We start from the raw sequence: 55,644 nt of genomic DNA, 5'->3' as shown, positions 1-55,644 counted from the left end.
GATCCCATCCCGAACTCAGTAGTGAAACGATGCATCGCCGATGGTAGTGTGGGGTTTCCCCATGTGAGAGTAGGTCATCGTCAAGATTAAATTCCAAAACCCCATTTGCGAGAGCAGATGGGGTTTTGTTTATGTAGAAGTCCCTGAATTTCACCGGGACGTTGTTAACACAACGGGCTGGTATACAGAATTTCTTGACGACCATAGAGCATTGGAACCACCTGATCCCATCCCGAACTCAGCAGTGAAACGATGCATCGCCGATGGTAGTGTGGGGTTTCCCCATGTGAGAGTAGGTCATCGTCAAGATTGAATTCCGAAACCCCTGTCTGCTAAAGCAGACAGGGGTTTTGTCGTTTAAGGACGCGAATTGTCCACGCCCTTAAACGACGAGGGCAGCCCCAATCGGCAAACACAAAAAAGCCAGCACCTGAAATCAGGCGCTGGCTTTTTAGTCAGTCATGGATCAGAACTGATAGCTCACCGTCGCACTGACATTGCGTTCCTCGCCCAGGTAACAGAAATTCAGGCTCGCACACGACGCGACATAGGTTTCGTTAGACAGGTTGTTGGCATTAAGCCGGACATCCACACCTTTCAACCCTGCCTTGCCCAAGTCATAACCTATCGACGCGTCAAACAAGGTATAGGCAGGTACCTTCATGGTGTTCTCTGCATCCGCCCAGCTGTACCCGACGTAACGTACCCCGCCCCCGAGACGCAAGCCATCCAAGGCCCCGCTATTGAACTTGTAGTCTGCCCATACCGACGCCATGTGACGAGGTGCTTGGGTCGGTGAGTTACCTTTGTTTTCTATCAGATTGTCAGCCGTGCTCAACGTACTCACCATCGACTTGGAGTACTTGATATCCGTGAAGGTGTAGCTGCCCAAAACCTTCAGGCTGTCGGTCAGTTGCATATGGGCTTCCAATTCAAGCCCTTGGGAGCGCACAGCACCTACAGCCCGATAGAAATTCTCTTGCGGCAGTTTGGTTGCCAGATTTTCCTGGTCGATGCGAAACCACGACGCCGTGAACAGGTTATCGGTGCCTGGCGGTTGATATTTCAAGCCCGCCTCCCATTGTGTGCCATCGGTCGGTGCCAGCGGGTTGCCGGCGCTGTCGGAATAGGAGTTAGGGTTAAAGGATTCTGAATAGCTGACATAGGGCGCCAGGCCGTTATCAAAGAGGTACAACGCCCCTGCACGCCCTGTGAGCTTGGTCCGCTTGTCACTGATCTCAGTACCCACGGGGCGGCTCGCCTCCGCGATGCGGTTTTCATCAGACGTCTGCACCCAGTCTTGGCGCAGCCCGAGAGAGAACCGCCACTTATCCATTTCGACCAAGTCTTGCAGATAGACGCCAGTCTGCTCCAGACGCCGCAAGTAACTGGTCGGGCTGTAGTAGCTGATAGCGGAATTGCCGTATACCGGATTAAACGCGTTGATCGGCTGCAGCGACCCACTGGTCCAGTCCACCACCGTCTTACGACGTTGATAATCGGCCCCCAACAACACGGTATGTTTGGTCGCACCGGTAAAAATTTCTGCCTGCAGCATGTTGTCGATGATGAACGCATGCAGCTTTTCATCACCTCCCGAGTAATAGCGGTTCAGCTCGTTACTGGTCGGTGTGGTCCAGCCATAGGCGTACACCTGATCCAGTTGCACCTTGGAGTCGAGGTAACGGAAATTCTGTCGGGCCGTAAGCGCATCATTGAAGCGATGTTCAAACTGGTAACCGAAAGATTGCTGATCACGTTTGTAACCATCGACCCCAGGTTCACCTTCAAAAAAATGACTCGAGATCCGCTGCCCGTTGCGTTGATGCAACGCGCCATCCGCTGGCATCCCCCCGTGATAACCGCCATCAGGGTCATGCTGCAAATAGGCCTGAAGCGTAAGCGAAGTGTCCTCAGTGAAATCGATGCTCAGCGTTGGAGCCAATGCATAGCGTTTCTCCTTGGCATGGTCGAATTGGGTGTCAGACTTGTCCGCTAACCCAGTCAGTCGATAGGCAATGCGCTTGTCGTCGTCCACCGGCCCGCTGAAATCGAAACCCATGCCCCGTTGCCCGTGACTGCCAACTGTCGCTTGAACCTGATGATAAGGTTCGAACAGTGGTTTCTTGCTGGTCAGCGCCACCAGGCCGCCCGGCGAACTGCGTCCATACAGCACGGAAGACGGTCCTTTAAGAATGTCGACCCGTTCCAGAAAGTAGGGATCCACCTGCATCGTGCTGTAGGTACCGCTGTCCCCCATGGACTTCAGGCCATCCAGATAGATGTTGTCGACCGATCCATCGTTGAAACCGCGCATGGCCACGTAGTCATAACGATGGGTTGCGCCATAAGGGTTGGTCAACACGCCAGGTGTGTAACGCATGGCTTGCGCGACGGTCTGGGAGCCCTGGTCGTCCATCTGTTCACGCGTCACCACTGAAACGCTTTGGGAGGTCTCAAGCAGGGCGGTGCTGGTCTTGGTTGCGATTTGGCTATGGGTCGCGTTATAGCCGTCCATGCTGCCCAAGGCATTACCCAGGGCGAAGCCTTTGATGTCAGTGCTGGGCAAAGTCAGCGTGGCGCTTTTCGGCAACACCTGTAGAACAAAGCTGACGCCGTCCTGCGATTCTGCCTGCAACCCCGAACCGGTAAGCAATTGGTTCAAGCCTTGCTCAGCCGAATAGTCACCGTACAATCCGATCGATTGTTTGTCCTGGGTTTGTAACGGCGTGCTGGAGAGGGTGATACCTGCCTCACGGGCAAACTGATTGAGCACGTCACTCAACGAACCGGCGGGGATATCGTAGTGCCGGTGGATCTGTTCAGTGCCTGATTGCGCGGCGATGCCGACAGTCGGCAGCGCACCCAACCCCAGTGCCGTCGACAACAGCGCGGCGCGGATGGCGTTGGCTAGCAAAGGGTGGGGTAAGACAGATGAATCGGTTTGAAAACGCACAGTCATGGTCAATATCCGTAGAGGCCGACGAAGGCAGGTTGAGAGGCTTACTGTCTAAGCCGGGCTCACGGAAAAAAGCCGCCAAAAAAAGTTGATGCAGCACATAAAAAATCAGGTGGACCGTTCCAGGCTCACCCACCAACGTGTGCGATAGCGCACCTGAACCGGGAGTGTCTTGGGCAATATCGCCAACAGCGTGTCGGTGTCTTCCAGGCGGAACACGCCCGACAGCCTCAAATCGCCAACATCGGTCGAACAGCCAAGATAACCCTGTCGGTAGCGGCCCACTTCTGCCAGGAAATCCTCAAGCCGCATGCCTCGTGTGATGATCAATCCGTCGGCCCAGGCCCCTGCATCCATGTCCAGAGGCGGAGCAACGACGGCTTGCGTCTGGTCCACAAGATAGTCCTGCCCCGAGTGGGCCTGAGTGGACAGTCCCCCGGCTGTATGAGGAGAGTGAATGGCCACGTTGCCGCTGACCACACTCAACCGTGTGCAATCGCGCTCTTGGCGTACGGTAAAGCGCCCATCGATGCCTTCGAACAGGCCATGGCGGGTCTTCACCAGCAGGGGCGTTGGCGACACGGCGCCGCAATTGACCAGGATCTCCCCGCGCAGCAACGTGATCAGGCGTTGCTGAGGATCGAAGCTCAGGTCCACTGCGCTGTCGGTATTGAGTTGCAGACGAGTGCCATCTGGTAATTGAATGTTGCGCCGCTCACCCGTGGCGGTGGCGAGGTCGGCCGTCCAGCGCTGCCAGCCCATCAGATCCCTGCTGATCCAGCCTGCCGAGCCCACCAATACGATGCCAGACAACACCTTCAGCGCCTGCCTGCGATCGAGCCCCTGTGCGCTGCTCTCCAACGCCGCGTGTGCCCCAGGGATCGCCGTCAGCCGGCTGTTCAATTCCTGCTGAAGCGCCTGTACCCGCTGCCAGGCCAACTCGTGATCAACATGGGCTTCGCGCCAGTGTTCACATTGCGCATGCAGACGCACATTGGCCCGATTGTGACGCAGACGCAGCGCCCAACTGATGGCTTGTTTGACGACCTGGGAGTCGGGGCCGTGCCGGGAAGCATTCATGTTCCATACCGCAGGACGTAGCAGTGATAGAGCCCTTGCGCGACATACCGCTCCACTGACCGCAACGAGATGCCCATCTGCTGCGCAATCTGCTTGTACGCCAGCCCATCGCACTGAGCCAGCAGAAAAGCCTTACGCACTTTGGGCTTCAAGCCTTCCAGAAGCCGGGCGACCTCCTCCAGCAATTCCAGCACCAACACACGGGCTTCAGCGCTTGGCGCTAATGCCTCCGGCAGATGCGCAATAGCGTCGAGATAAGCACGTTCTATTTCTTCACGACGCCAGTGATCAATCACCAAACCCCGAGCAATGGTGCGCAGAAAAGCGCGAGGTGCCTTCAGTTCGAAGCGTTCGGTTTTCTGCAGCAGCCGCACAAAGGTGTCCTGCGCCAGGTCTGCGGCATCGGCGGCATTACCCAGGCGACTGCGCAACCATGTGTTGAGCCAATGGTGATGGGTGCTGTAGAGCGTCTGCACAACACTTTCACACGGGATGTAGTCAGAAGATGGCATTCACACAGGCCTGGCCAAGCGTCACAAATGATAATTAGTCGCATTGTCGGGAAGGCTGAAAGATTTTGCAATCGCTGAGGCGTGCGGCTGTACCGCTGGTCGGTTTCCCACGTCAAAAGAGGATGCTTCTCACAAATTTCTAAGATTTGCCGGAGCTTGGCCGAAAGCCTGATGAGCCATGCGTGCACCGAAATAGAGCGGCCCGAGAGTCCGCCTATCCCGTTACATGGAATGTTCCACTCGGCACGCTCACCCCCTTTGGCAAAAGAAGTCGATGAAATGAATCTCAAGTTCAGTCATAAAATTCTGTTGGCCGCGTCAGGCGTCGTGGTTCTGGCCTTCGCGTTATTCACGCTCTACAACGACTACCTGCAGCGCAGCACCATCAAGCAAAACCTGGAGTCGTCCATCCAGCAATCCGGCGAACTCACCGCCAGTAGCGTCCAGAACTGGCTCAGTGGCCGCATCCTGGTGCTCGAAAGCCTGGCGCAGAACGTCGCCCACCAAGGCAGCGGTGCCGACCTCCCAGGGTTGGTCGATCAACCTGCGTTCACTTCGAACTTCCAGTTCACCTACGTCGGCCAAACCAACGGCGTGTTCACACAGCGTCCTGACGCCAAGATGCCCGACGGTTACGACCCTCGTCAGCGCCCTTGGTATAAACAAGCGGTGGCAGCGGATAAAACCATGCTCACTCCGCCTTACATGGCCGCAGTGGGTGGCCAGATCGTCACCATCGCCATGCCGGTGAAAAAGAACGGCGAACTGCTGGGTGTGGTCGGCGGTGACTTGAGCCTGCAGACCTTGGTGAAGATCATCAACTCGGTCGACTTCGGTGGTATCGGCCACGCGTTCCTGGTCAGCGCTGACGGCCAGGTCATCGTCAGTCCGGATCAGGACCAGGTGATGAAAAATCTCAAGGACATCTACCCGGGCACCCCTCTTCGAATCGAGAAGGTCAACCAGGAAGTCGTGCTCAACGGCCAGGATCGCATCCTGTCGTTCACCCCTATCAGCGGTTTGCCGGGGGCAGATTGGTACATCGGTCTGTCGATCGATAAAGACAAGGCCTACGCTCCGCTGGGCAAATTCCGTACTTCTGCATTGATCGCCATGTTGATCGCGGTGGTGGTGATTGCCGTGCTCTTGAGTCTGTTGATTCAAGTGTTGCTACGCCCGTTGACCACCATGGGCGTGGCCATGCAGGACATTGCCCAAGGCGAAGGCGACCTGACCCGCCGCCTGGATGTCACCAGCAAGGACGAGTTCGGCGAAGTCGGCAGTGCATTCAACCAATTCGTCGAGCGTATTCACGCCTCCATCTCCGAAGTGTCCTCGGCAACCCGTCAGGTGCACGATCTGTCCCAGCGTGTCATGGCGTCGTCCAACGCCTCGATCATCGGCTCCGACGAGCAGAGTGCACGTACCAACAGCGTGGCTGCGGCGATCAACGAACTGGGTGCTGCCACCCAAGAGATCGCCCGCAACGCTGCCGATGCTTCCCAGCACGCCAGCGGGGCCAGCGAGCAGGCCGACGATGGACGCAAGGTCGTTGAGCAAACCATCCTGGCGATGTCGGAGCTGTCACAGAAGATCAGCCTGTCCTGTACTCAGATCGAAACCCTCAATGCCAGCACCGATAACATCGGCCACATCCTCGATGTGATCAAAGGTATTTCCCAGCAGACCAACCTGCTGGCCCTGAACGCAGCGATCGAAGCGGCTCGCGCCGGTGAAGCCGGGCGTGGTTTTGCCGTGGTGGCCGATGAAGTGCGCAACTTGGCTCACCGTACCCAGGAGTCAGCCGAGGAGATCCACAAAATGATCACCTCGCTGCAAGTGGGCTCGCGTGAAGCGGTGACCACCATGAACGCCAGCCAGTCTTCCAGCGAGGAAAGTGTTGAAGTGGCCAACCAGGCCGGTGCGCGCCTGGTCAGCGTGACGCAGCGGATCGTAGAGATCGACGGCATGAACCAGTCGGTGGCTGCCGCGACCGAGGAGCAGACCGCAGTGGTGGAGACCCTCAACGTCGACATCAACCAGATCAACCTGCTGAACCAGCAGGGCGTGGCCAACCTCAACGAAACCCTGAAAGACTGCGATGCGCTGTCGCAACAGGCCAGCCGCTTGAAGCAACTGGTCGACAGCTTCAAGATCTGACGCGTTGATTGGACGGGCAGGAGCGAGCCACCTCGCTCCTGCTGTTCAACTGAATAGCCGGCGGACGTTCTCCAAGGCGCTGTCGGCGAATGCCTGAACAAACGCTTCAAAACCTGCGTGTGCCGTTTCGACGGGCTCGGCAATAATCGTCCACACCACTTTCGAACACTCTGTGCCATGGGCCTCCACGCTCATCGCCGCCCACAGCCTGGCGATCCCTAGCGTGTTGTAGAGGGTGGTCCAGGTCATGTGCATGGCCTGCTCATCACGGCTGTTGAGTTGCTCCACGACGCAATGGCCGTCCTTGAAGAACTTCGTGCGTAAAGCTCCTACTCCAGTGCCGGTCATTTCGATACGGGCCAGGGCAGGAATGAACCTATCGAAGCGGGCGAACTGGCCCACCACATCCCACACGCGGGCAGCACTGCTGGTGACAACGGCAGCGGCCACTACCGGTCTGGCCTGTGGGTTGCGAATCAATGTATCGGGTTGCAGCGGTTTCATGAGGTTTTCCTGACGCGGTTTACAAAAAGCCGATGGTCTTGAGGTAGTTGCACCCTTTGCTCAGCAAGAGAGGGTCTTTGGCCGGGTACTGTTCACCCATCCGTTGAACACCTCGCCGCGCGTTGTCATGCAGAATCATCGAGGTGTCACCGATGTCGTCCCCCAGGGTATCGAGATAGAACCCGAGCACGCCGAACAGCGCGTTGTCCTGGCCCACCGTACGCAGTGCCTGTTGCCAGTGCGCAACGTCTACCCGCTCAAACAGGCAGCCTGCGCGGTTGAACGCGTCCAGGTACTCTGCCCAGCTCAAGGGCTGTGGGTTATGCAGGTTGAACACATGTGCGGCAGAGTGAAATTCACCGCAGTGCAATGCAATGAAGCGGGCGAAGAAGTCTACCGGCATCAGGTCGAAGTTCAGGTCCAGCTCAGGCACCAGGCCCAGTTGCAGCGAACCTTTGAGCATCAGCATCAGGCGGTTCCGGTGGGGTTGGCAGACACCGTTGCGCGTGTTGAAACTGATATTGCCGGGGCGGTGGATATTCACCCACGCGCCTTGTTCGATCGCGCGCCCCAACTGTCGCTCGGCCACCCATTTGGAAAGGTTGTAGCCGTTCTTGATGAACACCGGTGGTGTCGCCGCGGCGGGGGCTTCCAGGACATGCCCCTGTGCATCGCGGCTGCTGGAGGCCGACAGCGTCGAGATAAAATTGAAGACTTTCTTGCAGTGGGTTTCGCACAGCCGCACGCACTCGGCTATCGGCACGACGTTGTCCGGGGCCAGAGACGCATAGTCCATCACATGGTTGACGTGTGCGGCGTTGTGCACGAGTACCCCGTAATTGCGCGCCAGGTCGTTGTAGCGCTCGCAGGTCAGGCCTAAGCGGGGCCGGCTGATATCGGCTGCGTAAACCTGCACTCGGCTCAGGTCCAGGTGTTCCAGTTGATACTCGCGCAGGGCGTCGGCAAAGCGGGTATCCGCCGCACGCTCGGGTGATTCACGTACCAGGCACGCAACGTGTGTGGCGCCGCCCGCCAGAAGCGCCTGCACGATATGGACACCGACAAAACTGTTGGCCCCTGTGACGATGACTTTGCGCGGGTTACCGACGTGATCGCCGGGCAGCGTTTTGAAGTCCCATTCCCGCTGAGCATCATATGAAGCCTGGTCGGTCACCCTGTCGGGCATCACGCCGTCTTCCATCAGCACCGCAAGCGTGCGAATCGTTGGGCTTTCAATAAAGTGACTCAGGGAAAAACTGCGCCCAAACTGATCGCGAATCCGCAGCAACAAGGTCGACAGCAGCAAGGAGTGGCCGCCAAGGTTGAAGAAGCTCACGTCGATGGGCAACCCGTCGGAGGGCCGTTCCAGCAATTCGCTCCACAGGTCGGCCAGGTGCGTTTGCAGGGGCGTTCGTGCCGTGTCGGCAGCGGCACATGCAATGCGTGTGACCGGCCATGCAAGCAAAGCCTGGCGATCGACCTTACCGTTGTCGGAGCATGGCATGCGCGGCAACTCCGTCCAGATCTGAGGGCGCATGTAATCTGGCAGCCATTGCTGTGCGTACTCGGCCAGGCAGGCGACAGTGGCCCCCGTTTCGGGTTGGCTGGCAAATCCCCGGATCCGCTGATCATCATCAATCACCACGGTCACTTGGCGAAACAGACGGCTGTTGCGCACACACTGTTCGATCTCCTGGGGGGTCACTCGAAAGCCACGTATTTTCACCTGCTGGTCGCGGCGTCCGCCCAGTTCGATGCCGTCTGCTGTCCACTTTGCCAAATCGCCGCTGCGATAGGCTCGCAGGGTTTGCCCTCCGGGAATGTCCAGTTCCAGGAAGGGGCCGTGTGCCTGTTGAGGCCTGCCCACATAGCCAAGGCTTACGCCAGGGCCGACGATGTACAACTCGCCCATGACGTGCTCACCGACCGGCTGCAGGTCGTCATCGAGTATCAGTACCTGGCAGTTGGCGATGGGACGACCGAGGCTGCGATTACCGTCGCCAGGGCGCAGCGTGCGATGGGTGACCAGTACGGTGGTTTCGGTGGGGCCATAAAGGTTGTGCAAGTGGCATTGTTGCGCCAATCGATCGATCACGCAGGGCTCACAGGCCTCGCCACCGGTGAACAGGTGTGTCAGGCCCAGCGGTTGCTTCAGGGGCAGGATGCTGAGCAACGCCGGTGGCAGGAAACCGTGGGTGATGTGCTGCTGGCTGATCAGCGCCAGCAGTTGTTGCGGGTCGCGGCGTTGCTCTGCAGTCGGGACGACCAATGTTGCGCCGGCGATCAAGCTGGGGAAGATATCGATCAGCGAGGAGTCAAAACTCAACGGCGAAAATTGCAGGACTCGGCTGTTTTCGTCGACGGCCATGCGGCGACGAAACCACGTCGAGAAATGCGCAAGATTACCTTGGCTCAGCAAGACGCCCTTGGGCTGGCCAGTCGTTCCCGATGTGTAGAGCACCATGCACGGCAGGGCGGCAGCGGGGCGCTTGCGCATCAGCGGCGTTATGGCCTGTCTGTTCAACGGGGCGTGCGCACTGACATTCAACGATGTGAACTCATGGCGCAGCGGATGCGCCTCCCCGTGCAGCAAAACGCTCGCCCCTGCGTTTTCCAGCATCAGCCGTTGGCGTCGCGTGGGATGGTCCGGTGCCAGTGGCAGGTAGACGGCGCCGCAGCCCAGTACGGCAAGCATGCTGGCGTACAGGTCCACTGACTTCTCCAGGCACACCCCGACCACCGGGACCGTCTCTGACGTCTTGAGCAACGGGTACAGTTGGCGTTGGATCACCAGGGCACGAGCCTGCAATTGGCGATACGTCACCTCGCGGCCTGAGAGGTTCAGGGCTGTTCGCGACGCAAACGCCTGTAGGCTGGCCTGCAACTGTTCGATCAACGGGACCTCGGCCTGCTGCAGCAAGGTCTCATCGGTCGTGCGATTCAAATGATGCACAAATGCCAGCGCATCCAACGCCTGCAATCCCTTCTCGGGCCAATCATTGGCCGTTGCGCCCTCCCGAAAATGCTCCGGGTCCCGTGAGAAGCCGCTGACCTGCAAGGCCACCCACTCCGTTAACACGGCGATTGCTTGCTGGCGCAGGCACTGGCCATTACCGCTGGGGTGTGCAGCCAGGTCCAATGTAGCCAGCAGGTGCCGGGCATTGTCGTAGCTGCGCAGTTGCAGGGCAGGCAACCCGCACTCGGCCACGGGGCCCACGCCCAGGCGCAGGCTGATTCGCGGGGCTTCGTAACGGTGGGCGGGTACCGGCTGGCTGCCGTCCTCTATCAACAGGTCGACCGCCTCGTCGCCTGCCACATGCCCATACTGTTCCAGCTCCAGCCTCAGCGCCGCCAGGGCTTTGCTGATGCCGGCAAACGCGATGGTCAAGCGCCTCATGCTGGCCTCCCGGTAACCGGCAGATAGTCGTTCAGCGCCCGGGCCACGCTCGCAGTCTGCAGCAGGCCGCTGTGATGCAGGAACCCCATGATGTTGGCAAGCAACGGGTGGTGGCGGCCGATGGGAAAATCCATGGCCGCCACTTCGGCCCTTAGAGCAGTACGAACGTCAGCGCTGACATCGAAGTGTTCGATCAGCTGCAGGTTGAAGTGCTTTTGCAGGTTATTGGTCAGGTAATGTGCCAGGAAGATAGGCAGAGCTTGGGCGATGCTGTCACGGTCATCCGCGCTCGCGGTTTGCCAATAGAGGCGCACCAGGCGTGTCCAGAACAGCGCGTGGCGTCCTTCATCAAACAGGTGATCGGCCATCAAGCCGCGTACGGATGCCTTGATACTGCTGTCCTTGGAAAACGCCGCCACGTCATGAGTCACGGTGTTCTCGGCAATCGCCACGCCCACCAGTTCCATGGCATCGCGCAGATGTGCCGGCACCTGCGCCTGGGCTGCTGGCAAGGCGTGGCTCAGCTCGATCTGTTCGGGCATGTCGATAGGAGCAATGCCGGTCAACGCCACGGTCTGCTGCAAGAAGTCCAGCGCGACCAGCGCGTGGTAGTCCTCGTCGACAACGACGGTCATCGCGTCGTATCGGCAGGCAAGGGGGAGGGGCTGTGGGAAACGGTTCTTCGCAATACGGCGGGCGGTCTTGTCGACGATCTCGGTTTCGAAAATCACCACGTCATTGATGAACTTATAGAAGCTCTGCACCAGCGCAAAGTCGCGCCACTGTGGGCAATGTTCAAGAAACGTCGCGCTGAGCACCAAGGGCTGTCGGCACAGCGGGTAGATCAGCTTGTCATCGTCTTCCAGCAGGCGGCGGGGGCGTGTGCGAATGGTTGCGCGATGCTCCCAGTCATCGGCGATGGAGCGGTAGTCGCAGGTGTTCATGGGTGTACCTCATGCAGCGAGGTACGTAAGGCGTCCCAGAGCGTAATGCGGCTTTCTACGGCGGCGAGTGCCCTTTCATCGGCTTCGCGCCGGTGGTTCGGATCGGCAGTCACCAGGCGTTCCAGCAACTGTTCTGCGGCGGGCCCATGTTCCTGGGCGTCCAGTTCGATATGGCGCTCAAGGTAGTTGCGCAAGGCGGGTGCCTGGCCAGGCATAAGCACATCCTGGTGCAGGAGGCGTTCAAACATCCCTGGAATGACACACTCGCGCCCGTGAAGAAAGACCGCTGCCACACAATGGGTCGGTGCATTCAGGGCAAGGTGCAGTGTGCTGTCGACAAAGCGGGCAAGCTCGGGAAGCACATCGATCATGGGCAGGGCGGCGCGGGCGTCCACGCCTTGGCGTTGCAATGCGAGGAAGCGATGGATGCTCGACGTGTCGGCACCCACCTCGCCCATTGCCTCCAGGTACAACTCGAAATGGCTGCAATGGCCGCCGGTTGGATGCGTGTCGGACTCCTCGGCCAATACGATTTCATTGATCAGGCGAGCAGACTGTGGATCGGAAGGGGGAAGCCAGGGTAATCGAACGCATGTCAGGTCTCGTTGCAGGCGTTTGGCGAGTGTCATGAAATCCCAGACTGCGAATACATGGTTTTCCATGAAACGCTGTAACTTTCTGTGTGAGGTTATTTCAATAAACAGCGGGTGGTTGCACAGATGAAGTTTTTTCTGTTCCAGTAATGATTGATACATGGTTGATGCCTATAAGTTGTTGCGTTCGCTGTGAGAGCAGCGTCTGGCTTTTATAGCCGAATAGTAGATAGGTCCAGGCCTTGCACACGCTGTGGTGCAAAGGTGGTAGATGTGTGGGGTCTGGTAATAAAAGATGATAAGCCGGTTAGTTACGGCTCTGGGTATACGAATTTATTAGAAGTTTTTCTAAATAATTTGAGTTGTAAGTTGGGGGCGTAACTAAAGGTGGGACATTTCTTGAAGGCGAGCGGGACCATTAATATCAGTTGTTTTAATAGGAATAGTTGTTTGGGAGGCTATTTCTCTCGGGGCTCTTTCTGCACGAAAGAACCCCACCGTGACTTACTTGCTGGCAGCTTCCAGGCCCTTGAGGTAGGTCGTGATCACTTCCATGCCTCGCATCAAGTGATTGCGTAGCGTCAGGATGCTTTCCTCGGTTTTCTTCTGGGCCACAAGGTTCAGCAATTCGCGATGGTCTTCCTGGGACGTCTCGCCCAGCCCCATGGCTTCCAGGTTGAAGCGCAGGAAACGCTCCTCTTCGTTCAAACCGTGCTCCACCAGTTTGAGCAGTCGCTGGTTCGGCGCCTTGCCGTACAAGGCCATATGAAACAGCCGGTTCAGGCGACCGATTTCGGTGTAGTCCTTTTCTTGTTCCAGGGCGGTGATGCAGGCGTCTGCCTTGGCAATATCGTCGGCCGTCAACAGTGGGATCGACAGGCGCAACGCCTCCGATTCCAGCAGCATGCGCAGGGCGTAGGTTTCCGCCGAATTGTCTTCGATCAATGGCGCAACCACGGCACCCTTGTGAGTCACCACGTGCAGCAACGACTGGGCTTCAAGCTGGCGCAAGGCTTCCCGCACGGGCATGCGGCTGACTCCGAAAAGGCTGGCCAGCTCCTGTTGGCGCATGGCCGTGCCACAGGGCAAACGGCCATCGAGGATGGCATTGCGCAGGGTTTCTTCAATCACGCCGCGCGCAAGGTGCGCGGGAATAGGCCCACTGATCTTGATGCTGTTCAAAGGGTTCGGCTTCTGCGTCACGGTTACGCTATCCTCCTTTTCAAAAGGGTGTGGCTAATTGGATCCAAAGCACACTAGAGACTGCCCATAAGCTTGTCAAACAGGCACGGTTTCGGCTTGTAAGCGGCTCAACACGCCACTCCGCACGCCCACATCAAGCCTTGATGGCGTCTTACGCACTCAGGTCAAACCGGCTTGATATTGCGCGTCCAACGCCCATTTTGCGTGCTAAGGATTAAACGTTTCGCCCCATCCGTTTATTCCCCCACGGCCGAGCGGTGCACGCTGTGCCCCCTACATTCCCCATCTATAGATATTCATTAACGGTATTTAAATTGCTGTTCTTATATCTATAAAGTCACCCTCCTGTCTGATCGGGAGTGAACTCATGTCCGCCGCCTCTACTGTTCCAACAGCGACCCCATCCGCCCAATTGTTCGAGATCCGTCCACTGGCCGGCAGTGTCGGCGCCGAGGTCATCGGCCTGGATTTGTCCCGACCGGTCAACGACCAGGATTTCGCCCGCATCCACCGTGCGCACCTGGACCATCACGTCGTGGTTTTTCGTGACCAGCGCATCACTCCCGAACAACAGATCGCCTTCAGCCGCCGCTTTGGTGTGTTGCAGATCCACGTGCTCAAACAGTTCCTGCTGGCCAACCATCCGGAAATCCTGATCGTCTCCAACATCATCGAAAACGGCCAATCCATTGGCCTGGGTGACGCAGGAAAATTCTGGCATTCGGACCTTTCCTATAAAGAGCTGCCAAGCCTGGGCTCGATGCTGCACGCCCAGGAACTGCCCTCCGAGGGCGGCGATACCTTGTTTGCCGACATGCACAAAGCCTGGGACCAATTGCCTGAACACCTGCGCACAGCGGTCGAAGGCCGAAGCGCCGCGCATTCCTACACCGCGCGTTACAGCGAAACCAAATTCGAAGGCAACTGGCGCCCGACCCTCACCCCGGAACAGCTCGCCCAAGTGGCCGAAGTGGTGCACCCGATCGTGCGCACTCACCCGGAAAACGGTCGCAAGGCGCTCTTCGTCAGTGAAGGCTTCACCACGCGTATCGTGGGCCTGCCGGAGGACGAAAGCCGCGACCTCCTGGCCCAGCTCTACGCCCACAGCGTCTTGCCGGAAAACATCTACCGCCACCAGTGGCAGCCCCACGACATGGTGTTCTGGGACAACCGTTCGTTGATCCACCTGGCCGCCGGTTGCCCGAGCCACCTGCGGCGCAAGCTGTTTCGCACCACCATCCAGGGCGACGCGCCTTTCTGATCCCCACTTCCCGGCTAGAGAGATGAAATGAACGCGCCCCTGCAAGGCCACGCGGCCAGCACGTTGAATACCCCCCAGCCTTTGTTGGCGGTGGACAAAGTCAGTCTTGAGTACCGCACCCCCGAGCGCGTGGTGCGGGCCACCCACCAAGTCAGTTTCGAGATCGACCCGGCCGACCGCTACGTGCTGCTCGGCCCGTCGGGCTGTGGCAAATCCACGCTGCTCAAATCCATCGCCGGCTTTATCAAGCCCTGCGAAGGTGAGATCCGCCTGCAGGGGCAAAAAGTCGAACAGCCAGGCCCCGATCGCATCGTTGTGTTCCAGGAATTCGACCAGTTGCCACCGTGGAAGACCGTCAAGCAGAACGTGATGTTTCCATTGTTGGCGTCCAAGACCCTCAAGCGCCGCGAAGCCGAAGAACGCGCCTTGCACTACCTCGACAAGGTCGGTCTCAGCGCCTTCGCCGACGCCTACCCCCATACCCTGTCCGGCGGCATGAAAGCCCGCGTCGCCATCGCCCGCGCTTTGGCCATGCAACCGAAAATCCTGTTGATGGACGAGCCCTTCGCCGCCCTCGATGCCTTGACTCGACGCAAGATGCAGGAAGAGTTACTGCTGCTCTGGGAGGAGGTGCGCTTCACCCTGTTGTTCGTCACCCACTCCATCGAAGAGGCGTTGGTGGTGGGCAATCGCATCCTGTTGCTGTCGCCCCACCCTGGCCGGGTGCGTGCGGAAATCCATAGCCATCAGTACGACCTGCACAGCCTTGGCGGCGTTGAGTTCCAGGCCTCGGCGCGGCGTATCCATCGCCTGCTGTTCGATGAAGCGCCCGAGGCCGAGCAAGAGCTGGGTTTTGCTGATATCCGCATCGCTTACTGAAGGGGCCGCTCATGCGCCAGGAATACGAAATCACCCTCGAACCGCTGCTCAGCGTCCCCGTGGAACGCGAGCTGCCCCTGCGTCAGCGCCTGTGGCAGCAAGGTTGGCTGCGCAAGGGCTTGATCCTGATCGTGCTGGCCATTCTGTGGGAGGCTGTCGCGCGGTATCAGAACAACGACCTGCTGCTGCCGAGCTTTTTGCAGACGTCCCAGGCGCTGTTCGACGGCCTGCTCAGCGGCGAATTGCTCAGCAAGGTGAGCATTTCGCTGGCGGTGCTGATCAAGGGTTACCTGATCGGCATCGTGCTGGCGTTTGCCCTTACCACATTGGCGGTCTCGACCCAGTTGGGCCGTGACCTGCTCAGCACCCTGACCTCGATGTTCAACCCGTTGCCGGCCATTGCGCTGCTGCCGTTGGCGCTGCTGTGGTTCGGCCTGGGGCAGAACAGCCTGATCTTCGTGCTGGTGCATTCGGTGTTGTGGGCGTTGGCGCTCAATACCTATTCGGGGTTCCTCGGCGTGTCCGAAACCCTGCGCATGGCCGGCCGCAACTATGGCCTCAAAGGCATGCGTTTCGTGCTGTTCATCCTGATCCCGGCTGCGCTGCCGTCGATCCTCTCGGGCCTCAAGATCGGCTGGGCTTTTGCCTGGCGCACGCTGATCGCCGCCGAGCTGGTGTTCGGCGCCACCAGCGGCAAGGGCGGGCTGGGGTGGTACATCTTCCAGAACCGCAACGAGCTGTTTACCGACAAGGTGTTTGCCGGTTTGGCCGTGGTGATCCTCATCGGCCTGCTGGTGGAAAACCTGGTGTTTGACACCTTCGAGCGGCTGACGGTGAAGCGCTGGGGCATGCAGCGCTCCTAACCCTGCTAGGATTGCACCCCATTCACTCTCCACTGAACACGAGTGCTTGGCATGCAACTACCGGACATGAACCTGTTGGTCGCCCTCGACGCCTTGCTCGACGAAGGTAGTGTGGTGGGCGCGGCGCGGCGGATGAACCTGAGCCCTGCGGCCATGAGCCGAACCCTCACGCGCATTCGCGAAGCGGTGGGCGACCCGATCCTGGTGCGCGCCGGGCGTGGCCTGGTGCCGACGCCCAAGGCGCTGCAGCTGCAAGGCCAGGTGCGCAATGTGGTGGAGCAGGCGGCGGTGCTGTTTCGTTCCGCCGAGCAGGTCGACTTGAGCACGTTGCGCCGCCGCTTCAGTGTGCGGGCCAATGACTTTTTCATCGGGGTGTATGGCGGTCGGCTGTTCGACACCATGGAGCGTGTCGCACCGCTGTGTGAGTTGTGCTTCGTGCCCGAAGGCGATACCGACGACGATGCGCTGCGTGAAGGGCGGCTGGACCTGCGGGTGAGCAATACCTTGCCAGCCAGCCCCGAAGTGAAAGTGCAGAACCTGTTTTCCACTACCTTTGTCGGCCTCGCCCGGGAAGACCACCCGTTGTTTGACGAAGAGATCACCGCCGCACGCTTCGCCAGCTATTCCCACATCAGCATCTCGCGGCGTGGCAAGGCCCGCGGGCCGATCGACACCGCGCTGAATGCCCTGGGCCTGGAGCGCCGTGTCGCGATGATTGCCCCAGGCTTCCACGGCGCGATGTTCATGCTGCCCGATTCCGATCTGCTCCTGCCGGTGCCCAAGGAAGCGTTGCTGAGCGCCAACCGCCTGAAGCTGCCGTTGCGCGCCTTCCCGCTGCCGATCTCCTTGCCCACCTTGGTGTTGGCCCAATCCTGGCACCCGCGCTTCGACAAAGACCCGGCCCACAAGTGGCTGCGCGAAACCATGCGCGAAAGCTGCCACGCCACCTGGCTCGAAGCCCAGCCCACCTGACACAAACCCCATCTCACACCCCACACCCTTTGTAGGAGCCCGGCTTGCCGGCGATGGCGTTTCCAAGACCGCCATCGCCGGCAAGCCGGGCTCCTACAGGTATGTGCGTTGTATACACGATTGCGTTTCACGCACTTATAAGCTTCCGATAAGTAACTTTTTGTCATGTATGTGGCTGATTAAACTGCTCCGGTATTTTTACTTTCGAGCTATCCGTTCATGACTTCCCTCGCTGCCCCCACCCTCGCGGCCGCAGCCAAACCCACCGCGATGAGCCCACCCGTGTTCGGCCCGCGCATCATCATCGGCCTGGTCGGTGTGTTGCTGGCGGTGTTGGTGTCAGGCCTCAACGAGATGGTCACCAAAGTGGCGCTCGCCGATATCCGCGGGGCGCTGTACATCGGCTATGACGAAGGCACCTGGCTGGTCGCGGCCTACACCGCCACGTCAGTCGCGGCCATGGCCTTTGCGCCCTGGTGTTCGGTGACCTTTTCCCTGCGCCGCTTCACCCTGTGCGCCATCGGCCTGTTCACCGTGCTGGGCATCCTGTGCCCGTTTGCGCCGAACTACGAAAGCCTGCTGGTGCTGCGCACCGTGCAAGGCCTGGCGGGCGGGGCGCTGCCGCCGATGCTGATGACCGTGGCACTGCGTTTCCTGCCCGCCAACGTCAAGTTGTATGGGCTGGCCGGCTACGCGCTGACCGCCACTTTCGGCCCGAGCCTCGGCACGCCGTTGGCGGCGCTGTGGACCGAATACGTCGGCTGGCAATGGGCGTTCTGGCAGATCGTCGGGCCTTGCCTGCTGGCAATGGCCGCCGTGGGCTACGGCCTGCCGCAAGACCCGTTGCGCCTGGAACGCTTCAAGCAGTTCAACTGGCGCGGCCTGCTGTTGGGGTTCCCGGCGATCTGCATGCTGGTGATCGGCCTGCTGCAAGGTAATCGCCTGGACTGGTTCGAGTCGAGCCTGATCACCGGCTTGCTGTGCGGCGGCACGCTTTTGCTGGTGCTGTTTATGCTCAATGAATGGTCGCAGCCGATCCCGTTTTTCAAGTTGCAGATGCTCGGCCTGCGCAACCTGTCGTTTGCCCTGATCGTGTTGGCCGGCGTGCTGATGGTGCTGACCTCGGTGATCCTCATCCCCTCAAGTTTCCTCGCACAGGTCCAGGGTTACCGCCCGCTGCAAACCGCGCCAGTGATGTTGCTGATGGCGCTGCCGCAGCTCATCGCACTACCTCTGGTGGCCGCGTTGTGCAACCTGCGCTGGGTCGACTGCCGCTGGGTGCTGGGCGTTGGCCTGGGCATGCTGGTGCTGTGTTGCGTGGGCAGTGCGCACCTGACCTCGGCGTGGATCCGCGACGACTTCTATGGCCTGTACCTGCTGCAAATCTTCGGTCAGCCCATGGCCGTGCTCCCGCTGCTGATGCTGTCCACCGGCAGCATCCAACCGATGGATGGGCCGTTCGCCTCGGCCTGGTTCAACACCATCAAAGGCCTGGCCGCCGTGATCGCGACCGCCGTGCTGGATGTGCTGACCACTCGGCGCCTGCACTTCCACTCGAACATGTTGGTGGACGGCCTGGGCAACTCCCCACTGGTCGACGCCGATGCGCCGGGCCTGGCGCACCGCCTGCACGAACAGGCTGTGGTGCTCACGTCTTCAGATCTTTATTACGTCATGGCCGCCGTCGCGGTGGCGTTGATTCTGCTGATTTTCTGGATGCCGACGCGGATTTTTCCACCGCGCGCACCGACCTAGCCAAAAGGATTGCTCATGAAACGCAAAGACAAAATCGCCGTCTCCACTATCGCGGTGTTCGCTGTGGGCGTGCTGGTGTACCTGATTGCACCGGGCGTGCTGGGCAGCAAGCGCCAGACCACCAACGACGCGTTCGTCGCCGCCGACTTCACCCTGGTTGCGCCGCGCGTGGCGGGCTTCATCAAAGAAGTGCTGGTGGAAGACAACCAGCGGGTCAAGGCCGGCCAGTTGCTGGCGCTGATCGACGATCGCGATTTTCGTGCTGCCGCCCAGGCTGCCGACGCCGACACTCTCGTCGCCCAGGCCCAACTGAAAAACGCCACGGCCACCCTGGAGCGGCAAAGCTCGGTCATCGCCCAGGCCCAGGCCACCGTCGCGGCAGACCGTGCCGAAATGGCCTTTGCCGAACACGAACTGAACCGTTACAACCACCTCGCCGGCGTCGGCGCGGGCACTGTGCAGAACGCCCAGCAAGCCAAGACCCGCATCGATCAGGCCACCGCACGGCTGGCCAACGCCACTGCCGTGCTCGCGGCCGAACGCAAGCAGGTTGAGATCCTCACCGCTCAGCGTGATGCCGCCGAAGGGGGGCTCAAGCGTGCCCAGGCGGCCTTGGAGCTGGCCAGCTTTCAGCTGTCCTACACGCGCATTGTGGCGCCGGTGGACGGCATGGTCGGCGAGCGTGCCGTGCGCGTCGGTGCCTACGTGACGCCGGGCAGCAAGATCCTCGCCGTGGTGCCGTTGGCCGATGCCTACGTGGTAGCCAATTTCCAGGAGACCCAACTGTCCCACATGCACGCGGGCCAGGCGGTGCAGGTGCGTGTCGACAGCCTGGATGGCGAGTTGCTCAACGGCCATCTCGAAAGCCTGGCGCCGGCCACCGGGGTGACGTTCGCGTCGGTCAAGCCCGACAACGCCACCGGTAACTTCACCAAGGTGGTGCAGCGCATTCCGGTGAAGATCGTGCTGGAGCCTGGCCAGGCCCACGCCGAGCGCCTGCGGGTCGGCATGTCGGTGGAAGCCAGCGTCGATACCCAGCCGGTGGCAAAAAACCGTGAGGTGGCTCAGCAATGAAGCACATCGCGTGGCTCACCTTGAGCCTCATCAGCCTGAGCGCCTGCACGGTCGGCCCGGATTTCCACACGCCCCAAAGCCCGCAAGTGACGCAATGGAGTGAACCCCAGGGCCGTCAGGCCGACAGCCGTGCGACCAGCGACCCGTTGCAAGAGCGCTGGTGGGACGTGTTCCACGATGAGCAACTTTCGGCCCTCACGCGCCGTGCGCTCACCGACAACCTCGACCTGAAGCTGGCCAGCAGCCGCCTGCAACAGAGCCGTGCCGTGCGCCAGGTGACCACCGCCGAGCGTTACCCCAACGTCAACGCCACCGGTGACTACCTGCGCCAGCGCAACAGCGCCAAGGGCTTGAGCGACCCATCCGGCGAAAATGGCCGTTCGGCCTACAACCAGTGGGACATGGGCTTCTCCGCCGCCTGGGAGCTGGATTTCTGGGGCCGGGTCAAACGCGAGACCGAAGCCGCGGACGCCACCCTGCAAGTGGCCGAAAATGACCGTCGCACTGTGCTGCTGTCAGTCCTTGCCGAGACCGCCCAGGACTACATCCAGCTGCGCGGCGTGCAAAATACCCGCGCCGTCACCGAGCAGAATCTCGACGTCGCCCGCCACAGCCTCAAGCTCTCGCAATTGCGCCTGGCCGACGGCGTGGCCACCGATTTGGACGTTGCCGAAGCCGCCGCCCAAGTGGCGGCTATCGAAGCGCGGCTGCCGGATTTGCAGCAACGCCAGGACCAGTTGATCAACGCCCTGAGCCTGTTGATGGGCGAGCCGCCACAAGCCCTGCATGCACAGTTGTCCAAAGACGCCGCCGTGCCACAAACCCAGCGCCAGGTCGCCATCGGCCTGCCTTCGGAGCTGGCCGAGCGTCGCCCGGATATCCGTCAGGCCGAAGCGCGTTTGCATGCCGCCACCGCCAACATCGGCGTGGCCAAGGGGGACTTCTACCCGCGCATCACGCTGTCCGGCAGCCTTGGCTCCCAGGCGATGCAACTGTCGGACTTTGGCTCATGGGGCTCGCGCGCTTTTGCCTTCGGCCCGCAGTTCAGCCTGCCGCTGTTCAATGGCGGGCGCCTGCAAGGCATGTTGAACCTGCGTGAAGCCCAGCAGCAGGAAGCGGCGCTGGCCTACCAGCAAACCGTGCTGCGCGCCTGGCATGAGATCGACGACCAACTGACCCGCTACAACGCCAGCCAGTTGCGCCGTGACAGCCTCGCCGAGGCCGTGCGCCAGAACCAGATCGCCCTGGCCACCGCGCAGCACCAGTACGTGGAAGGCGTGGTGGATTTCGTCAACGTGCTGACCGTGCAAAGCGCGCTGCTGGCCACCCAGGAGCAATGGGTTGAAAGCTCCACGGGCGTTTCGCTGGCGATGGTCGGGCTGTACAAGGCGTTGGGCGGCGGCTGGGAATCGGTGTACCCGCTGCAAACGGCCGCACGCTGATCTGCAAAGAGTTTTTGTCAGTCGCGAAATAAGGTGTAATGATAATTGCTCTCAATAATGTATCTGAGCTTTTCATGGACACCGCGACTGACGGCCAGCAACAGCTTCACCTCCTGTACCGCGACCATCACGGCTGGCTGCAAGGCTGGTTGCGCCAGCGCCTGGGCGACCGCGAGCACGCCGCCGATGTGGCGCAGGACACGTTCCTGCGCCTGCTGGTGTCCGGGCGTTTTCCCGGTGACAAGGAAAGCCGCAGCTACCTGGTGCAGATCGCTCGCAACCTGGTGATCGACCAATGGCGGCGCCTGCGCATCGAGCGCGCCTACCTGGAAAGCATCGCGCACCTGCCGGAGCCGGAGTCACCGTCCCTGGAAACCCGCGCGCTGATCCTCGAAACCCTGATGCAGATCGACGCCATGCTCGACCGCATGCCCGACAACGTGCGCCGCGCGTTCATGCTGTCGCAGTTCGAAGGCCTGAGCTACGCGCAGATCGCCGAGCGCCTGGGCGTCACCGTCAGCTCGGTGCAGAAGTACATGACCCGCGCCATCGTCGCCTGCTACCAGGTGGCCTACGCCGAATGAAACACGATGCGCCCATCGCCCCGGCCATTGTCGAGCAGGCCAGTGAGTGGCTGATGCTGCAATGGGGCGATGACCTGCACGGTGAGCAGCGCGAGGCCTTCGCCCAATGGCAGGCCGCCGACCCGGAACATCGTCGCGCCTGGCAGCGCCTTCAGCACCTGCAGCACACCCTCAGCGGCGTGCCGGCCGACAGTGCCCGTGCCGTGCTGCGTGACACCCCGGATACCCAGCGCCGGGTGGCCCTCAAGTTGCTCGGCGTGTTGCTGGTGGCAGGCGGCAGCGGTTACCTGGTGCCTCGTAGCGAACCTTGGCAAGCGGCGTTTGCCGATTACCACACCGCCACGGGCGAGATCCGCCAGTTCACCCTCAGCGACGGCACGCGCCTGGACCTCAACAGCGACAGTGCCGTGGACTTGCGCTTCAGTGCCCGTGAGCGCCGCATCCGCCTGATCCGTGGTGAGATCCTGCTGACCAGCGGCCACGACCCGTTGCGCCCGCTGATCGTCGAGACGCCGGCAGGTGATGTGCAGGCGCTGGGTACGCGTTTTTCCGTGCGTGAATTGCCTGACGGTAGCCGTGTCGATCTGTATGAAGGTCGCGTGCGCGTCACTCCGGCACAGGGCACTGCGGTGCAGATGAACCCGGGTGACAGCCTGTGGTTCAACCAACGGCAAAGCTCGGCGCTGCCTGCGGTCAACGCCAATGCCAACAGTTGGACCGAGCACCGCCTGATCGCCGAGCGCCAGCCGTTGGGTGAGTTTGTGACGCAACTGGGTCGGTATCGCCCCGGTGTGTTGCGCTGCGATCCCGCCGTGGCCGGCTTGCTGCTCACCGGCGTGTTTCCGCTGAACGACACCGACGCCATCCTTGCGGCCCTGGCGCATTCGCTGCCTATCCACATACACAGCGTCACACGCTACTGGGTCACCCTCAAAGCCCGAGCCTGACCCCAACCCTACAAAATAATGTTGCGTCGCCTTGTCGGTTTTCCGTGTTCGTCCGGGATACCTCTTGAAAGCCAATCAAGAAGCGATCTCACGGGGAGTCCTGCAATGCCGCACCACCCAATCCAACCCTTGGCCCGCGCCCTGCGCCGTGGCGTGTTTGTCAGCCTGCTGGCTACGGTGCCGATGGTGCCGACGCAGGTTTACGCCGAACAAAGCGCTGAAGCGTTGCGCACCTACAGCATTGCTGCAGGCAGCCTCGACCAGGCGTTGAACCTCTTTGCCAGTACCTCGGGCATCTTGTTGTCGGTGGACGCAACGCTCACCGAAGGCAAGCGCAGCGCCGGCCTGAAAGGGCGCTATGCGATCGGGGCCGGCCTGGAGCGGTTGCTGGCGGGCAGTGGCTTGGTGGCCGTGCAATCCCCGGGCGGTTGGTCGGTGCAGGCGCTGACCGGTAACGGCCCGTTGCAGCTGGGCGCCACCCAGGTCAGTGGCCAACAAGTGCAGGAAAGCGCCTGGGGCCCGGTGGATGGCATCGTCGCCACACGCAGCGCCTCCGGTAGCAAGACCGACTCGGCGCTGGTGGAAATCCCCCAGACCATCAACGTGATCAGCGCCGCCGAGATCAAGGCACGCGGTGCCCAGAGCGTTACCCAGGCCTTGCTCTACACACCGGGCATGACGGCGGGTGGGTTCTCTGACCGGGTCAAATTATTCGATGAGCCGACCTCGCGCGGCTTCTCGCCCACGCCGCTGTACCTCGACGGCCTGCACCTGCCTTACGGCGGCGGCAGCACCGGGGGCGCGTTGCAGATCGAGCCGTACTCCCTGGAGCGCATCGAAGTGCTCAAAGGGCCCGCGTCGGTGTTGTACGGGCAGAACCAGCCAGGTGGCATCGTCAACATGGTCAGCAAGCGCCCCACCGAAACCCCGTTGCACCAGGTGGTGCTGGAAGCCGGCACCTATGAACACAAAAGCGCCGCCATCGACCTCGGCGGCGCGCTGGACGAGCAGGGGCAATTTCTCTACCGCCTCACCGGCCTGGCCAATGACGGGCAGGACGAAATCAACTACGTCGAGAACAAGCGCCAGTTCATCGCCCCCAGTTTTACCTGGCGGCCGAACGACGATACCCACCTGACCCTGTTCGCCCAGTACCAGAAAGACAAAGGCGTCCCCGAAGCCCAAGGCCTGCCGGCGTCCGGTACGTTGTGGAACAACCCCAACGGCAAGATCAAGCGCGACCTGTTTATCGGCGAGCCGGGCGTCAACCAGTACAACCGCGAGCAGTACGTGCTGGGCTATGAGGTGTCCCACCGTCTCAATGACACCTGGACCCTCAAGCAGAATGCGCGCTATGCCGAGGTCGACGACCGCTACACCGCGCCGTTGCACGGCTACGCCTTTGTCGCCAACCCGGTCACCGGCGTGCAGGACCAACGCTACCTGCAGCGCTATGCCGTGGACTGGGCGCAGAACAACAAAGTGTTCGGCGTGGACAGCATTGCCCAGGCTGAATTCGACACCGGCGCGCTGTCGCACACGATGATTTTCGGCCTGGATTACTACCATTCCGGCTCCTTGTTCCACGGGCTGTATGACCGCAACCCGCCGGTGATCGACCTGTTCAAGCCGGTCTACGGCCAGCGGATCAACTACGGCCAACCGTACCGTTGGGACCGCACCCTGAGCCAGACCGGCCTGTACGTGCAGGACCAGATCAAATGGGATAAGTGGGCGCTGGTCCTCGGCGGCCGCTATGACTGGGCCAGCGTGGTGAACAAGGAGCCGATCCAGGACACCCGCTTTGCCAGCAAGGACGAAGCCTTCACCGGGCGCGCAGGCTTGGTGTACCTGTTCGATAACGGTGTTGCACCCTTCATCAGCTACTCCGAATCCTTCCTGCCGTTGACGGGCACCGATGCCGGCAGCAAGCCGTTCGACCCCTCGACCGGCAAGCAATATGAAGTCGGTGTGAAGTACCAACCGCCCGGCCAGAAGAGTTTTGTGCAGGTTTCGGTCTACCAGCTCGATCAGGAAAACGTGCTCACCACCAACCCCACGAACCCCTTGTTCAGCTCTCAAAGCGGCGCCATGCGCTCGCGGGGCGTTGAGCTGGAAGCCAAGGCGGCGCTCAGCGACGCCTGGGACATCATCGCTTCGGCCGCCCGCAACGACATCAAATACACCAAGGACAACGACGGCCGAGAAGGCCGCCACCCGGCCGGCATCTCGCCGCTCACCGCCTCGATGTGGGTCAACTACACCGTGCTCGGCGACACCCCGCTGGCCGGCCTCGGTGCAGGCCTTGGCGTACGCTACGCCCGCCAGAGCCTGGGTGATTACTATGCCGGTGCCTTCACGGTGCCATCCTACAGCGTCTACGACGCCAGCCTGAGCTACGACCTGAGCCGCTCGCCGCTCAAACTCAAGGGCGTGAAACTGGCGCTGAACGTGCAGAACCTCACCAACAAAACCTATGTGTCGCAATGCACCAGCGACCTGGATTGCTACTACGGGGAAGGGCGCACCGCCGTATCAAGCCTGACCTACGACTGGTGAGGGAAGCTTTACGTGCGCAGCAGCATGACGGTGGCGTCGTCATCTGTGGCATATCCGTGAAGGGTTTGCTCTCTGATGGCGCCAGCCTGGTGCTCGGCCGAGAGTTCGGCCCAGAAACCGTCAGTGGCCAGGACCCATGTTCTTTCTATGCTCGCCTGCAATGGCTGAACATGAGGCTCGTGGGGGCGACGACCGCTCATGCAGTTGAGCAGTCGTTTGCGGGCGGGGCTATTGGCTATAAATGAGTGGCTCAGGTCGCCTTTCCAATTTGGCCCACAGTGGGGGGCGCTTAGCCAGATCGTTCGTTGGTCTTTATCCAGGTATCCCAGGCAGCAGTCACCGGCGTGAATAGAAACCATCGATTGACCCACCACCAGCAATGCCAGATAGCTGGTGGAGGCAAAAGGGAAGTCCGGGCAAAGGTTTGAATGTACTGCGTTGAGTGAGTCGAGCGTCAGTTTCAAGGCATTGTCGGGACAAGAAGCAACAGAGGATTCTGCGCGGGAAAAACACTCAAGCACGTGGTGAATCAGTGCCCGCGCGAGGTCACCGCTTCCTGGTTTTGAGGTGCCGTCGGCGATCACATACAGGCACGCGCCTGAATTGTCTGCCGAACCGCTCGCATCGCGGTTTTCTGTTCTGCCAACCCCTTGTCTGCTGAGGTTCAAGAGCAGAGTCAAACGGACACTCCGAATCCGATCAGCGCCCTCAATCGCTCGTGAATCAGCGTCTCACGGTCTGAGTCCTGGGCCGTGCTTTGAATGACGTCTCGAAACGCTGATAGCTTCAGCAGTGCCGAGAATTGCTCACTTACGAAGTGTCGCAATGGAATGGGGGCCCGTTTTACTTCTTCGATAAGTTCCTCTCTGCCGTCCAGCAAAGCGATGATGTCCTCAATGTCATTGGACATCAGGACATCTCCACATCCTCGACCCTGATAAGCCTGAAGCTTTGCGGCAAGAAACCAGGGTGCTGCGAATACCTTGATCGATGTTCCGTTGGGTAGTGTGTAGTCGATGGCATTTTCCAGTCCGCCGACGAACCAGGTATTAGAGAATCCCAAGACCTTTTCATCGGTGGGCATGAAGTCGACTTTTAATGCGCCGAGCCTCAGGCGACAGGTGACTGAATCCTGACCGGTATTTTTGAAGCCTCTGGGTTTAAGGCTTTCTTCCAGTCGGTACCAGTCCGTGGTCCCCGTCAAATGAATGACCAAGTCCACATCGTCTGTGCCGCGAATCGACTCCAGAGTGTATTCGTCGGTGATGAGCAAAACAGTGGTGCAGCCGCCGACAAAGGCAATTTGCTTTCGCAGTGTCTCACCTAGCGCCTCGGCAACCTCCTCAAGCATCTGCAGCATCATTGTTCTGTTGGAGGTCACAAGATCCACTCCCGAAGCATCGCGTCAGCAATTTTTGTTTCGCGCGGGCCGCCAATGCGGATGGCGTCAACGAGAGCGAGGAAGTGGTAGAGAAGCTCGTCTTTTTTCACGGCGCCGGGAACGGTTCTGTAGAGAGGCGTGATTTCCTGCCCTTTGCTTTTTCCGTAGGCGTCCGGCCAGACGGGAATGAGATCGCCGCCACTTATGACCTTGCCTGCCAGGATCGGCGCGGCGAAAGCCGTCGGAATACCCCGCACGATAGGGCCTGGTTTAACCGGGAAAATATAGCGAATGCTGTAGGTGACCAGGTCAAGCAGCGCTTTGTTTCTTACCAGAGGTAGGCCGTCAGTGTGATTCGTGTAAATCAATCCAATGTCCCTGCAGCGATTCAGGGACGAAGAAACTTCGGTTTTGCTAAGACCCAGTGCAGAAGACAACGCCCTCACCGAGTAATTGTGTGGGCTGCTTTTTTCGGAGTCTTCATCAACGTCATCCCAGCCCCGCCAGTCATCAAATGAGGAAAGTAGAATGGTCTCGAAATTTTGAATGTATTCCGGAAGACTTTGAAACCCGAGGGACGCGTTCTCTTTTTCAACAGAGAACTCTCGCTTTTTCACGCGCTCCCCTTTGGCTTGGAGCTCCAGGCTTATTAATTTGAATAGGACCACGATGTCTTGACTTTTCATGGGGCTCCAAAGGTAAGTGTCCTCTGTCCGCGGACAGAGGACACTTTCTTGCATAGAGTTGACATAAATGTCAACGATTCTGCAAAAACACCACATACCCCCGAAACCACTCACTTCCCTTCAAGTACCTCGGCTCCTCCCAAACACCTCCCTGGATCAACCCGATCTTGAACGGCAAACCCAGCCGGTTCATCCGTGGCAAATACGCCGCGTAGTCCGGGATGCTGTGCCGCCCTTGATAAGTCTGCACCACCACTTCATCCACCACGCCTTTGAGCTGGGCGATGGCGGCGGGGTCGGCGTTGCTGCTCCAGTCCATCAGGCCGGTGATACTCAGGCGCAGGTCAGCGGGCAGGCGTTGGCGCAGGTCGCGCAGGAAGTCGGCGTACTCATGCAGGTATTGGGTGCGGGCGTCGAAGTCGATCTGGATGCCGACCACCGGGTTGCCCGCATCACGCCAGCGTTGCACCTGGCCGAGCAGTTGGGTGTAGACCCGTTCGGGCCAGTGCAGCGTGTGGGCGCGGTACACCACCCAGACTTCACCACGGGTGAGGCGCGGCACGCTCATGCCTTGGGCGATGAGCTGAACACCACGCGCTGGCGCCCGGCGCGTGGAGTTGATCTGGCCCTGAAGGATGTACAGGGTGTTGGCCTGCTTGAGCACCGGCTGGGGTGTCACGCCGCTCCACAGCCAGAAAGCATCGTAGTCTTGAGCGTCGACGGCGCCGAAAGCCGGGCTTGCCAGCAAGAGCAAGCCTAGCCACAGGCGCCTCACCAGTAGTACTGCAGCGATTTGCCCCACTGGGTATCGGCAAAACCGCTCTTGAGTTGGCGGAACCAGGCTTTACGCACGGCCGGCTCAACATCAACGCCGCCGCAACTGTTATAGCCGGCCGGTGCGTAGCAATTGATGGCGCGGAACAGCGCGTAGGCCTTGTCGTTCTTCGGCGCCTTGGCATTGGCGATCACCTGCTTGTAGCCATCAAGCCGCGAGAAGGTTTCACCCTTGAACTGCGAGGCGGTACTGCCCAGGCTGCCCGCTGCACGGGCTTGCTCCAGCGGCATGCCATCCAGGTTGTTGCGCAGGATGAACTCACCCAGGCAGTTCAGCGCCTGCGGGTGCTTGCCGTCGGCCTGCAAGGTGGCGGCAGTGTGCGCGATGCTCGGGCAGGCGTAGCCGGACTCGGCCTTGTCGCCATTCCACTGGAACAGCTTCAAGGTCTGGCTGGCGCTGTAGATGTAACCCAGGCTGGTGCCCAACTTGTCCTCGGGGGCCGAGGCGGGCAGTTGCTTGAGGTCGTCGGCGAACGTCGCGTACTGGCCGCGCAGCAAGTCTTTATAGAGCAGCACGAACTGGGCGGTCTCGCGCTCCACCGGGTCGCTGGCCTTGGCGATCTGTTGGCGCAGCAGGTCGGGCCCTGCGATGTTGCGCAGCAGGATGTAACGCACCTGCTTGGCGCCGATCGGCGAGTCGGCGGCAAACACCTTGGCCAACTGGCCGCTGCGCTCGTAGTTCATCGCCAAGGCTAATTCCAACTGGTCGCGTTGTAGTGGCAGCTTCGCCAGCGGTAGCAGTTGCAGCCACAAGGCCTCGGCACCTTTCCAATCTTGCTTGGCTTCCAGGGCCAGGGCGCGCAGGGTCTGCTGACTGAAGGCGAAGTAGTTGAGGCTCGAAGGTACGCTTTGCGGCAATTGCTTGAGGGCGGCGTCGGGCTGCTGCTCGGTGTACAGCGCATTCACGGCCAGCAAGTAGTCATAGAGTTCAGGCTCGCTGGCGAACACCGCTTTCTGCTTCTCGATGTCTGCCCGGCTGAGGGTCGGCTGGTTGCCACCGCGCATCACCATCAGGTCGCTGACCAATTGGATCATCGGCGAGTTGACGGTCTCGCTGTTGACCATCAGCAGCTTGAGGTCAGCCTCTTCCACCAGTTCATTCACCGACACGTTGCGCTGTGCATCGGTCGCCTGGGTCAGTTGCCAGGCGAACGCGTCGGCCAGCTTGCTGTTGTCGTTGGCCAGCCAATACACCCGGCGCAACAGGCCCCGTGCAGAAGTACTGTAGGTGCCCTGTGGATAAGCCTTCAGGTAGCTGTCGAAACCTTGCTCGGCCTCGGCCAGGGCGGACTTGTCCACACGGTCCAGGTGCGGCATGCCGTCTTCGTCGTAGGCGTTGGCCTGGGCCTGATTGAGTGCGGTGCGCGCGGTCATGTATTGCGCGGTTTCCTTCAGCCATGGCAGAGCGCTTTTGCCGGCCGCCGTGAAGCCGCTGGACGCCTCGGCGAAGCGCCCGCTGTAGAAATCGGCGGCCGCTTGCAGGTAGGCCAGAAGCAACTGGCCGTCGGCGGACTGGAGCTGCTGCGGGTCCGCGACCACCGGGCCGTCCCAGTCGCAGGTGCTCAGCAGTTGCAGGCGTGCCTTGACCAGCAGCTCGCGCTCGGGCGCGGGCATGTCGGCTTTCACCACCTGGCTGATGAACGCGGTGGCGCTGTCATCGTCGTTGCTGCGGCAGCGGCTGCCTTCGCCATTGAGGAAGGCTTCGCCGGCGGTTTTGTACTCGTCGCGCTTGATGCCCAGCGGGCCGAGCAAGGTATCGAGTTCAGCGGTGCGCGAATCGTCGGGGCCGTTATCAGGCTCGGTGGTGCTGTCGGCCCGTGGCGCCAGGCGATACACCGGGAACGGCACCGGGCCGAAGCCTTGGGCCAGGTCATCGTCATTCAGGGCGTCGGGGGTCAGGGGCGCGGATTTTTTATCGGCCAGCAACAGGCGCAGGTTCACCCGGCTGTCATTGCCCGGGCTCAGGAAGGGCAGGTTGCTGCAGGTGTCCAGGCTGCTGCGCGACACCCGCCAATCGGGGTAGCACGAGTCGTCGGAACTGGCCTGGGCCTGCAGGGAAGCGCCGGCCAGCAGGGCCAGTGCCAGGGGTGACAGAAAACCGATGCGCATGACGTGTCCTTGATCCTGAGTCCTTGGAGGAGGGCAATCATAGCTTGAACCGACATCGGCTTCGGTGAAGGCCTACGCAAAATGCTGATTTGTCCGATTTTTAGTAGTGGCAATTTACCCTCTCTGCCCTAGACTGCGGACATCGTCAGGGAGGTCGATCGTATGAAGCTGTTACGTGGATGGGTGTTCGGATTTTCCTGCTGGATCGGCATTGCACCGTTGGCCCTGGCCCAGGATCCGTTGCTGGATCAGCCGGCCGCCGCCGCAGCCAGCGCCAGCAGCGAGGCCCGTGGCGTATTGCGCGCCCGCGACCAGGCGATGCTGGCCAGCGAGCTGTCGGGGCGCATCGTCGAGCTGCCGTTCAGCGAGGGCGAGTCGTTCAAGAAGGGCGACACCCTGGCGCGTTTTGACTGCTCGGCCTACCAGGCCCAGCTCAACGCCGCCCAAGCCGCCAGCCGTGGCGCCGGTGAAGAGCTGGCCCACAACAAGCAATTGGCGGCGCTCAATTCCGTCGGGCGTTTTGAAGTGGCCCGCGCCGAAGCCAAGCTCACCGAAACCCAAGCCCAATCCCAGGTGTATCAGGTGCAGGTCAAACGCTGCAGCGTGCTGGCGCCGTATGACGGCCAGGTGGTGCAGCGCAAGGTCCAGCGCTACGAGAGCGTGTCGGCGGGCGCGCCGCTGCTGGAAATCGTCGACAACCGCAGCCTGGAAATCCACCTGTTGGTGCCGTCGCGCTGGATGGACAAACTCAAGCCCGGCCAGACCTTCAACTTCACCCCCGACGAGACCGGCCAGGCGTTCAGCGCCACGGTCAAGCGCCTCGGCGCGCGTATCGATGAGGGCAGCCAGACGCTGCTGTTGGTCGCCACCCTGCCCAATGCCACGGGCTTGATGGCCGGCATGAGCGGCACCGCGCACTTTGCTCAACTGCAATGAACGCACCGATGCCGGGCAACACCGAGCGGGTGTTCGCGCAGTTCCTCGACCTTGAGCGCCAGACCCGCGCCGCGCGCACCACCGAGCAACTGGCCTACAGCCTGGTCAACGATGGGCAGCCGCTGTTCGGTTATCGCCATGCCGCACTGCTGATCGCCGGCAAGGTGCAGGCTGTCACAGCGGTAAGCAGTGTCGACCCGAACGCGCCGTTTGTGGCATTTGTCGAGCAGGCGGTGGCGCAGTTGCACAGCCAAGGGTTGGGCGAGACGGCGCGGGTGGTGCCCGCCGAGCAACTGAGCGACGCGGTGCAGGCCGATTGGCAGAGTTTGTCGGCTGCCCATGTGTTCTGGCTGCCGATGATCGACCCGCAAGGTCAAGTGTTCGGCGGCCTGTGGCTGGCACGGGATACGCCGTGGAACCCTGCCGAGCAAGTATTGCTTTCGCAATTAGGCGGCACCTACAGCCATGCCTGGCATGCACTGCAACCGCGCCGGCCATGGCGCCTGCGCCTGACGCGTAAACGCCAGGTGCTGGTGGTGGTCGCGTTGCTGTTGATGCTGCTGATTCCGGTGCGCCAGTCGGTATTGGCGCCGGCCGAAGTGGTGCCGCTGGCCGGGCAGGTGGTGGCAGCACCGCTGGATGGGGTGATCGCCGAGTTCCTGGTCAAGCCCAACCAGACGGTGAAAACCGGCGACCTGCTGCTGCGCTTTGAAAGCACCACCCTCACGGCCCAGGCCGATGTGGCGGCGCGCGCCCTGGGCGTGGCGGAAGCCGAACTCAAGGCCAACGCCCAGCGAGCGTTCGCCGATGCCGAATCGAGTTCGCGCATCGACCTGCTGGCCGCCCGCGTCGAGCAAAAACGCGCCGAACGCGACTACGCTCGTGAACTGCTCAAGCGCAGCGAAGTGCGCGCCGAGCGCGACGGTATTGCGGTCTTCGCCGACGCCGAGCGCTGGACCGGTAAACCGGTGCAAACCGGTGAGCGCCTGCTACAGATCGCCGACCCTGGCCAGGCCGAGCTGCGCATCGAACTGGCCGTGGGTGATGCGATTGCCCTGGCGCCCAACGCCCAGGTCGCGCTATTTCTCGACAGCGACCCCTTGCAACGCTACCTGGCCACCCTGCAACGCGCGGCCTACGAGGCGCAGCCCACGCCGGGCGGCCAATTGGCTTACCGCCTGGATGCGCAGTTCGATGCCGCATCGCCCCGTATCGGCTTGCGTGGTACGGCGAAGATCTACGGTGAGCGTGCACCGCTGGCGCTGTACCTGTTGCGCCGGCCGCTGGCGGGCCTGCGCCAGAGCGTTGGCCTCTGATGAGCCTGCCCCCGCTGCGCGACGACCTGCAACTGTCCAGCAGTGGGCCGGCATTGGATGGTTCGCCTCGCTGGACCCTGGCTGACCCGGTACGCGGGCGCTATTTCAAATTGGGCGCCACGGCTATTCGCTTGTTGCGCCACTGGTCCCTGGGGGATCCGGCAAAAGTCCTGCAAGCCGCCAACCGCGAGCCGGGTTTGCCGTTGGGCGGTGCCGAGGTGGAAGAGTTGCTGTGCTTCTTGCGCGCCCACGACCTGATCGCCGCTCTCGACCCGGAGCAACGCGCCAGCTATCTCTACAAATCCGCCGCCCAGAAGCAAAGCCTGTGGCAGGTGCTGCTGCATCAATACCTGTTTTTCCGCATCCCGCTGTGGCGGCCGGATGCATTCCTCAACCGCGCCTGGCCATGGCTGGCGCGCTTCGGCCCGGGGTTGTTGCGCTACGGTTTGCCCATTGTGTTGGGGCTGGGCGTGTTCCTGGTGGCGCGGGACTGGCAGCGCTTCCTGGCGACGTTTCCGCACCTGTTCAGCCTGGGCGGCGCTCTCGCATTTGGCGTGGCGCTGTTCTTTGCCAAGCTGTGCCATGAGTTCGGCCACGCGTTCATGGCCAAGCGCGCCGGTTGTCGCGTGCAGAGCATGGGGGTGGCGTTCATGGTGTTGCTGCCGATGTTCTACACCGATGTGAGCGACGCTTGGCGGGTCAATGATCGCCGGGCGCGGTTGATGATCGGTGCCGGTGGCGTGATGGCCGAACTGCTGCTGGCATGCGTGGCGTTGCTGGCGTGGTCGCTGTTGCCGGACGGCCCCGCGCGTACCGCCGCGTTCATGTTGGCCAGTGCGACGTGGTTGACGACGCTGGCGATCAACCTCAACCCGTTCATGCGTTTTGATGGTTACTTTTTGATCAGCGACTTATGGGGCGTCGACAATTTGCAAGGCCGCGCCTTTGCCCTGTGCCGCTGGCGCCTGCGCGAGGCGCTGTTCGGTTATGGCGAGCCGGCGCCGGAGTCCTGGTCGCCGGTGATGCAGCGGCGGCTGTTGTGGTGGGGCTACCTGTCGTGGTTGTGGCGCGCGGCGTTGTTTCTGGGGATTGCGCTGGCGGTGTATCACCTGTTCTTCAAGTTGCTGGGGATCTTCCTCATGTTGGTGGAACTGGTGTGGTTCATCTTCCTGCCCATCTGCAAGGAATGGCGCGAATGGTGGGGTCGTCGCAGCCAGGCCCACACGCCCCGGGCGCTGCTCAGCGGCCTGGGCCTGGCGTTGATCGTGCTGGTGTTGGTGGTGCCATGGCGCAGCGCGGTGGAATTGCCCGCCATGCTCGAAGCCGGGCGGGCCAGTGCGTTGCATGCGCCGGTGGCGGCGCGGGTCAAACAATTGCGGGTGGTGGATGGCCAGGTGGTGACCCAGGGCCAGGTGCTGGTGGAGCTGGAGTCGCCGGACCTGGACGCCCGGCAAAGCATCGTGCGCCGTGAAGTGGAGATTCTGCAGCTGCAGATGCGCCGCCAGGCTGGGCGCAGCGAAACGGCGGCAGACGCCGGCATCAACGATCAACGCTTGTCCCAGGCCCTCGCCGAATACCGTGGGCTGGCCGCTCAGCGTGAGCGCTTGCTGTTGCGCGCGCCCCACGCGGGCACCGTGCGCGATGTGTTGCCGCAATTGAGCGTGGGTCGCTGGCTGTCGCCCAAAGACGTGCTGGCGCGAGTGGTGGAAGACGGTGCGCGCCTGCGCGGTTACCTGGCCGAAGCGGAACTGTGGCGGGTTGCGTCGGGGGCGACCGGGCGGTTTATCGCCGATGACCCGATGCACGCCGCCATCGCCGTGGAGTTGACCGATATCGATGCCAACGGCGTGGCCTATCTGGACCAGGAGGCGCTGACATCCGATCACCACGGGCCGATTGCCGTGCGCCGTGACGAAAACCAGCGCCCGGAGCCGGTGCAGGCCCAATACGGCGCGCGGTTGAAAAGTGTGCAAACAATCGAAACCCCACACCAACCGTTGCGCGGCGTGGTGGTGCTGCAAGGGCGCAGCGAGTCGGTGCTGGGTGTGGCCTGGCGACGGGCAGCAGCATTGGGGGTTCGGGAAAGCGGGTTCTGACAGGAGTTGAACGCGATGATGAACAAGGAGGGCGCGTTGGCGCTGGGGTTGGAGATGCGCCCGTCACGGGCGAGTGATCAGCCGTTTTTGCACAGTTTGTACCGCTCGGCGCGGGCGGATTTGCAGTGGATCGATGGCGAGCAGGGCCTGGTGGACGAGGTGATCAGCCAGCAGTTCCAGGTTCAGGAAGCCGGCATGGACACGCATTTTCCCGGCGCCCTGCATTACGTGATCGAAAAACTCGGCACGCCCATCGGCGCCTTGAGTGCAGACTTCGGCCCCAATGAAATCCGCGTGTTGTACCTGGCGTTTATCCCTGCCGCTCGCGGCCAGGGTTTTGGCCGTGCGGTGCTCAAAGGGGTGCAGCAAGCCGCTACGCAGGTGTTCTGCCCGGTGGCCACGGTGGTGTGGGCCAGTAACCCCCAGGCGCGCCAGCATTACCTGGCGCTGGGGTTTCGGGTGGAGGAGCAGACACCCGCCGCACAGCGGTTGGTGTGGTACCCGTCTCAGTTGAACACGATGCAGAAATAACCGCGCTCGCTGTCGCGGCCCATGGCGGGCTCGCGAGACACGAACACCTGTTCCAGGGAAGCCCCGGGCAGTGGCAAGCGGCATAAACCATCGACGAAGTCCGTCGGGCCGAGGCTGTTGAGTTGCACACTGAACGCTCCACGAGTGGCGCCGGGCATAGTGGCGTCTGGCGTTTCGCGCAGGCTTTGCACCTGGATCGGCAGCGCCGAGCCGTCCGGCAGGTACAGCACGCTGGTGCGCGTGAGCAACGGTCGAAAGTGTTCGAGAGTAACCAGGTTCAGCATGGGAAGGCTCCACGTCAGAGGTGCCGAGGCCCGCGAGCCTCGGCCAAGGCAGTGCGTCAGCCGCGTGACGGAAAGATGCCGCTCAGGGCAATGCTGAAATTGATCGCCAGGAAGGGGTTCATGGACCCCATCGGTTGACCCTGGCCGGCCGGGCCGATCGTCGGGCTGGTCACCGTGGTGGTCACCCCCTGGAGTGGCACCGGGTTGGCACCCTGTTGGTCCGAGTAGATCGAAGCGCTGCCCGGTCCGCCGCCGGAGGCGCCGATAAAGGCGTTGGTGGCGGTGGGTGTTGTCACCGGGTTGCTGGTCACGCTCGTCAGTTGGATGGCCGTTGTGGCCGTGATTGAGGTGGCGGTGTGGGTATGGACCGGCAGGTTGACCAGCGTGGCCGTCACGGATTCGGTGCCGGAAAACTCGCCGATGACGCGCGTGGTCAGGCCTGCGCCGCTACCCTGGCCGACGGGCAGCCGCCCTTGCAGGTCTGGCAACTTGAAGGTTTGCACGCCATCGCCGCCATAGGTGGTGGTGATCAGGGCGAACAATGCCTGGTTCTGGTTGATGGAGAGGGTCTGGCCGGCGCACAAGGCCCAGCCTTGCGGGGCAAAGTTAAACGCAAAGGGTTGAATGGTGCCGATGAATACTTCCATGAATCGCTCATCCTTGTATGGGCTATACGGGGTGTGACGCCAATCGATCTGGCGTCATCGCAGAGCGTAGACGCAGCTGTTGCGCGCCGCCTGTCGGCTGCGAAACAGCGAGCGAAACCGGGGCTTTTGTCCTAGAGTGGCGCTTGTTTGCACGTGTGCAGGTTTTGCCCGGCCAACGGGCAGTTTCAGGGGAATTGAGGTGCGACGGTCTGTGGTAGAACAAGACGACAAGGTTGGGGTATTTCCCGCAGTCAATCGCCTCGATGGCGCCTGGGAAGGTGCCGGTTGGCTCAGCCGTTTGTGGTGGGTGCCGATCCTGGCGCTGGCCATGGGCGTGCGCTTTTATTGCCTGACGGCAGCGGCGATCTGGGGCGACGAAGGCTCCAGCCTGCTGCTCAGTGAATACGCCATGGCCGACCTGTGGTTTCACGCGGCCCATGACGTACACCCGCCGTTGTATTTTTTCATGCTGCGGGGCTGGATCGAGCTGTTCGGTGACGGCATCTGGTCGATCCGCGGCATGAGTGCCATTCCTGGCGTGGTCGCGGTGGGCCTGGGTATCTGGCTCACGCGGCAGGTGTCCACTCGCCGCGCGGCCGTGTTGGCAGGCCTGCTGCTGGCGTTGTTTCCGTCAGCGGTGCGCTACAGCCAGGAAGTGCGCATGTACTCGCTGCTGGCCGTCTGGCTGCTGGGCGCCACACTGGCGTTGGTGTACTGGGTCCGCGAGCCCGAACGCACGCGCTACCTGGCGGCCTATGTGCTGCTGCTGACGGCTGGCTTCTACACCCATTATTTCACCGCGCTGTGCGTGCTGGTGCACTGGGCTTACCTGGGCCTGTTGTGCCGCACCCAGCCGGCAGGCCAACGCTTGATCCTGCGCCCGTCCTGGTGGTGCGCCAATGCGGTCGTTGTGGCGCTGTACCTGCCCTGGCTGCCGAACCTGCTGGACCTGGTGCAACATGTCGAGCAGCTCAAGGTCGGCGGCGACATCGGCTGGGAAGACCCGGTGTCGTTGATCTCGGTACCGTCGATGATCTGGCAGTTCATGCTCCAGGACGAGGGGATCGGCTTCTGGAAGCCGCTGTTCTGGCTGTTCCCGCTGCTTTTGATCGCCGTGGTCGGCGTGACTGCCTGGCGAGACCGCGAGCGCCAGCGCCCCGCCTGCCTGCTGGTGCTGTTCTTCCTGCTGCCGTTGCTGCTGGTGTACGGCGTGTCTTTTATCTCGCCGGTGTTTATCGAGCGCTACCTCACCGTGTACGCGTTGGGCTTGCCAATCCTTGTCGCACTGGCGATCGACCGCCTGCCCACACGGCTATCGTGGCTGGGCGCCGCGTTGTTCGTGCTGTTCGTCGGCGTGGAGCTGGTGGGGCTCAAGAACAACTTCACCGTGGATGAACATGACCAGTTCAACGTGCCGGTGGAGTTCGTCAACCGCAACTATCAGGAGGATGACCGCATCGTCCTGAGCGACATGATGTGGTACCTCAGCTACGTGTATTACGACCAGACCGACGCCCAATTGCAGCTCTATACCCCGCCCAAGCCCGACGGAACGCCCACCCGGCCGAACGCCTATGGCTTCGGCACCCTGGTGGACCAGGACGGCGGGCGCATTTACCTCGACCGTTTGTCGGCATTACCCGCCGATACCCGGCGCGTGTGGCTGATCAGCAGCACCGACATACCGGACGATTTCGCGCCGATTCCCGAAGGCTGGCGCCAATTGTTGCAACAAGATGGCGGCGGGGCTCGGGCGCGTCTGTTCGTGCTGTGCCGCGGGCCAGAGCCTTCGCAGCCCGAGGGCTGCCGTTAATATCCATTCGGTATTAGGGGAATACCAAAATAGTGGCAATTGACCACTAGTTGATCGCGCAATCCTGAACTACTCTACGGCCACAAATGGATTTTTGTCTGACAAAGTGGTGAAGGGATTGCAGTATCACTTTATCTCCGGATTGCCCCGTTCAGGGTCCACCCTGCTCTCGGCGATTTTGCTGCAGAACCCGCGTTTTCACGCGGGCATGAGCAGCCCCGTTGGCACCCTGTTCAATGGCGTGCTGGCGCAATGCAGCGCCGGCAGCGAGTTTGGCGCGGTGATTGACGCCAATACCCGCCGCCGCCTGTTGCGCGGTCTCTTCGACTCCTACTACGCCGACAAAACCGCCACGCCGCTGGTGTTCGACACCAACCGCCAATGGTGCGCGCGCATGCCCGCGCTGCATGACCTGTTTCCCCAATCCAAAGTCATTGCCTGCGTGCGCAACGTCGCCTGGATCATGGACAGCCTGGAACGGCTGTACCGCGCCAATCCTTTCGAAAACACCAAGCTGTTTGGCGACGATGTCGAGCGCAACACGGTGTACAGCCGCTGTGAAACCCTGGCGCAGCGCAACCGGTTGGTGGGCTTCTCGTGGGCGGCGCTCAAGGAAGCCTATTACGGCGAACACGCCGATTCATTGCTGATCGTCGATTACGACCTGCTCAGTCAGGCCCCGGAGCGGGTACTGCGGCTGGTGTACGACTTTATCGGCGAGCCGTGGTTTGAGCATGACTTCAACAACCTCGTCTACGACGCGCCCGAGTTTGACCAGGCGCTGGGTGTGTCCGGCTTGCACAAGGTCCAGCCCAAGGTGCGCCTGCAGGCGCGGCGCACGATTTTGCCGCCGGACCTGTTCCAGCAGTACACCGAGTTGTCGTTTTGGCAGGACGGCTCAGCCAGTGCCGCCAATGTGATTCGTATGAAGGCCAACGCCGCGATCAATTGATCGCGGCGTTTTATTTTCTCTCAAAGAACGTTCGACGCCGGGTGAGCAACATGTGGTGGAGCAATCGCAAGTCGCGGGTTAGCGAAGTAGCACGGGCGCGGGTCTCGCCCATGATCATGCCCCTTGAACCGCGCATGCTGTTCGATGGCGCCGTCGCCGCCACCGTGGCCGACGTGGCGCAGCCCGACAGCCACCCCACCGCTGACGCGGCCAAGGCGCCGACCGGCGACCACCCGGTCGCAAGCAAGGACACCCATGGCCAGGCCGACGCGCCAGCCGCTGCACCCGTGGCGGTGCCGGGGCAAACCGTGGTGTTTGTCGACGCCCGGGTAAAAGACTCCGCCAGCTTGCTGCAGGGCGTGGCGCCCGGAACCCAGGTGGTACAGCTGGACGGCAGCAAGGACGGCCTGCAGCAAATCGCCGATTACCTCGATACGCATCAGGGCGTCAGCTCGGTGCAAATCATCGCCCACGGCAACGCGGGCGATCTGTGGCTCGGCACCACGTACTTGTCGGCGGATAACGTGGCTGCCCGCAGCGCGGTGCTGGGGCAAATCGGCAAGGACATGAATGTCGGCGGCGACATCCTGATCTACGGCTGCTACACCGCCGAAGGCGAGCGCGGGCAGAATTTCGTTGATTCCCTGGCGCAATTGACCGGCCGTGACGTGGCGGCGTCGACCAACCGCACCGGTGTGGGCGGTGACTGGGACCTGGAGATCGCCACCGGCACCATCGAAAGCGCCAACGTGCTGTCGACCAAAGCCATGAACGACTACCAGTGGGGGCTGGCCACGTGGACCGCGACCAACAACGCGAACACCGGGGTGGGCTCGCTGCGCGCGGCTCTGGCTTCGGCGCAGAACGGCGATATTGTGACGTTCAGCAGCAGTATGACGGTGCAGCTCACCTCTGAATTGCTGATCAACAAGAACATCACCGTGGACGGTGACCTGAATAACGACGGCGTCGCTGACGTTACCCTCGATGGTCAATACAAGACGCGGGTGGTGGAAATCACCTCCGGCAGTACGGTGACGCTGGACGGTCTGGTCATCACTCGTGGTCTGGTTTCCGGCAATGGCGGCAATGGCGGCTACGGGGCAACCGGCGCCATGGGCGGCGGGATTTTCAACGCCGGTATCCTGACCTTGAATAACGTTTCAGTCACCGGCAACGCAGCGGCGGGCGGCGGCGGTGGCGGCGGTGTCACGGGCGCCAATTACGGCGGCGGTGGCGGCGGTGGTGGCGGCCTGGGCGGTCAGGGCGGTGGCCATGGCGGGACCGCCGGGCCGGGCACCGGTACGCTGGGCGGGCAGGCTGGCAGCGGTGGCGCGGGGGGCTATGGCGGAGGCTATGACGCGACGCACATGGGCGGGCGCGGCGGTTCTACCACCGGCGGGGCCGGCGGGGTGGGTGTGTCCTATTACAGCAACGGCGGCAATGGCGGCACGGCCAACAACGGCACTATTTCCATCGGCGGCGGCGGTGGCGGGTCCGGTTGGGACAAGGTCGGCGGTGTCGGCGGCAATGCGGCCGGCGGCATTTACAACGCATCCACCGGCACTCTGAAAATCATCGGCACCTCGGTCATCAGCAATAACATCGGCGCGGGCGGCGGTGGTGGCGGCGGCAGCGGCCAGGGCAGCAATAACCTGAACGGTGGCGACGGCGGTCGCGGTGTCGGCGCAATCTGGAACCAGGGCGGCACGGTGCTGATTACGTCGTCCAATTTCAGTGCCATCAGCGGCAACGCGGCTGGCAGCGGTTCCGGCGGCGCAGAACTGGGCGGTGGCGTGACGGGCTCTGTACCGCTGGCCTTCGCGGCGATCTACAACAACGGCGGCACGCTCAACACCGCCTATGTGGAACCGCCGACCGCGACCATCGTGATGTCGGACACGGCCCTGAAAATCGGCGAAACCTCGCTGGTGACCATCACCTTCAGCCGGGCAGTCACCGGGTTTACCAACGCCGACCTGACGATTCCCAACGGCACGCTGACGTCGGTCAGCAGCAGCGACGGCGGTCTGACCTGGACCGCGACTTTCACGCCGACCAACAACATTACCGACAGCACCAACCTGATCACCCTCGACAACACCGGGGTGACCGCCATCAGCGACGGCGTGGCGGGCGTCGGCACGACCAGCTCGGTCAATTACGCGATCGATACCGCACGGCCGACCGTGACTGTCGTGATGTCCGACACAGCGTTGAAGATCGGCGATACCTCGCTGGTGACCTTTACCTTCAGCGAGGCGGTGACGGGCTTCACCAACGCCGACCTGACCATCGCCAACGGCACGCTGAGCGCAGTGAGCAGCAGCGACGGCGGCATCACCTGGACCGGAACGTTCACCCCGACGGCCAGCATCACTGACACCACCAACCTGATCTCCTTGGACAACACCGGTATCGCTGACCTGGCCGGCAACGCCGGCAGCGGCACGACTGATTCGGCCAATTACGTGATCGATACCGTGCGGCCGACCGCGTCCATTGTGGTTGCCGACACCAGTCTGGCGGCGGGTGAAACGTCGCTGGTGACCATCACCTTCAGCGAAGCGGTCAGCGGCTTCACCACCGCCGACATGACAGTGGCCAACGGCACCCTGACCGGCCTGAGCAGCAGCGACGGCGGCATCACCTGGACCGCCACGCTGACGCCGACCAGCAACATTACCGACACCACCAACCTGGTCACCCTGGACAACACCGGGGTCGTCGATCTGGCCGGCAACGCCGGCAGTGGCACCACCAATTCCAACAATTACGCGATCGACACTGCGCGGCCGACCGCGACCATCGTGGTGGCGGACAACGCGCTGAAAATCGGCGAAACCTCATTGGTGACCATCACCTTCAGCGAAGCGATCACCGGCTTCACCAACGCCGATCTGACGATTGCCAACGGCACGCTGACGGCGGTGAGCAGCAGCGACGGCGGCATTACCTGGACGGCGACGTTCACGCCGACCACCAGCATCACCGACGCGACCAACCTGATCACGCTGAACAATACCGGTGTTGCTGATCTGAACGGCAACGCCGGCAGTGGCACCACCGACTCCAACAACTACGCCATCGATACCGTGCGCCCGACCGCAACCATCGTGGTGGCCGACAATAACCTGCGGATCGGTGAAACCTCGCTGGTGACCATCACCTTCAGCGAGGCCGTGACCGGTTTCACCAATACCGACCTGACCATCGCCAACGGCACGTTGAGCGCAGTCAGCAGCAGCGATGGCGGCATCACCTGGACGGCAACGTTCACGCCGAGCGCCAGCATCACTGACACCACCAACCTGATCACCCTGGATAACACCGGCATTGCCGACCTGGCCGGCAACGCCGGCAGCGGCACCACCGATTCGAATAATTACGCGATCGATACCGTGCGCCCGACCGCGACCATTGTGGTCGCCGACAGCAACCTCACGGCCGGTGAAACCTCGCTGGTGACCATCACGTTCAGCGAAGCGGTGAGCGGTTTCACCAACGCCGACCTGACGATTGCCAACGGTACGCTGACGGCGGTGAGCAGCAGCGACGGTGGCATCACCTGGACGGCGACCTTCACCCCGAACGTGGGCGTCAACGACGCGAGCAACCTGATCGTGCTGGCCAATACCGGCATCGCGGATCTTGCGGGCAACGCCGGCAGCGGCACGACCAACTCCAACAACTACACCATCGACACCGTGGCACCGACCGCAACCATCATCATTGCCGACAATGCGCTGAAAATCGGCGAAACCTCGCTGGTGACCATCACCTTCAGCGAGGCGGTGACCGGTTTCACCAACGCTGACCTGACCATTTCCAACGGCACGTTGAGCGCGGTCAGCAGCAGCGACGGCGGCATCACCTGGACGGCGACCTTTACGCCGACCACCAGCATCACCGACGCCACCAACCTGATCACGCTGGACAACAGCGGCGTGCAGAACCTGAGCGGAAACGCCGGCAGTGGCACCACTGACTCGAACAATTATTCAATCGATACCGTGCGCCCGACCGCCACCATTGTGGTCGCCGATACCGCGCTCGGAGTCGGCCAGACCAGCCTGGTGACCTTTACCTTCAGCGAGGCCGTGACCGGTTTCACCAATGCCGACCTGACGGTCGCCAATGGCACACTGAGTGCTGTGAGCAGCAGTGATGGCGGGATCACCTGGACGGCCACCTATACGCCGGCCGCAGGTATCACCGATACCACCAACCTGATCACGCTGGACAACACCGGCATCGCGGACCTTGCGGGTAACGCAGGCAGCGGGACTACCGACTCCAACAACTATGCCGTCGACAGCCAGCGCCCGACCGCGACCATCGTCATGAGCGATTCCAGCCTGCGGCCAGGTGAAACGTCGCTGGTGATCATCACGTTCAGCGAAGCGGTGACCGGTTTCGACAACGCTGACCTGAGCATCGCCAATGGCACGTTGAGCGCTGTGAGCAGCAGCGATGGCGGCATCACCTGGACGGCTACATTCACGCCGAACATCGGGGTTACCGACCTCACTAACCTGATTGTGCTGAACAACACCGGTATTTCCGACCTGGCTGGCAACACCGGCACCGGGACTACCAGTTCGGCAAATTACCAGGTGCAAACTGAGGTGCCGACCGCGACCATTGTCATCGCCGCCCCCTCGCTCAAGGCCGGGGAAACCTCGCTGGTGACCATCACGTTCAGCGAAGCGGTGAGCGGCTTCACCAACGCCGACTTGAGCATCGCCAATGGCACGTTGAGCGCTGTGAGCAGCAGCGATGGCGGCATCACCTGGACCGCCACTTTCACGCCTGGCAGCAATGTCACCGACGCCACCAATCTCATCACCCTGGATAACAGTGGCGTGACGAATGGCTCGGGCAACGCGGGCGTGGGGGGCACCGATTCCAATAACTACAGCATTGACACCCAACTCCCGACCGCAACCATTACCGTGGCCGACAACCAACTTGGCATTGGCCAGACGACGACCGTTACCATCGCTTTCAGTGAAGTGGTGAGCGGTTTTGACCTGTCTGACCTGAGTGTCGCCAACGGTGTGTTGTCCAACTTGATGAGCGCCGACGGTGGCAAAACCTGGACCGCAACCCTGACGCCGACCGCGGCGGTTACCGACGCCACCAACCTGATCGTGCTGGATACCAGCCAGGTGAATGACTTGGCGGGCAACGCAGGGGCCAGCATTGCCATATCCAACAACTACGGTGTGGACGCCGACCGCCCCACTGCGACCATTACGGTGTCCAACCCGAACCTGACCGTGGGCCAGACCAGCACCGTGACCTTCACCTTCAGCGAGAAAGTCACCGGCTTTGATTTGTCGGACCTGAGCGTGGCCAATGGTGTGTTGTCCAACCTGGCCAGCAGCGATGGCGGCAAGACCTGGACGGCCACCCTGACGCCGACGGCGAACATCACCGACCCGAGCAATTTCATCACCCTCGACACCAGCCTGGTCACCGACTTGTCGGGCAACGCCGGCAGCGGGTATGCCAACTCCAACAACTATGGGATCAACACCATTGCGCTGACGGGCGACCCGTTGTTTCGCACCACCAACCCGGCGCCGCCACAAGGCGCGCCCGACGCGCCGTTGCAGCCGATCATCTACGGCCAGCCTACCGGCAACCTGGGTTCACCCCTCAGTTTCCCGCCGTTGTTCGAGCCGCGTGAACTGGGTGGCGGGTTACCCCCCGTGGGCAGCATTTTTATCAATCGTGGCGAGTTGGCCCCTAGCTTCCTCGCGCAAGTGTTCAACACGGACGGTGGCGGGGATGGCGCCGGCAAGGGCTTCCTCGGTTTTGGTGGCGGGGACGGCGGGATCTTCGGGGCGAGCACCCTGTCGACACTGTTCAACCGCGACAGCGCTGACGACAGCGGTTTCAACGCGTTCGAGAGCAAATCGATCAAGGGCGTTAGCGACCCGGCCCAAGGGTTGCGTGGCGTGTTTGGCGCGCCAACCCTTGGCCAGCAATTGCAGCAGATCAAGGACACGGAACAACGCCAGGTGGTTGACCTGGCGCATGCACTGCAACAGGTCGGCATCAGCGAAATGCAGGCCTGAACACACTTAACTCAAGGCGCAGTAACAGGGGCAAGACAAGGATGAAGACAGGTCATAAGGTGTGCGGCATCAGCTTGCTGGTGCTGGCGATCAGTGGTTGCGCGGTCACCAGCCAGCCGATTGAGCGCAGTGTCAGTGAGCAGCGAGCCCGCAGCGACCTGCAAGGCATGTACAAGGATCAAGAGCCGCTAAATGGCCCGCTGACACTGCACCAGGCCATGGCCCGTGCGGTGAAATACAACCTCGAAGGCCGCCTGAAAGTCATGGAGGAAGCCCTGGCCAAGCGCCAGTCCGACCTCTCCAGTTTCGACATGCTGCCGCGCATGGCGCTGTCGGCAGGCTACGCCGGGCGCAACAATACCAACGCCTCCAGCAGCCAGAGCGTGCTCACCGGCACCCAATCCCTGGAACCGTCGACCTCCCAGGACCGCGACCGCCGCGTGGCCGACCTGACCATGGTGTGGAACGTGCTCGACTTCGGCGTCAGCTACATCAGCGCCAAGCAGCAAGGCGACCAGCGCCTGATCATCCAGGAGCGCCGGCGCAAGGTGATCAACACCATCGTGCAGGATGTACGCTCCGCCTACTGGCGTGCCGTGGCGGCCGAGCGTTTGCTGACCCAGATCGACAGCCTCATGGCCCGGGTCGACCAGGCCCAGACCAACAGCCGCAGCATGAGCGAACAGCGCATCGGCGACCCGGTGCAGGCCCTGGGTTATCAGCGCTCGCTGATCGAAGCCACGCGCCAACTGCAGGAACAGCGCCGTGCGTTGTCCCTGGCCAAGACCGAACTGGCCACCTTGATCAACCTGCCAATGGGCACCGACCTCAAGCTGGCCACGCCGGACGACTACGACGTGCCCCAGCTCAAGGTCAATCTGGCGAGCCTGGAGCAAGAGGCCCTGGCCAACCGTCCCGAGTTGCGCGAGCAGGACTACCAGACCCGCATCAGCGCGGCCGAAACCCGCAAGGCCATGTTGCGCCTGCTGCCGGGCCTTGAGTTCTCCGCCGGCGGCCATTACGACAGCAACTCGTTCCTGACCGACAACCGTTGGGCCGACTATGGCGCCAAGATCACCTGGAACCTGTTCAACGTGATCTCCGCACCGGCGGCCATCGATGTCGCCAAGGCCGGTGAAGAAGTCGCCACCGCGCGGCGCCAGGCGATGTCCATTGCGGTGCTGGCGCAGGTCTATGTGGCCAACGCCAACTACCAGGACGCGGTGCGCCAGTTCAAGACCAACGACCAACTGGCCAATATCGACGGGCAAATCCTCACGCAACTGCGCAACCGCCACGAAGCGGCAGGTTTAGGCGAACTGGACCTGATCCAGGGCGAGCTCAACACCCTGCAAGCCGACCTGCGCCGCGACCTGGCCTACGCCGACCTGCGCAACGCCTACGGCCAGATCTTCGCCAGCGCCGGCCTCGACCCGCTGCCGGAGCAGTTGGACTCGGACCGCGTGCAGACCATCGCCACGGCGCTGGCCAGCCGCGAGTCGGCGTGGGCGGCCGGCAACATCGCAACGCCGGCGCCGCGTCCCGTTGCCCAGTAACCTGGTGGCGCCGACGGCGAGCATCAGCCGCCGTCAGCGCGAGGCGCGCAATGGGCATCGCGGTGTGGCGATCCTGCTCACCGGGTTGCCCGCGTCCGGCAAATCCACCTTGGCCCAGGGGCTGCAAGCGGCCTTGTTCGAACAAGGCCGCCACAGCATCGTGCTCGATGGCGATGCCCTGCGTGGTGGCCTTAACAAAGACCTCGGCTTTGCCGACAGCGACCGCCTGGAGAATATCCGCCGCGCCAGCGAACTCGCGGCGTTGCTGGTGGAAAACGGGCAAATCGTGGTCCTGGCGATGATCGCGCCGTTGGTGGAACTGCGTGCAGTCTTCGCCGAGCGCCTGGGCGCCGATTATCGGGAAGTGTGGTGCAGCGCCTCGTTGGCGGTGTGCGAGGGACGTGACCCCAAAGGCCACTACGCCCGCGCCCGCAAAGGCGAATTACCCGGTTTCACCGGCATTGGCTCACCCTACGAACCGCCCCCCCATGCCTCGCTGGAACTGGACACCGGCGTGCTCTCGGCCCAGCAATGCGTCGAGCGGTTGCTGGGCTGGTTGGCGCCTGGGCTAGACTCTGGGGAGCCGTCTTTCTAGGAGCCTCCCATGGAATCGCCTGTGCACAGCTTGCCGTCTCTGTTCAAACAGCTTGGTCTGCCGGATGACCCGGTAAGTATCGAGAAGTTTGTGGCAGTGCATTCGCCACTGAAGCCTGAGTTGCATCTGGCAGATGCGTTTTTCTGGACGGAGAACCAGAAGAAGTTTTTGCGTAATGAAATTCTGGAAGATGCAGATTGGGCCGAGGTGGTGGACGAACTGAATCTTCTGCTGCACAGCGCAAGAGGGGTGCAAAAAACTTAGCGAATACACAGAAAGTTGAAAAAATCTGGTGTTGGTTGAAAAAATCTGGGCTTTAATCGCGTAAGTGAACTTTTTCTGAGGTTGCGCGATGTCTCTGGTTGGTTACGCCCATCTTCATCAATTGCTCGGGTTAAAAGCGACTGCTCCTGCTCGTGCCGCGATGATCAAGCCCGTTACGCGGATCTCGATAATTGGTGACTGTCTGGCGGTTCCTCATACCGTTGCGCCTTCAGCCGACGCGATACTCGACCACATTCTTTTCGCACTCAAACATGAAGGCATCAACCTCGGCATCCTGGCTCAGGCGCTCGAAGCGGTTAGCCCGGACCAACTGTTGCAAGAGCTGAAAAAAGCCCCCAACGGCGTGTTCATTCGCAAGGTCTGCTACCTCTGGGAAGGCTTGACGCTTCAACGGCTGGACTACGACAAGCCAATCAACAGCCGCGTTTCACCCTTGTTTGATCCACAGCGCTACGTGACTGGACCCTCAACACGTAATTCGCGTTGGCGTATCGATTTCAATGGTCTGGGCTCTTTGGCTTATTGCGTGACAGTTGAACGCACGCCTGAAATCGAAGCCTTGTTGAACCTGGACATCCTGGGCCGTGCCAAGTCCTTCATGGCTACCCTTCCATCTGAAATGATGGACCGCGCCATCCAATGGGCCTATCTCCATGAAACCCGCGACTCGTTCGCCATCGAAAAAGAACAACCCAGCGAAGAAAAGTCGCGCCGTTTCGTCCAACTGCTACGCCAAGCCCATGAAGGCCGGCTGCTGACTGAAGACTATTTGGTAGAGCTGCAAAACAGCACTGTCTCCAACCCTTTCGACAAAGCCGTTGCATTCCGCCACGAACAAAACTATCTGCACAATGGTTTGCGCGGCGCGGCGGGCGTCAGCTATGTACCACCCGCACCTGAGCTGTGCCAGGAACTGATGGAAGAGTTGATGGCCTTTGCCAGTCAGCCTGTGCGTGAGGTTGACCCGCTTGTGGCTGCGGCCGTCACCGCCTTCGGCTTTGTGTTCCTGCATCCGTTCATGGACGGTAACGGACGTCTGTCGCGATTCCTGATCCACCAGACACTCTGCCACTTCGGTGCACTGGAAAACGGCCTGTTGCTGCCCGTTTCCGTTGCGATGAAACACGAAGAGCAAGCCTACTTGGAGACACTCAAGGCATTTTCCCAGCCGACTCGAGACTTCTGGAATGTTACCTGGCTGGACGGTGAGCAAATGGCTTTCGAGTTCATTGGCCACTCCGCTATCTACCGCTACTGGGACGCCACCCGCTGCGTCGAATTCACCCTGCAGATGGCCAGACGTGCGCTGGAAGTGGAATTGCGCGAAGAGACCGAGTTCCTCGACCGCTACGACCGTGTGATCAAGGCCGTGAACCAGCGCTATGACGTGCGCGGGAGTGATTTGTCCAAGCTGGTGATGATGTGCCTGGATAACGGCGGCAAGGTGTCCAGGCATCGGCGCAAGCAGTTTCAATACAGCGTGCCGGAGGAGGTGTTTGAGTTTATTGAGGAGGAGGCAGGGCGGGCACTGCTAGACCGCTTGGAGAGGGTAGACGAAATCCAGCGCCATCTGCACGACCAAGCCGAACAGCAATCTTGAAACCTGCACTGATCCAAATGTGGGAGCTGGCTTGCCTGCGATAGCGAAGTGTCAGTCGATATCTCTCTCGACCGGACCCAGGTCATCGCAGGAAAGCCAGCTCCCACGGGTGTTTTGCAGTGTGCAGAAAATTCTGCACCCACGCTTAAACCCGCTTTACTTACCTCTATCCCCAGCCGCCCATCCATAAATTGTTTCAAAACTTGACGACATTGGATCCATCCACCATATTGATAGTTAGCAAACTAACTGTATGCGAACTATCCAGTGTCCCAGACCCTCGAACAACTCCAGATGAACCTCAGCAGCAGCATGGTGGTGGGCGCCCGCAACTGGCGCAAAATCTGCCAGACCACGCTGGTGAGCTACGGTATTTCCGAAGCCTGCGCCGTGCCGCTCTTGATGATCGGGCGTCTGGGCGACGGTGTGCATCAGGTCAAGGTGGCCCAGGCGTCGGGGATGGAAAGCCCGTCGCTGGTGCGCCTGCTCGACCAGTTGTGCGCAGGCGGCTACGTGTGCCGTACCGAAGACGTCCACGACCGCCGCGCCAAGGCCCTGAGCCTCACCGAGCGTGGCCGCGAGCTGGTGCAAGCGGTGGAGGTGCAGCTGGTGCGCCTGCGCAAGGAAGTCCTGGCCGACATCGCGTCCGCCGATCTGGAGGCTGCGCTGCGGGTGCTGCGCGCCTTTGAGGCGGCCTCGCTTTGAACGGATTCTTTACCGGTTTTCCACCAGCACGCGACTGGTTCTACGGGGTGCGCACGTTCGCCGCGTCGATGATCGCGTTGTACATCGCCATGCTCATGCAGATGCCACGGCCGTACTGGGCGATGGCCACGGTGTACATCGTCTCCAGCCCGTTTGTCGGGCCTACCAGTTCCAAAGCCTTGTACCGCGCCATCGGCACGTTCATGGGCGCGGCGGCGGCGGTGTTTTTCGTGCCGATGTTCGTGCAGTCGCCCTATGTGCTGGTGGTGGTGATTGCCTTGTGGACGGGCATCCTGCTGTTCCTCTCCATGCACCTGCGCACCGCGAACAATTACGCGCTGATGCTGGCCGGCTACACCTTGCCGCTGATCGCCTTGCCGGTGGTGGACAACCCCCTCGCCGTGTGGGATGTGGCCGAAGCGCGTACCGAAGAAATTTTCCTTGGCATTGCCGTGGCGGCGGTGGTGGGTGCGATGTTCTGGCCGCGGCGCCTGGCGCCGGTGTTCGATGGCTCGGTGAGCAAGTGGTTTGCCGACGCGCAGGTCTACAGCCAGCGCTTTCTGACGCGCAACGTGGAGCCCGAGGAGATCAGCAACCTGCGCGGCGGCATGGTCGCCACCTTCAACACCCTCGAACTGATGATCGGCCAACTGCCCCACGAAGGCGCGCGGCCGCAGACGGTGCGCAATACCAAGGAACTGCGCGGGCGCATGATCCATCTGCTGCCGGTGGTGGAAGAACTCGACGACGCGCTGTACGCCATCGAGCACCGTGCGCCGGCGTTTCTCGACCGCCTCACGCCGTTGCTGGACGCGGCGAATCAGTGGCTGGAAAACACCACCGAAAACGCCACGCTGGACAGCTGGCGCAGCCTGCGTGAGCAGATCGACGCCCAGCAGCCTACCGGTGAAGCGCTGGACGATCGCCACACCCTGCTGTTCTCCAACGCGCTGTATCGCCTGGCCGAATGGGTCGACCTATGGCAAGACTGCCGCAGCCTGCAAGCCGCCATCCAGTGCGAAAGCCAAGACACCTGGCGCGCCGTGTACCGCCACTGGCGCCTGGGCCGCCTCACGCCATTCCTGGACCGTGGCCTGATGTTCTATTCGGCGTTCTCCACCGTCAGCGCGATCATCGTGGCCTCGGTACTGTGGATCCTGCTGGGCTGGACCGACGGCGGCAGCGCGGTGATTCTGGCCGCCGTGGCCTGCAGCTTCTTTGCGTCGATGGACGACCCCGCACCGCAGATCTACCGGTTCTTTTTCTGGACCGCGATGTCGGTGTTGTTCGCCAGCCTCTACCTGTTTTTGGTGCTGCCTAATCTGCATGACTTCCCGATGCTGGTGCTGGCATTCGCCGTGCCCTTTATTTGCATCGGCACGCTCACCGTACAGCCGCGTTTCTACCTGGGCATGCTGCTGACGCTGGTGAACACCTCGTCGTTCATCAGTATCCAGGGTGCTTATGACGCGGACTTCCTCAACTTCGCCAACGTCAACCTGGCCGGGCCCGTGGGGCTGCTGTTCGCCTTTGTGTGGACGCTGATCGCACGGCCCTTCGGCGCCGAGCTGGCGGCCAAGCGCCTGACCCGTTTCAGCTGGCGCGACATTGTCGGCATGACCGAGCCCGCGACCCTGGCCGAGCACCGTCACATGGCCGCGCAGATGCTCGACCGCCTGATGCAGCACCTGCCGCGCCTGGCCCTGACCAACCAGGACACCGGCATCGCCTTGCGTGACCTGCGCGTGGCGCTGAACCTGCTCGACCTGCTGGCCTATTCACCGCGCATCCTCGGCGTGCCACGGGTGCTGCTCAACCAAGTGGTCGAAGGCGTGGGCGGCTATTTCAAGGCGTGCCTGAAAGCCGGTGAACGCCTGCCTGCGCCCAGCGGTCTGCTGATGACCCTGGACCGCACGCGCCGCGCCCTCAACGGCCAGGGCCTGCAAGACGAAGACGACACCCGCGTGCACTTGCTGCATGCGCTGGCTGGCCTGCGCCTGGCGTTGTTGCCGGGGGTGGAATTCATTGGCGGCACCGAGATGGAAGCGCCGCTACCTGATGGAGCGCCTTTATGATCGGTGATCTGGATATCAGCGGGGTTTTCTTGCCCACGCTGCTGGTGCTGATGGGCATTACGTATGTGTTGTTCCTGGTGGTGCACGGGTTGTTGACCCGCGTCCACTTCTATCGCCTGGTCTGGCACCGGGCATTGTTCAATGTGGGGCTCTACGCGCTGTTGCTGGGCGCCGTGGACTCACTCAGTCGATACCTGATGACATGAAAAAACCTTTTTTGACCATCGGCCGTGTAGTCCTGACGTTGTTGATCGTGACCTTCGCGGTCGTCGTCGTATGGCGCATGGTCATGTACTACATGTTTGCGCCCTGGACCCGTGACGGGCACATCCGTGCCGACATCGTGCAGATCGCCCCGGACGTGTCCGGGTTGATCCAGCAAGTGGAAGTGCGCGACAACCAACTGGTGACCAAGGGCCAGGTGCTGTTTGCCGTGGACCAGGACCGCTTCAAGCTGGCCCTGCGCCAAGCCCAGGCCGCCGTGGCCGACCGCCAGGAAACCCTGGCCCAGGCCCAGCGCGAGTACAAGCGTAACCGTGGCCTGGGCAACCTGGTGCCAAGCGAGCAACTGGAAGAAAGCCAGTCCCGCGTGGCGCGTGCCCAATCGGCCCTGGCCGAAGCGCAAGTGACGGTGGACGCCGCCCAGCTCAACCTCGACCGCTCGGTGATCCGCAGCCCGGTGGACGGCTACGTCAACGACCGCGCACCGCGTACCCAGGAGTTCGTTACAGCTGGGCGCCCGGTGCTGTCGGTGGTGGACAGTAACTCTTTCCACATCGACGGCTATTTCGAAGAGACCAAGCTCGACGGCATCCACGTCGGCATGGGCGTGGATATCCGCGTGATCGGCGACAACGCCCGCCTGCGCGGCCACGTACAGAGCATCGTCGCCGGCATCGAAGACCGCGACCGCACCAGCGGCTCCAACCTGCTGCCCAACGTCAACCCGGCGTTCAGCTGGGTGCGCCTGGCCCAGCGGATTCCGGTGCGCATTGCCTTTGACGACGTGCCAGCGGACTTTCGCATGATCGCCGGGCGCACGGCGACGGTATCGATCATCGCCGACACGGCCAAAGACGGAGACAAGCCATGAAGCAGCTCCTGGCAACCGCTGCCTTAGGGTTGTTGCTGTCGGCCTGCCAAATGGTGGGGCCGGATTACAAGCTGCCGGACAACGCCGCCGTCAACCGAGGCGACCTGCAAGGGCAGATCGCGGGTGAGGGGCACAACGTGGTGTCGGCGCCGGTGCCGGCCGACTGGTGGAAGCTCTACCACGACCCGCGCCTGGATGAGCTGGTGCGCCAGGCCATGGCGTCCAACACTGACCTGCGCGTGGCGGCCGCCAACCTGCAACGCTCGCGCTACCAGGTGCAACAGGCTGAGTCCGCCGGGGGCTGGAACGCCGGTGCGAAGGCTGAAGTACAGCGCCTGCAGGAATCCGGCGAAGCGTTTTTGCTGACGGAAAAAGTTCCGGTCGCCAACATTGGTAGCGCAGGCATCACCACCTCGTACCAGTTCGACCTGTTCGGCACCTTGCAGCGCGGCATCGAAAGCGCCCAGGCCAGTGCCGACGCCGCCCAGGCCGCTGCCGATATCGCACGCATCACGCTGGTGGCGGATGTGGTGCGCTCCTACACCCAGGTATGCGCGGCGAACGAAGAGCTGGCGATTGCCAACGAATCCCTCGACCTGCAAGCCCAGAGCACCAAGCTGACCCAGCGCCTGCGTGACGCCGGGCGCGGCGATGAAACCCAGGTGACCCGCTCGCAGACCCAATACAAATCCTTGCGCGCCGATATGCCGCGCTACGCAGCGGCGCGCCAGGCCGGGCTGTTCCGCCTGTCGATGCTGCTGGCCAAGCCGGTGGACCAACTGCCGGCCGGCACCGGCACGTGCGCCGAGCTGCCGCACATCGCCCAGTTGCTGCCCGTGGGCGATGGCGCCGCGCTGCTCAAGCGCCGTCCTGACGTACGCCAGGCCGAGCGCCAGTTGGCGGCCGCCACCGCCCGAATTGGTGTGGCCACAGGGGCGCTGTACCCGGACATCAGCATCGGCGCTACCGTCGGCACGGTCGGTATCCTCGATGACCTGGGCACTGCGCCCACCAACCGTTGGGGCTTTGGCCCGCTGATCAGTTGGTCGGTGCCGACCAACGGCGCGCGGGCGCGTATTCATGAGGCCGAAGCCGCCACCCAGGGCGCCCTGGCGCACTTTGACGGCGTGGTGCTCAACGCCATCCGCGAAACCCAGACAGGCCTGGCGCAGTACACCGCTCAGCTGCAACGCCGTGACGCCCTGGCCGATGCTGGCGAGTCGGCCAAGGAAGCGTCGGAGCAGACACACCGCTTCTTCCAGGCCGGGCGCGCGTCGTTCCTGGCCGACCTGCAAGCCACCCGCACCTACACCGATGTACGGGCGCAGCTCGCGGCGGCCAACACCCAGGTTGCCATGAGCCAGATCGATCTGTTCCTGGCCCTCGGCGGCGGTTGGGAAAGCGGACGAACGCAAGCGTCACAGCCCGGCAAACCCTGAACGAAACGCTATGCTTTGTCAGGTGAGGCGCCGTGACGCCTCACCTGACACTGCTCGCGTTTGCTCATGGGGATTCCAATAATGAAAAACCCTTATGCTCCCGCTTTCTGGTGCGTGTTCTTCGCACTGGTGTTGCTCTCGGCTGCCTATTTCTACGGCGTCATGCTGGCCCATCAAATCGACAAGGCCATGGTGTTTCTCGACAGCGCCTGCGCGGTGATCGGCACCTTGTCCATCGGCGTGGTGGCGTGGGCGTCGTACCAGAATCAACGCGTGAAAAAGCGGCTGCTTGAGCAAGGCAAGACCCGCGTGGCGATCTGGGACACCAAAGTCGCCCTGCGCCGGGTCGAAACCGTGTTCGACCGCTATTTCTGGGGCAGCTATTGGCAACCCGGGCGCACCTTCCAGGAAGTCATGGGCGAACTCACCGGTACGCCCCTGGAAAAAAGCCTCGAAGCCCTGAAAAAACAGTGTGTGCTGCTCGACCAGCAGGTCGCCGATGGCCGGCATTGGCTGAACAATGCGCGGGAATTGTCCGACGTGGCCAACCAGATGGCGCGCGAACGTTACCAACTGGATTTCTGCGATCCCAAGGCTGACACCCCGGGCAATGCGGTGATTCACCGCGAGTTTGAGGTGCTGGTGTACACCTGGACCGCCCGCCTGAAGAGCTTTGACCACCAGCTCGATGAAATCGATATGGAGTATTCCTGAACCAAGTACCGACTTGATCGCTCTGAGAAAACTGGGCCGTGCGCGGCCGCCAGTGCTAATCTTCCCCCGTTTTCGGCGGGCTTGAGCCAACCCCCTCGGGGTTCAAGGAAGACAGCCCACTTCTCACAGGATTTGATCAGGTCACTTCATGAATAAGCCAGCCGTTGTTTTCTTGGGTTTTGTTGTCGCCGTGGGCGCCGTCAGTGCAGGCGGTGCCTGGTAC

Annotated in this window: 44 protein-coding genes and 2 rRNA genes (1 of these 46 cut by a window edge); 31 read left to right on the top strand and 15 right to left on the bottom strand. The window is 61.7% G+C overall.

What is annotated here, in order from left to right; translation table 11 throughout:
- A 5S ribosomal RNA gene (gene rrf / locus ACVWVP_RS28395) occupies positions 1-86 on the top strand; the annotation flags it as partial.
- Positions 87-193: 107 nt separating this feature from the next.
- Positions 194-309, top strand: a 5S ribosomal RNA gene (gene rrf, locus ACVWVP_RS28390).
- Between the two features lie 157 nt (positions 310-466).
- Here the strand turns inward: rrf (ACVWVP_RS28390) and ACVWVP_RS28385 are convergent.
- The 3 genes from ACVWVP_RS28385 to ACVWVP_RS28375 all read right to left on the bottom strand — a co-directional run bounded on the left by ACVWVP_RS28385 (position 467) and on the right by ACVWVP_RS28375 (position 4,551).
- Positions 467-2,962 carry a TonB-dependent siderophore receptor gene (locus tag ACVWVP_RS28385; RefSeq protein WP_457409317.1) on the bottom strand — a complete coding sequence of 832 codons (2,496 nt, stop codon included), beginning with the start codon at positions 2,960-2,962 and terminating at the stop codon, positions 467-469.
- 105 nt (positions 2,963-3,067) lie between these two features.
- Positions 3,068-4,039 carry a FecR domain-containing protein gene (locus ACVWVP_RS28380; protein WP_457409314.1) on the bottom strand — a complete coding sequence of 324 codons (972 nt, stop codon included), beginning with the start codon at positions 4,037-4,039 and terminating at the stop codon, positions 3,068-3,070.
- Complete coding sequence (locus tag ACVWVP_RS28375; RefSeq protein WP_178926118.1) at positions 4,036-4,551, bottom strand: sigma-70 family RNA polymerase sigma factor; 516 nt, start codon at positions 4,549-4,551, stop codon at positions 4,036-4,038. Before ACVWVP_RS28375 ends, ACVWVP_RS28380 begins: the two co-directional genes overlap by 4 nt.
- Before the next feature lie 279 nt (positions 4,552-4,830).
- Here ACVWVP_RS28375 and ACVWVP_RS28370 point away from each other — a divergent pair, with 279 nt between their 5' ends.
- Positions 4,831-6,711, top strand: coding sequence for a methyl-accepting chemotaxis protein (locus ACVWVP_RS28370; protein WP_457409311.1), 1,881 nt, complete (start codon positions 4,831-4,833; stop codon positions 6,709-6,711).
- Positions 6,712-6,756: 45 nt separating this feature from the next.
- Here ACVWVP_RS28370 and ACVWVP_RS28365 read toward each other — a convergent pair whose 3' ends face one another.
- The 5 genes from ACVWVP_RS28365 to ACVWVP_RS28345 all read right to left on the bottom strand — a co-directional run bounded on the left by ACVWVP_RS28365 (position 6,757) and on the right by ACVWVP_RS28345 (position 13,352).
- Positions 6,757-7,215, bottom strand: coding sequence for an SRPBCC family protein (locus ACVWVP_RS28365; protein WP_178924224.1), 459 nt, complete (start codon positions 7,213-7,215; stop codon positions 6,757-6,759).
- Positions 7,216-7,234: 19 nt separating this feature from the next.
- Entirely contained in the window at positions 7,235-10,612 is a 3,378-nt protein-coding gene (locus tag ACVWVP_RS28360; protein WP_457409309.1) for an amino acid adenylation domain-containing protein, read from the bottom strand.
- Positions 10,609-11,556, bottom strand: coding sequence for a diiron oxygenase (locus ACVWVP_RS28355; protein WP_457409308.1), 948 nt, complete (start codon positions 11,554-11,556; stop codon positions 10,609-10,611). Before ACVWVP_RS28355 ends, ACVWVP_RS28360 begins: the two co-directional genes overlap by 4 nt.
- The gene (locus tag ACVWVP_RS28350; RefSeq protein ID WP_457409306.1) at positions 11,553-12,311 is read right to left on the bottom strand and encodes a DUF3050 domain-containing protein; all 759 of its coding nucleotides are present in this window, start codon (positions 12,309-12,311) and stop codon (positions 11,553-11,555) included. Before ACVWVP_RS28350 ends, ACVWVP_RS28355 begins: the two co-directional genes overlap by 4 nt.
- Positions 12,312-12,653: 342 nt before the next feature.
- Positions 12,654-13,352, bottom strand: a complete 699-nt coding sequence (locus ACVWVP_RS28345; RefSeq protein ID WP_178918710.1) for a GntR family transcriptional regulator — start codon at positions 13,350-13,352, stop codon at positions 12,654-12,656.
- A gap of 367 nt (positions 13,353-13,719) precedes the next feature.
- Between ACVWVP_RS28345 and ACVWVP_RS28340 the strand changes: the two genes are divergently transcribed.
- The 10 genes from ACVWVP_RS28340 to ACVWVP_RS28295 all read left to right on the top strand — a co-directional run bounded on the left by ACVWVP_RS28340 (position 13,720) and on the right by ACVWVP_RS28295 (position 25,688).
- The gene (locus ACVWVP_RS28340) at positions 13,720-14,613 is read left to right on the top strand and encodes a TauD/TfdA dioxygenase family protein (protein WP_259172891.1); all 894 of its coding nucleotides are present in this window, start codon (positions 13,720-13,722) and stop codon (positions 14,611-14,613) included.
- Between the two features lie 27 nt (positions 14,614-14,640).
- A complete protein-coding gene (locus tag ACVWVP_RS28335) occupies positions 14,641-15,492 on the top strand; it encodes an ABC transporter ATP-binding protein (RefSeq protein ID WP_176997457.1) in 852 nt (283 codons plus the stop codon).
- Positions 15,493-15,503: 11 nt separating this feature from the next.
- Complete coding sequence (locus ACVWVP_RS28330; RefSeq protein ID WP_259172887.1) at positions 15,504-16,355, top strand: ABC transporter permease; 852 nt, start codon at positions 15,504-15,506, stop codon at positions 16,353-16,355.
- A gap of 51 nt (positions 16,356-16,406) precedes the next feature.
- On the top strand, positions 16,407-17,327 hold the full coding sequence (locus ACVWVP_RS28325) for a LysR family transcriptional regulator (RefSeq protein WP_259172886.1): 921 nt from the start codon (positions 16,407-16,409) through the stop codon (positions 17,325-17,327).
- Positions 17,328-17,546: 219 nt separating this feature from the next.
- Positions 17,547-19,082, top strand: a complete 1,536-nt coding sequence (locus tag ACVWVP_RS28320; RefSeq protein ID WP_457409302.1) for an MFS transporter — start codon at positions 17,547-17,549, stop codon at positions 19,080-19,082.
- Between the two features lie 15 nt (positions 19,083-19,097).
- Positions 19,098-20,156 (top strand): HlyD family secretion protein, encoded by a 1,059-nt coding sequence (locus ACVWVP_RS28315; RefSeq protein ID WP_457409300.1) that lies wholly within the window; start codon positions 19,098-19,100, stop codon positions 20,154-20,156.
- Positions 20,153-21,598, top strand: a complete 1,446-nt coding sequence (locus ACVWVP_RS28310) for an efflux transporter outer membrane subunit (RefSeq protein WP_457409299.1) — start codon at positions 20,153-20,155, stop codon at positions 21,596-21,598. The genes ACVWVP_RS28315 and ACVWVP_RS28310 overlap by 4 nt, the downstream gene beginning before the upstream one ends.
- A 74-nt stretch (positions 21,599-21,672) precedes the next feature.
- Positions 21,673-22,182, top strand: coding sequence for a sigma-70 family RNA polymerase sigma factor (locus tag ACVWVP_RS28305; RefSeq protein ID WP_178925858.1), 510 nt, complete (start codon positions 21,673-21,675; stop codon positions 22,180-22,182).
- Positions 22,179-23,129 (top strand): FecR domain-containing protein, encoded by a 951-nt coding sequence (locus ACVWVP_RS28300; RefSeq protein ID WP_457409297.1) that lies wholly within the window; start codon positions 22,179-22,181, stop codon positions 23,127-23,129. The genes ACVWVP_RS28305 and ACVWVP_RS28300 overlap by 4 nt, the downstream gene beginning before the upstream one ends.
- Positions 23,130-23,234: 105 nt before the next feature.
- Entirely contained in the window at positions 23,235-25,688 is a 2,454-nt protein-coding gene (locus ACVWVP_RS28295; protein WP_457409296.1) for a TonB-dependent siderophore receptor, read from the top strand.
- 8 nt (positions 25,689-25,696) lie between these two features.
- Here the strand turns inward: ACVWVP_RS28295 and ACVWVP_RS28290 are convergent, their stop codons facing one another.
- The 5 genes from ACVWVP_RS28290 to ACVWVP_RS28270 all read right to left on the bottom strand — a co-directional run bounded on the left by ACVWVP_RS28290 (position 25,697) and on the right by ACVWVP_RS28270 (position 30,698).
- On the bottom strand, positions 25,697-26,368 hold the full coding sequence (locus ACVWVP_RS28290; protein ID WP_178925861.1) for a protein phosphatase 2C family protein: 672 nt from the start codon (positions 26,366-26,368) through the stop codon (positions 25,697-25,699).
- Positions 26,365-27,051: a hypothetical protein gene (locus ACVWVP_RS28285; protein ID WP_178925874.1), complete on the bottom strand. Its 687-nt coding sequence runs from the start codon at positions 27,049-27,051 to the stop codon at positions 26,365-26,367. Before ACVWVP_RS28285 ends, ACVWVP_RS28290 begins: the two co-directional genes overlap by 4 nt.
- Positions 27,052-27,065: 14 nt before the next feature.
- A complete protein-coding gene (locus ACVWVP_RS28280; RefSeq protein ID WP_178925862.1) occupies positions 27,066-27,755 on the bottom strand; it encodes a hypothetical protein in 690 nt (229 codons plus the stop codon).
- A 70-nt stretch (positions 27,756-27,825) separates the two neighbouring features.
- A complete protein-coding gene (locus ACVWVP_RS28275; protein WP_457409294.1) occupies positions 27,826-28,530 on the bottom strand; it encodes a DUF3142 domain-containing protein in 705 nt (234 codons plus the stop codon).
- Positions 28,527-30,698, bottom strand: a complete 2,172-nt coding sequence (locus ACVWVP_RS28270; RefSeq protein ID WP_457409292.1) for an outer membrane assembly lipoprotein YfiO — start codon at positions 30,696-30,698, stop codon at positions 28,527-28,529. The genes ACVWVP_RS28275 and ACVWVP_RS28270 overlap by 4 nt, the downstream gene beginning before the upstream one ends.
- A gap of 162 nt (positions 30,699-30,860) precedes the next feature.
- Here ACVWVP_RS28270 and ACVWVP_RS28265 point away from each other — a divergent pair, with 162 nt between their 5' ends.
- The 4 genes from ACVWVP_RS28265 to ACVWVP_RS28250 are packed head-to-tail and all read left to right on the top strand — an operon-like array spanning position 30,861 to position 35,577.
- Complete coding sequence (locus tag ACVWVP_RS28265) at positions 30,861-31,634, top strand: efflux RND transporter periplasmic adaptor subunit (RefSeq protein WP_178925865.1); 774 nt, start codon at positions 30,861-30,863, stop codon at positions 31,632-31,634.
- The gene (locus tag ACVWVP_RS28260) at positions 31,631-32,950 is read left to right on the top strand and encodes an efflux RND transporter periplasmic adaptor subunit (protein ID WP_259172876.1); all 1,320 of its coding nucleotides are present in this window, start codon (positions 31,631-31,633) and stop codon (positions 32,948-32,950) included. Before ACVWVP_RS28265 ends, ACVWVP_RS28260 begins: the two co-directional genes overlap by 4 nt.
- Positions 32,950-35,046, top strand: a complete 2,097-nt coding sequence (locus ACVWVP_RS28255; RefSeq protein ID WP_457409290.1) for a biotin/lipoyl-binding protein — start codon at positions 32,950-32,952, stop codon at positions 35,044-35,046. The genes ACVWVP_RS28260 and ACVWVP_RS28255 overlap by 1 nt, the downstream gene beginning before the upstream one ends.
- 15 nt (positions 35,047-35,061) lie before the next feature.
- Entirely contained in the window at positions 35,062-35,577 is a 516-nt protein-coding gene (locus ACVWVP_RS28250) for a GNAT family N-acetyltransferase (RefSeq protein WP_178925868.1), read from the top strand.
- On the opposite strand, the gene ACVWVP_RS28245 is transcribed toward ACVWVP_RS28250, so the two are convergent.
- Together ACVWVP_RS28245 and ACVWVP_RS28240 are read right to left on the bottom strand one after the other, a co-directional pair.
- Complete coding sequence (locus ACVWVP_RS28245; RefSeq protein ID WP_178925869.1) at positions 35,553-35,861, bottom strand: hypothetical protein; 309 nt, start codon at positions 35,859-35,861, stop codon at positions 35,553-35,555. The two genes, ACVWVP_RS28250 and ACVWVP_RS28245, sit on opposite strands and share 25 nt — an antisense overlap.
- 56 nt (positions 35,862-35,917) lie before the next feature.
- Positions 35,918-36,508, bottom strand: coding sequence for a phage tail protein (locus tag ACVWVP_RS28240; protein ID WP_178925870.1), 591 nt, complete (start codon positions 36,506-36,508; stop codon positions 35,918-35,920).
- A gap of 199 nt (positions 36,509-36,707) precedes the next feature.
- Between ACVWVP_RS28240 and ACVWVP_RS28235 the strand changes: the two genes are divergently transcribed.
- The 14 genes from ACVWVP_RS28235 to ACVWVP_RS28170 all read left to right on the top strand — a co-directional run.
- The gene (locus tag ACVWVP_RS28235; RefSeq protein ID WP_457409287.1) at positions 36,708-38,321 is read left to right on the top strand and encodes a glycosyltransferase family 39 protein; all 1,614 of its coding nucleotides are present in this window, start codon (positions 36,708-36,710) and stop codon (positions 38,319-38,321) included.
- Positions 38,322-38,430: 109 nt separating this feature from the next.
- Complete coding sequence (locus ACVWVP_RS28230; protein ID WP_178925872.1) at positions 38,431-39,273, top strand: sulfotransferase family protein; 843 nt, start codon at positions 38,431-38,433, stop codon at positions 39,271-39,273.
- A 110-nt stretch (positions 39,274-39,383) separates the two neighbouring features.
- A complete protein-coding gene (locus ACVWVP_RS28225) occupies positions 39,384-45,359 on the top strand; it encodes an Ig-like domain-containing protein (RefSeq protein WP_457409285.1) in 5,976 nt (1,991 codons plus the stop codon).
- A gap of 41 nt (positions 45,360-45,400) precedes the next feature.
- Positions 45,401-46,915, top strand: a complete 1,515-nt coding sequence (locus tag ACVWVP_RS28220) for a TolC family protein (RefSeq protein WP_178919307.1) — start codon at positions 45,401-45,403, stop codon at positions 46,913-46,915.
- Positions 46,905-47,510: an adenylyl-sulfate kinase gene (cysC, locus tag ACVWVP_RS28215; RefSeq protein WP_178919309.1), complete on the top strand. Its 606-nt coding sequence runs from the start codon at positions 46,905-46,907 to the stop codon at positions 47,508-47,510. The genes ACVWVP_RS28220 and cysC overlap by 11 nt, the downstream gene beginning before the upstream one ends.
- A 9-nt stretch (positions 47,511-47,519) precedes the next feature.
- Positions 47,520-47,774: a DUF2789 domain-containing protein gene (locus ACVWVP_RS28210; RefSeq protein WP_178919310.1), complete on the top strand. Its 255-nt coding sequence runs from the start codon at positions 47,520-47,522 to the stop codon at positions 47,772-47,774.
- 88 nt (positions 47,775-47,862) lie between these two features.
- Positions 47,863-49,395: a Fic family protein gene (locus ACVWVP_RS28205; RefSeq protein WP_457409282.1), complete on the top strand. Its 1,533-nt coding sequence runs from the start codon at positions 47,863-47,865 to the stop codon at positions 49,393-49,395.
- Positions 49,396-49,689: 294 nt separating this feature from the next.
- A complete protein-coding gene (locus ACVWVP_RS28200) occupies positions 49,690-50,100 on the top strand; it encodes a MarR family winged helix-turn-helix transcriptional regulator (RefSeq protein WP_178919352.1) in 411 nt (136 codons plus the stop codon).
- A complete protein-coding gene (locus ACVWVP_RS28195; protein WP_259172866.1) occupies positions 50,097-52,175 on the top strand; it encodes an FUSC family protein in 2,079 nt (692 codons plus the stop codon). Before ACVWVP_RS28200 ends, ACVWVP_RS28195 begins: the two co-directional genes overlap by 4 nt.
- Positions 52,172-52,381, top strand: a complete 210-nt coding sequence (locus ACVWVP_RS28190) for a DUF1656 domain-containing protein (RefSeq protein WP_012721577.1) — start codon at positions 52,172-52,174, stop codon at positions 52,379-52,381. The genes ACVWVP_RS28195 and ACVWVP_RS28190 overlap by 4 nt, the downstream gene beginning before the upstream one ends.
- Positions 52,378-53,268 carry an efflux RND transporter periplasmic adaptor subunit gene (locus tag ACVWVP_RS28185; RefSeq protein ID WP_259172865.1) on the top strand — a complete coding sequence of 297 codons (891 nt, stop codon included), beginning with the start codon at positions 52,378-52,380 and terminating at the stop codon, positions 53,266-53,268. Before ACVWVP_RS28190 ends, ACVWVP_RS28185 begins: the two co-directional genes overlap by 4 nt.
- Entirely contained in the window at positions 53,265-54,707 is a 1,443-nt protein-coding gene (locus ACVWVP_RS28180) for an efflux transporter outer membrane subunit (RefSeq protein ID WP_259172864.1), read from the top strand. The genes ACVWVP_RS28185 and ACVWVP_RS28180 overlap by 4 nt, the downstream gene beginning before the upstream one ends.
- Positions 54,708-54,788: 81 nt before the next feature.
- Positions 54,789-55,421, top strand: coding sequence for an NADH:ubiquinone oxidoreductase subunit N (locus ACVWVP_RS28175; RefSeq protein ID WP_178919316.1), 633 nt, complete (start codon positions 54,789-54,791; stop codon positions 55,419-55,421).
- A gap of 148 nt (positions 55,422-55,569) precedes the next feature.
- On the top strand, positions 55,570-55,644 hold the 5' portion of the coding sequence (locus ACVWVP_RS28170) for a YdgA family protein (protein WP_457409278.1). Its footprint extends 1,422 nt past the window's final position; only the first 75 of its 1,497 coding nucleotides appear in the window; its start codon is at positions 55,570-55,572; its stop codon lies off the right edge, out of view.

It is taken from the genome of Pseudomonas sp. TE24901, assembly GCF_054058375.1.
The sequence above is the reverse complement of the archived record's forward strand: the minus strand, read 5'-3'. Positions and strand labels throughout refer to the sequence as shown.

Bases quoted from the DNA above. Each gene is read 5' to 3' on its own strand.
- ACVWVP_RS28320 (WP_457409302.1), top strand. From the start codon at position 17,547: ATGACTTCCCTCGCTGCCCCCACCCTCGCGGCCGCAGCCAAACCCACC.
- ACVWVP_RS28185 (WP_259172865.1), top strand. From the start codon at position 52,378: ATGAAAAAACCTTTTTTGACCATCGGCCGTGTAGTCCTGACGTTGTTG.
- ACVWVP_RS28310 (WP_457409299.1), top strand. From the start codon at position 20,153: ATGAAGCACATCGCGTGGCTCACCTTGAGCCTCATCAGCCTGAGCGCC.
- ACVWVP_RS28365 (WP_178924224.1), bottom strand. From the start codon at position 7,215: ATGAAACCGCTGCAACCCGATACATTGATTCGCAACCCACAGGCCAGA.
- ACVWVP_RS28325 (WP_259172886.1), top strand. From the start codon at position 16,407: ATGCAACTACCGGACATGAACCTGTTGGTCGCCCTCGACGCCTTGCTC.
- ACVWVP_RS28340 (WP_259172891.1), top strand. From the start codon at position 13,720: ATGTCCGCCGCCTCTACTGTTCCAACAGCGACCCCATCCGCCCAATTG.
- ACVWVP_RS28335 (WP_176997457.1), top strand. From the start codon at position 14,641: ATGAACGCGCCCCTGCAAGGCCACGCGGCCAGCACGTTGAATACCCCC.
- ACVWVP_RS28300 (WP_457409297.1), top strand. From the start codon at position 22,179: ATGAAACACGATGCGCCCATCGCCCCGGCCATTGTCGAGCAGGCCAGT.
- ACVWVP_RS28315 (WP_457409300.1), top strand. From the start codon at position 19,098: ATGAAACGCAAAGACAAAATCGCCGTCTCCACTATCGCGGTGTTCGCT.
- ACVWVP_RS28350 (WP_457409306.1), bottom strand. From the start codon at position 12,311: ATGTATCAATCATTACTGGAACAGAAAAAACTTCATCTGTGCAACCAC.
- ACVWVP_RS28285 (WP_178925874.1), bottom strand. From the start codon at position 27,051: ATGATGCTGCAGATGCTTGAGGAGGTTGCCGAGGCGCTAGGTGAGACA.
- ACVWVP_RS28240 (WP_178925870.1), bottom strand. From the start codon at position 36,508: ATGGAAGTATTCATCGGCACCATTCAACCCTTTGCGTTTAACTTTGCC.
- ACVWVP_RS28385 (WP_457409317.1), bottom strand. From the start codon at position 2,962: ATGACTGTGCGTTTTCAAACCGATTCATCTGTCTTACCCCACCCTTTG.
- ACVWVP_RS28360 (WP_457409309.1), bottom strand. From the start codon at position 10,612: ATGAGGCGCTTGACCATCGCGTTTGCCGGCATCAGCAAAGCCCTGGCG.
- ACVWVP_RS28305 (WP_178925858.1), top strand. From the start codon at position 21,673: ATGGACACCGCGACTGACGGCCAGCAACAGCTTCACCTCCTGTACCGC.
- ACVWVP_RS28210 (WP_178919310.1), top strand. From the start codon at position 47,520: ATGGAATCGCCTGTGCACAGCTTGCCGTCTCTGTTCAAACAGCTTGGT.
- ACVWVP_RS28200 (WP_178919352.1), top strand. From the start codon at position 49,690: ATGAACCTCAGCAGCAGCATGGTGGTGGGCGCCCGCAACTGGCGCAAA.
- ACVWVP_RS28380 (WP_457409314.1), bottom strand. From the start codon at position 4,039: ATGAATGCTTCCCGGCACGGCCCCGACTCCCAGGTCGTCAAACAAGCC.
- ACVWVP_RS28250 (WP_178925868.1), top strand. From the start codon at position 35,062: ATGATGAACAAGGAGGGCGCGTTGGCGCTGGGGTTGGAGATGCGCCCG.
- ACVWVP_RS28295 (WP_457409296.1), top strand. From the start codon at position 23,235: ATGCCGCACCACCCAATCCAACCCTTGGCCCGCGCCCTGCGCCGTGGC.
- ACVWVP_RS28190 (WP_012721577.1), top strand. From the start codon at position 52,172: ATGATCGGTGATCTGGATATCAGCGGGGTTTTCTTGCCCACGCTGCTG.
- ACVWVP_RS28355 (WP_457409308.1), bottom strand. From the start codon at position 11,556: ATGAACACCTGCGACTACCGCTCCATCGCCGATGACTGGGAGCATCGC.
- ACVWVP_RS28225 (WP_457409285.1), top strand. From the start codon at position 39,384: ATGATCATGCCCCTTGAACCGCGCATGCTGTTCGATGGCGCCGTCGCC.
- ACVWVP_RS28330 (WP_259172887.1), top strand. From the start codon at position 15,504: ATGCGCCAGGAATACGAAATCACCCTCGAACCGCTGCTCAGCGTCCCC.
- ACVWVP_RS28375 (WP_178926118.1), bottom strand. From the start codon at position 4,551: ATGCCATCTTCTGACTACATCCCGTGTGAAAGTGTTGTGCAGACGCTC.
- ACVWVP_RS28280 (WP_178925862.1), bottom strand. From the start codon at position 27,755: ATGAAAAGTCAAGACATCGTGGTCCTATTCAAATTAATAAGCCTGGAG.
- ACVWVP_RS28370 (WP_457409311.1), top strand. From the start codon at position 4,831: ATGAATCTCAAGTTCAGTCATAAAATTCTGTTGGCCGCGTCAGGCGTC.
- ACVWVP_RS28180 (WP_259172864.1), top strand. From the start codon at position 53,265: ATGAAGCAGCTCCTGGCAACCGCTGCCTTAGGGTTGTTGCTGTCGGCC.
- ACVWVP_RS28270 (WP_457409292.1), bottom strand. From the start codon at position 30,698: ATGCGCATCGGTTTTCTGTCACCCCTGGCACTGGCCCTGCTGGCCGGC.
- ACVWVP_RS28175 (WP_178919316.1), top strand. From the start codon at position 54,789: ATGAAAAACCCTTATGCTCCCGCTTTCTGGTGCGTGTTCTTCGCACTG.
- ACVWVP_RS28260 (WP_259172876.1), top strand. From the start codon at position 31,631: ATGAACGCACCGATGCCGGGCAACACCGAGCGGGTGTTCGCGCAGTTC.
- ACVWVP_RS28245 (WP_178925869.1), bottom strand. From the start codon at position 35,861: ATGCTGAACCTGGTTACTCTCGAACACTTTCGACCGTTGCTCACGCGC.
- ACVWVP_RS28255 (WP_457409290.1), top strand. From the start codon at position 32,950: ATGAGCCTGCCCCCGCTGCGCGACGACCTGCAACTGTCCAGCAGTGGG.
- ACVWVP_RS28205 (WP_457409282.1), top strand. From the start codon at position 47,863: ATGTCTCTGGTTGGTTACGCCCATCTTCATCAATTGCTCGGGTTAAAA.
- ACVWVP_RS28265 (WP_178925865.1), top strand. From the start codon at position 30,861: ATGAAGCTGTTACGTGGATGGGTGTTCGGATTTTCCTGCTGGATCGGC.
- ACVWVP_RS28220 (WP_178919307.1), top strand. From the start codon at position 45,401: ATGAAGACAGGTCATAAGGTGTGCGGCATCAGCTTGCTGGTGCTGGCG.